Annotated in this window: 53 protein-coding genes (2 of these 53 only partly in view); 27 read left to right on the top strand and 26 right to left on the bottom strand. The window is 69.0% G+C overall.

Features of this window, described 5'->3' with window-relative positions:
- Positions 1-649: the end of a dolichyl-phosphate-mannose--protein mannosyltransferase gene (locus ACFQZV_RS06800; RefSeq protein ID WP_378750399.1), read on the top strand. Its footprint begins 908 nt before the window's first position; only the last 649 of its 1,557 coding nucleotides appear in the window; its start codon lies beyond the left edge, outside the window; it ends in the stop codon at positions 647-649.
- An 8-nt stretch (positions 650-657) separates the two neighbouring features.
- On the opposite strand, the gene hemL is transcribed toward ACFQZV_RS06800, so the two are convergent.
- The 6 genes from hemL to hemE are packed head-to-tail and all read right to left on the bottom strand — an operon-like array spanning position 658 to position 6,873.
- Positions 658-1,983 carry a glutamate-1-semialdehyde 2,1-aminomutase gene (gene hemL / locus ACFQZV_RS06795; RefSeq protein ID WP_378750401.1) on the bottom strand — a complete coding sequence of 442 codons (1,326 nt, stop codon included), beginning with the start codon at positions 1,981-1,983 and terminating at the stop codon, positions 658-660.
- Complete coding sequence (gene hemB / locus ACFQZV_RS06790; RefSeq protein ID WP_378750403.1) at positions 1,980-2,960, bottom strand: porphobilinogen synthase; 981 nt, start codon at positions 2,958-2,960, stop codon at positions 1,980-1,982. The genes hemL and hemB overlap by 4 nt, the downstream gene beginning before the upstream one ends.
- Positions 2,957-3,895 carry a hydroxymethylbilane synthase gene (gene hemC, locus ACFQZV_RS06785; protein ID WP_378783292.1) on the bottom strand — a complete coding sequence of 313 codons (939 nt, stop codon included), beginning with the start codon at positions 3,893-3,895 and terminating at the stop codon, positions 2,957-2,959. Before hemC ends, hemB begins: the two co-directional genes overlap by 4 nt.
- Complete coding sequence (hemQ, locus tag ACFQZV_RS06780; protein ID WP_378752043.1) at positions 3,892-4,554, bottom strand: hydrogen peroxide-dependent heme synthase; 663 nt, start codon at positions 4,552-4,554, stop codon at positions 3,892-3,894. Before hemQ ends, hemC begins: the two co-directional genes overlap by 4 nt.
- On the bottom strand, positions 4,551-5,813 hold the full coding sequence (locus ACFQZV_RS06775; RefSeq protein WP_378752045.1) for a protoporphyrinogen/coproporphyrinogen oxidase: 1,263 nt from the start codon (positions 5,811-5,813) through the stop codon (positions 4,551-4,553). Before ACFQZV_RS06775 ends, hemQ begins: the two co-directional genes overlap by 4 nt.
- Positions 5,803-6,873 carry a uroporphyrinogen decarboxylase gene (gene hemE / locus ACFQZV_RS06770; RefSeq protein WP_378752047.1) on the bottom strand — a complete coding sequence of 357 codons (1,071 nt, stop codon included), beginning with the start codon at positions 6,871-6,873 and terminating at the stop codon, positions 5,803-5,805. The genes ACFQZV_RS06775 and hemE overlap by 11 nt, the downstream gene beginning before the upstream one ends.
- Before the next feature lie 64 nt (positions 6,874-6,937).
- Between hemE and ACFQZV_RS06765 the strand changes: the two genes are divergently transcribed.
- Positions 6,938-8,176 carry a glutamyl-tRNA reductase gene (locus ACFQZV_RS06765; RefSeq protein ID WP_378752049.1) on the top strand — a complete coding sequence of 413 codons (1,239 nt, stop codon included), beginning with the start codon at positions 6,938-6,940 and terminating at the stop codon, positions 8,174-8,176.
- Positions 8,177-8,181: 5 nt separating this feature from the next.
- On the opposite strand, the gene ACFQZV_RS06760 is transcribed toward ACFQZV_RS06765, so the two are convergent.
- Both ACFQZV_RS06760 and ACFQZV_RS06755 read right to left on the bottom strand, forming a co-directional pair.
- Positions 8,182-10,002, bottom strand: a complete 1,821-nt coding sequence (locus ACFQZV_RS06760) for a thioredoxin domain-containing protein (RefSeq protein WP_378752051.1) — start codon at positions 10,000-10,002, stop codon at positions 8,182-8,184.
- A 5-nt stretch (positions 10,003-10,007) separates the two neighbouring features.
- Positions 10,008-10,895 (bottom strand): aldo/keto reductase, encoded by an 888-nt coding sequence (locus ACFQZV_RS06755; RefSeq protein WP_378752053.1) that lies wholly within the window; start codon positions 10,893-10,895, stop codon positions 10,008-10,010.
- A 36-nt stretch (positions 10,896-10,931) separates the two neighbouring features.
- Here ACFQZV_RS06755 and hrpA point away from each other — a divergent pair, with 36 nt between their 5' ends.
- Positions 10,932-14,876, top strand: a complete 3,945-nt coding sequence (gene hrpA, locus ACFQZV_RS06750; RefSeq protein ID WP_378752055.1) for an ATP-dependent RNA helicase HrpA — start codon at positions 10,932-10,934, stop codon at positions 14,874-14,876.
- A 30-nt stretch (positions 14,877-14,906) separates the two neighbouring features.
- Positions 14,907-15,848 carry a quinone oxidoreductase family protein gene (locus tag ACFQZV_RS06745; RefSeq protein ID WP_378752057.1) on the top strand — a complete coding sequence of 314 codons (942 nt, stop codon included), beginning with the start codon at positions 14,907-14,909 and terminating at the stop codon, positions 15,846-15,848.
- A gap of 16 nt (positions 15,849-15,864) precedes the next feature.
- On the opposite strand, the gene ACFQZV_RS06740 is transcribed toward ACFQZV_RS06745, so the two are convergent.
- Positions 15,865-17,193, bottom strand: coding sequence for a M20/M25/M40 family metallo-hydrolase (locus tag ACFQZV_RS06740; protein ID WP_378752059.1), 1,329 nt, complete (start codon positions 17,191-17,193; stop codon positions 15,865-15,867).
- A gap of 58 nt (positions 17,194-17,251) precedes the next feature.
- On the opposite strand from ACFQZV_RS06740, the gene ACFQZV_RS06735 reads away from it, so the two are divergent.
- Complete coding sequence (locus ACFQZV_RS06735) at positions 17,252-18,241, top strand: Gfo/Idh/MocA family protein (RefSeq protein ID WP_378752061.1); 990 nt, start codon at positions 17,252-17,254, stop codon at positions 18,239-18,241.
- An 18-nt stretch (positions 18,242-18,259) separates the two neighbouring features.
- On the top strand, positions 18,260-19,117 hold the full coding sequence (locus tag ACFQZV_RS06730) for an NYN domain-containing protein (protein WP_378752063.1): 858 nt from the start codon (positions 18,260-18,262) through the stop codon (positions 19,115-19,117).
- Between the two features lie 3 nt (positions 19,118-19,120).
- On the opposite strand, the gene ACFQZV_RS06725 is transcribed toward ACFQZV_RS06730, so the two are convergent.
- Both ACFQZV_RS06725 and ACFQZV_RS06720 read right to left on the bottom strand, forming a co-directional pair.
- Positions 19,121-19,990, bottom strand: coding sequence for an LLM class flavin-dependent oxidoreductase (locus tag ACFQZV_RS06725; protein ID WP_378752065.1), 870 nt, complete (start codon positions 19,988-19,990; stop codon positions 19,121-19,123).
- 60 nt (positions 19,991-20,050) lie between these two features.
- Entirely contained in the window at positions 20,051-20,515 is a 465-nt protein-coding gene (locus ACFQZV_RS06720) for a DUF3817 domain-containing protein (RefSeq protein ID WP_378752066.1), read from the bottom strand.
- Positions 20,516-20,592: 77 nt separating this feature from the next.
- Between ACFQZV_RS06720 and ACFQZV_RS06715 the strand changes: the two genes are divergently transcribed.
- Positions 20,593-21,696: a class I SAM-dependent methyltransferase gene (locus ACFQZV_RS06715; protein WP_378752068.1), complete on the top strand. Its 1,104-nt coding sequence runs from the start codon at positions 20,593-20,595 to the stop codon at positions 21,694-21,696.
- Positions 21,697-21,714: 18 nt separating this feature from the next.
- On the opposite strand, the gene ACFQZV_RS06710 is transcribed toward ACFQZV_RS06715, so the two are convergent.
- Together ACFQZV_RS06710 and ACFQZV_RS06705 are read right to left on the bottom strand one after the other, a co-directional pair.
- Positions 21,715-22,074: a PLD nuclease N-terminal domain-containing protein gene (locus ACFQZV_RS06710; RefSeq protein ID WP_378752070.1), complete on the bottom strand. Its 360-nt coding sequence runs from the start codon at positions 22,072-22,074 to the stop codon at positions 21,715-21,717.
- 36 nt (positions 22,075-22,110) lie between these two features.
- Positions 22,111-22,494 carry a DoxX family protein gene (locus ACFQZV_RS06705; protein WP_378752072.1) on the bottom strand — a complete coding sequence of 128 codons (384 nt, stop codon included), beginning with the start codon at positions 22,492-22,494 and terminating at the stop codon, positions 22,111-22,113.
- A gap of 125 nt (positions 22,495-22,619) precedes the next feature.
- On the opposite strand from ACFQZV_RS06705, the gene ACFQZV_RS06700 reads away from it, so the two are divergent.
- The 4 genes from ACFQZV_RS06700 (at position 22,620) to ACFQZV_RS06685 (ending at position 26,553) form a co-directional block, all read left to right on the top strand.
- On the top strand, positions 22,620-23,804 hold the full coding sequence (locus ACFQZV_RS06700; protein WP_378752074.1) for a sensor histidine kinase: 1,185 nt from the start codon (positions 22,620-22,622) through the stop codon (positions 23,802-23,804).
- Entirely contained in the window at positions 23,801-24,454 is a 654-nt protein-coding gene (locus ACFQZV_RS06695) for a response regulator transcription factor (protein WP_378752076.1), read from the top strand. The genes ACFQZV_RS06700 and ACFQZV_RS06695 overlap by 4 nt, the downstream gene beginning before the upstream one ends.
- A gap of 75 nt (positions 24,455-24,529) precedes the next feature.
- Complete coding sequence (locus ACFQZV_RS06690; RefSeq protein ID WP_378752078.1) at positions 24,530-25,264, top strand: ABC transporter ATP-binding protein; 735 nt, start codon at positions 24,530-24,532, stop codon at positions 25,262-25,264.
- On the top strand, positions 25,261-26,553 hold the full coding sequence (locus tag ACFQZV_RS06685) for an ABC transporter permease (protein ID WP_378752080.1): 1,293 nt from the start codon (positions 25,261-25,263) through the stop codon (positions 26,551-26,553). Before ACFQZV_RS06690 ends, ACFQZV_RS06685 begins: the two co-directional genes overlap by 4 nt.
- A gap of 39 nt (positions 26,554-26,592) precedes the next feature.
- Here the strand turns inward: ACFQZV_RS06685 and ACFQZV_RS06680 are convergent, their stop codons facing one another.
- On the bottom strand, positions 26,593-27,243 hold the full coding sequence (locus ACFQZV_RS06680; protein WP_378752082.1) for a hypothetical protein: 651 nt from the start codon (positions 27,241-27,243) through the stop codon (positions 26,593-26,595).
- Between the two features lie 81 nt (positions 27,244-27,324).
- On the opposite strand from ACFQZV_RS06680, the gene ACFQZV_RS06675 reads away from it, so the two are divergent.
- On the top strand, positions 27,325-27,762 hold the full coding sequence (locus tag ACFQZV_RS06675) for a DoxX family protein (protein WP_378752084.1): 438 nt from the start codon (positions 27,325-27,327) through the stop codon (positions 27,760-27,762).
- 42 nt (positions 27,763-27,804) lie between these two features.
- On the opposite strand, the gene ACFQZV_RS06670 is transcribed toward ACFQZV_RS06675, so the two are convergent.
- Together ACFQZV_RS06670 and ACFQZV_RS06665 are read right to left on the bottom strand one after the other, a co-directional pair.
- Positions 27,805-29,235, bottom strand: a complete 1,431-nt coding sequence (locus ACFQZV_RS06670; RefSeq protein WP_378752086.1) for a flavin-containing monooxygenase — start codon at positions 29,233-29,235, stop codon at positions 27,805-27,807.
- Positions 29,236-29,427: 192 nt separating this feature from the next.
- A complete protein-coding gene (locus tag ACFQZV_RS06665) occupies positions 29,428-30,354 on the bottom strand; it encodes a LysR family transcriptional regulator (protein ID WP_378752088.1) in 927 nt (308 codons plus the stop codon).
- 201 nt (positions 30,355-30,555) lie between these two features.
- On the opposite strand from ACFQZV_RS06665, the gene ACFQZV_RS06660 reads away from it, so the two are divergent.
- Positions 30,556-31,338 carry an SDR family NAD(P)-dependent oxidoreductase gene (locus tag ACFQZV_RS06660; RefSeq protein ID WP_378752090.1) on the top strand — a complete coding sequence of 261 codons (783 nt, stop codon included), beginning with the start codon at positions 30,556-30,558 and terminating at the stop codon, positions 31,336-31,338.
- Between the two features lie 112 nt (positions 31,339-31,450).
- Here ACFQZV_RS06660 and nrdF read toward each other — a convergent pair whose 3' ends face one another.
- The 4 genes from nrdF to nrdH are packed head-to-tail and all read right to left on the bottom strand — an operon-like array spanning position 31,451 to position 35,305.
- On the bottom strand, positions 31,451-32,425 hold the full coding sequence (gene nrdF, locus ACFQZV_RS06655; protein WP_378752091.1) for a class 1b ribonucleoside-diphosphate reductase subunit beta: 975 nt from the start codon (positions 32,423-32,425) through the stop codon (positions 31,451-31,453).
- A gap of 25 nt (positions 32,426-32,450) precedes the next feature.
- Positions 32,451-34,625 (bottom strand): class 1b ribonucleoside-diphosphate reductase subunit alpha, encoded by a 2,175-nt coding sequence (gene nrdE / locus ACFQZV_RS06650; protein ID WP_378752093.1) that lies wholly within the window; start codon positions 34,623-34,625, stop codon positions 32,451-32,453.
- Positions 34,607-35,038 carry a class Ib ribonucleoside-diphosphate reductase assembly flavoprotein NrdI gene (nrdI, locus tag ACFQZV_RS06645; protein WP_378752095.1) on the bottom strand — a complete coding sequence of 144 codons (432 nt, stop codon included), beginning with the start codon at positions 35,036-35,038 and terminating at the stop codon, positions 34,607-34,609. The genes nrdE and nrdI overlap by 19 nt, the downstream gene beginning before the upstream one ends.
- A 33-nt stretch (positions 35,039-35,071) precedes the next feature.
- Complete coding sequence (gene nrdH / locus ACFQZV_RS06640; protein WP_378752096.1) at positions 35,072-35,305, bottom strand: glutaredoxin-like protein NrdH; 234 nt, start codon at positions 35,303-35,305, stop codon at positions 35,072-35,074.
- Between the two features lie 376 nt (positions 35,306-35,681).
- Between nrdH and ACFQZV_RS06635 the strand changes: the two genes are divergently transcribed.
- From ACFQZV_RS06635 to ACFQZV_RS06625, 3 genes are all read left to right on the top strand, one after another.
- The gene (locus ACFQZV_RS06635) at positions 35,682-36,914 is read left to right on the top strand and encodes an MFS transporter (protein ID WP_378752098.1); all 1,233 of its coding nucleotides are present in this window, start codon (positions 35,682-35,684) and stop codon (positions 36,912-36,914) included.
- Between the two features lie 77 nt (positions 36,915-36,991).
- On the top strand, positions 36,992-37,747 hold the full coding sequence (locus ACFQZV_RS06630; protein WP_378752100.1) for an alpha/beta fold hydrolase: 756 nt from the start codon (positions 36,992-36,994) through the stop codon (positions 37,745-37,747).
- 68 nt (positions 37,748-37,815) lie between these two features.
- Complete coding sequence (locus ACFQZV_RS06625; RefSeq protein ID WP_378752102.1) at positions 37,816-38,976, top strand: acyl-CoA dehydrogenase family protein; 1,161 nt, start codon at positions 37,816-37,818, stop codon at positions 38,974-38,976.
- 3 nt (positions 38,977-38,979) lie between these two features.
- On the opposite strand, the gene ACFQZV_RS06620 is transcribed toward ACFQZV_RS06625, so the two are convergent.
- A complete protein-coding gene (locus tag ACFQZV_RS06620) occupies positions 38,980-40,095 on the bottom strand; it encodes a serine hydrolase domain-containing protein (protein ID WP_378752104.1) in 1,116 nt (371 codons plus the stop codon).
- A 51-nt stretch (positions 40,096-40,146) separates the two neighbouring features.
- Here ACFQZV_RS06620 and ACFQZV_RS06615 point away from each other — a divergent pair, with 51 nt between their 5' ends.
- From ACFQZV_RS06615 to ACFQZV_RS06595, 5 genes are read left to right on the top strand one after another with little or no spacing between them, the layout of a single operon-like run.
- Positions 40,147-40,686 (top strand): helix-turn-helix transcriptional regulator, encoded by a 540-nt coding sequence (locus ACFQZV_RS06615; protein ID WP_378752106.1) that lies wholly within the window; start codon positions 40,147-40,149, stop codon positions 40,684-40,686.
- Between the two features lie 4 nt (positions 40,687-40,690).
- Entirely contained in the window at positions 40,691-41,962 is a 1,272-nt protein-coding gene (locus ACFQZV_RS06610) for a DUF445 domain-containing protein (RefSeq protein ID WP_378752108.1), read from the top strand.
- 56 nt (positions 41,963-42,018) lie between these two features.
- Positions 42,019-42,339 carry a gamma-glutamylcyclotransferase family protein gene (locus tag ACFQZV_RS06605; RefSeq protein WP_378752110.1) on the top strand — a complete coding sequence of 107 codons (321 nt, stop codon included), beginning with the start codon at positions 42,019-42,021 and terminating at the stop codon, positions 42,337-42,339.
- Positions 42,340-42,349: 10 nt separating this feature from the next.
- Positions 42,350-43,246, top strand: coding sequence for an agmatinase family protein (locus ACFQZV_RS06600; protein WP_378752112.1), 897 nt, complete (start codon positions 42,350-42,352; stop codon positions 43,244-43,246).
- Positions 43,243-43,713, top strand: coding sequence for a SixA phosphatase family protein (locus tag ACFQZV_RS06595; RefSeq protein WP_378752114.1), 471 nt, complete (start codon positions 43,243-43,245; stop codon positions 43,711-43,713). The genes ACFQZV_RS06600 and ACFQZV_RS06595 overlap by 4 nt, the downstream gene beginning before the upstream one ends.
- Here ACFQZV_RS06595 and hutI read toward each other — a convergent pair.
- The 3 genes from hutI to hutH form a co-directional block, all read right to left on the bottom strand.
- A complete protein-coding gene (hutI, locus tag ACFQZV_RS06590; RefSeq protein ID WP_378752116.1) occupies positions 43,710-45,065 on the bottom strand; it encodes an imidazolonepropionase in 1,356 nt (451 codons plus the stop codon). The two genes, ACFQZV_RS06595 and hutI, sit on opposite strands and share 4 nt — an antisense overlap.
- 60 nt (positions 45,066-45,125) lie before the next feature.
- The gene (locus ACFQZV_RS06585; RefSeq protein WP_378752118.1) at positions 45,126-46,769 is read right to left on the bottom strand and encodes a urocanate hydratase; all 1,644 of its coding nucleotides are present in this window, start codon (positions 46,767-46,769) and stop codon (positions 45,126-45,128) included.
- Between the two features lie 109 nt (positions 46,770-46,878).
- On the bottom strand, positions 46,879-48,504 hold the full coding sequence (hutH, locus tag ACFQZV_RS06580; protein ID WP_378752120.1) for a histidine ammonia-lyase: 1,626 nt from the start codon (positions 48,502-48,504) through the stop codon (positions 46,879-46,881).
- Positions 48,505-48,565: 61 nt separating this feature from the next.
- On the opposite strand from hutH, the gene ACFQZV_RS06575 reads away from it, so the two are divergent.
- A complete protein-coding gene (locus tag ACFQZV_RS06575) occupies positions 48,566-49,339 on the top strand; it encodes an IclR family transcriptional regulator (RefSeq protein ID WP_378752122.1) in 774 nt (257 codons plus the stop codon).
- Between the two features lie 27 nt (positions 49,340-49,366).
- Here ACFQZV_RS06575 and ACFQZV_RS06570 read toward each other — a convergent pair whose 3' ends face one another.
- Complete coding sequence (locus ACFQZV_RS06570) at positions 49,367-49,843, bottom strand: YbaK/EbsC family protein (RefSeq protein WP_378752124.1); 477 nt, start codon at positions 49,841-49,843, stop codon at positions 49,367-49,369.
- A gap of 76 nt (positions 49,844-49,919) precedes the next feature.
- Here ACFQZV_RS06570 and ACFQZV_RS06565 point away from each other — a divergent pair, with 76 nt between their 5' ends.
- From ACFQZV_RS06565 to ACFQZV_RS06545, 5 genes are all read left to right on the top strand, one after another.
- Positions 49,920-51,854: a heavy metal translocating P-type ATPase gene (locus tag ACFQZV_RS06565; protein WP_378752126.1), complete on the top strand. Its 1,935-nt coding sequence runs from the start codon at positions 49,920-49,922 to the stop codon at positions 51,852-51,854.
- Positions 51,855-51,950: 96 nt separating this feature from the next.
- The gene (locus ACFQZV_RS06560; RefSeq protein ID WP_378752128.1) at positions 51,951-53,024 is read left to right on the top strand and encodes a Glu/Leu/Phe/Val dehydrogenase family protein; all 1,074 of its coding nucleotides are present in this window, start codon (positions 51,951-51,953) and stop codon (positions 53,022-53,024) included.
- A gap of 57 nt (positions 53,025-53,081) precedes the next feature.
- Positions 53,082-53,999, top strand: coding sequence for a metal ABC transporter substrate-binding protein (locus ACFQZV_RS06555; protein WP_378752130.1), 918 nt, complete (start codon positions 53,082-53,084; stop codon positions 53,997-53,999).
- A complete protein-coding gene (locus ACFQZV_RS06550; protein ID WP_378752132.1) occupies positions 53,996-54,730 on the top strand; it encodes a metal ABC transporter ATP-binding protein in 735 nt (244 codons plus the stop codon). The genes ACFQZV_RS06555 and ACFQZV_RS06550 overlap by 4 nt, the downstream gene beginning before the upstream one ends.
- Positions 54,727-55,617 (top strand): metal ABC transporter permease, encoded by an 891-nt coding sequence (locus ACFQZV_RS06545; RefSeq protein ID WP_378752134.1) that lies wholly within the window; start codon positions 54,727-54,729, stop codon positions 55,615-55,617. The genes ACFQZV_RS06550 and ACFQZV_RS06545 overlap by 4 nt, the downstream gene beginning before the upstream one ends.
- 450 nt (positions 55,618-56,067) lie before the next feature.
- On the opposite strand, the gene ACFQZV_RS06540 is transcribed toward ACFQZV_RS06545, so the two are convergent.
- On the bottom strand, positions 56,068-56,365 hold the final stretch of the coding sequence (locus ACFQZV_RS06540) for an extracellular catalytic domain type 1 short-chain-length polyhydroxyalkanoate depolymerase (protein WP_378752136.1). 1,055 nt of this gene lie beyond the right edge of the window; 298 of the gene's 1,353 nt are visible here — the last part of the coding sequence; the start codon falls outside the window, past its right edge; it ends in the stop codon at positions 56,068-56,070.

The following is a 56,365-nucleotide window of genomic DNA, read 5'->3' as shown; positions in this document are numbered from 1 at the left end:
CCTCGGATCGTGGATCGGTTGGCTCGCGACGGACGGCGGATACGGACGCCAGACGCTCGACGAGGCGGGTGCGCTCCCGTGGATTCCGCTCCCGCTTCAGAACCTGTGGGACTACCACGCGCAGATCTACGGCTTTCACGTCGGGCTTTCCAGCCCGCACGGGTACGCCGCACCGGCGTGGCAGTGGCCCCTGCTCACCCGGCCGACGTCCATGCATTTCGACCACACCGACGGCGTCGTCGAGAACATCTACGCGATGCCCAACCCGCTGGTCTGGTATGCCTCGGTCGCCGCGGTCCTCTACCTCGTATGGCGGTTCATCGTGACGCGGGATTGGCGCTTCGCGCTCGTTCTCACCGGCATCATCGCGACCTACGTGCCCTGGCTGCTGTACCCCGACCGCACGATCTTCCAGTTCTACACGGTGGCGATCCAGCCGTTCCTGATCCTCGCGCTCACCTTCGCGTTGCGCGACATCGCGGGGGGCCCGAGTGCGTCATCTCACCGACGTCAGAGCGGGCAGCGCCTCGTGTGGGTGTTCCTCGGCGTCGCCCTGCTTCTCGCGGCGTTCTGGTACCCGATTGTCAGCGCGATGCCCGTCCCCTACGACTTCTGGCGCATCCACAACTGGTTGCCCAGCTGGATCTGACCCTCACCTCACTCCGGCGGGGTCGCCGCCGCTGCGGCACGGGCCGCCGCAGGGAGAGCGGCGGTGATCCGCTCGAGCGCCGCGTCGTCGTGCGCGGCCGTGAGGAACCAAGCCTCGAAGACGCTCGGCGGCAGAGACACCCCGGCGTCGAGCATCGCGTGGAAGAACGCCGGGTAGCGCCAGGACTCCTGATCGCGCGCGTCGTCGTAGTCGGCAACCGTCCCCTCGCGGAAGGCGAGCGAGAACAGGTTGCCCGCATGTGAGACGACGTGCGCGACCCCCTCGGCGGCGAGCGCCTGAGACAGGGCGCTCGAGACGACGGATGCCGCGGCATCCACTCTCTGGTACACCTCGGCGTCGGCCAGCGACAGCGTGGCGATCCCCGCGGCGACGGCGAGCGGATTGCCGCTGAGCGTGCCTGCTTGGTAGACCGGCCCGAGCGGAGCAAGGAGATCCATGACCTCGGCGCGCCCGCCGATCGCCGCCAGTGGCATCCCTCCGCCGATGACCTTTCCGAAGGTGAGAAGGTCGGGCGTCCAGGTCTCTCCTGCGGCGCGTTCGAGGCCCCACCACCCGGCGGGCCCCACACGGAACCCGGTGAGCACCTCATCGACGATGAGGAGCGCGCCGTGGGCGTGGGCGGTTTCTGAGAGGAAGCGATTGAATCCCGGCTTCGGGGCGAGGATGCCGGCGTTGGCGCCGGCTGCTTCGGTGATGATCGCCGCGATGCGGCCCGGGTGGGCCTCGAACGCTGCCAGGACCGCGTCGCGGTCGTTGTACGGCAGTACCAGGGTGAGCGCGGCGATGTCGGCGGGAACACCGGCCGAGCCGGGAAGACCGAGCGTTGCCACGCCGGAACCGGACTCGGCCAGGAGCCCGTCGGAGTGGCCGTGGTAGTGGCCGGCGAACTTGATGATGACGTCGCGTCCGGTGGCCCCTCGTGCGAGACGGATGGCGGTCATGGTGGCCTCGGTGCCGGTGGACACCAGTCGCAGTCGCTCGATGCCGCGAGCGTCGCCGACGGACAGCCGCGCGATGACGTGCTCGGCGAGTTCGGTCTCGGCGGGGGTGGACGCCCCGAACGACAGGCCGCGAGCCGCAGCTGTCTGCACCGCGGCGACCACATCGGGATGGGCGTGCCCGAGAAGAGCCGGACCCCACGACGCGACCAGGTCGATGTACTCGCGGCCGCCCACATCGCGCACCCGAGCGCCCTGGGCCGACACGATCGACACTGGGGTACCGCCGACCGACCCGAACGCCCGCACGGGGGAGTTCACACCTCCCGGTATGACGGCGCGAGCCCGCGCAGCGGCTTCGTCGTTCGTCGTCATGACGTCATCCTCTCGGCGGCTTCGACAGCCCAATAGGTCAGCACGGCGTCGGCACCGGCACGCACGATGCCCATGATCGATTCATCGATGGCGCGCTCCCGGTCGATCCATCCGTGCGCTGCGGCGGCCTCGATCATCGCGTACTCGCCGGACACCTGATATGCCCACACCGGCACAGGAGCGGTCGCTGCGGTGTCGGCGAGTACATCGAGATAGCCCATGGCGGGCTTGACCATGACGACGTCGGCGCCTTCTGTGACGTCGAGCGCCGCTTCGCGCGCCCCCTCGCGGCGGTTCGCGGGGTCGAGCTGATACGTGCGGCGATCACCCTCGAGGGACGACTGCACCGCTTCGCGGAACGGGCCGTAGAACGCCGAAGCGTACTTGGCCGCGTAGGCGAGCAACGCGACGTCGCCGTATCCCGCACCGTCGAGCGCGGTGCGCGTGACGGCGGTCTGACCGTCCATCATGCCCGACAGCCCGAGCAACTGCGATCCCGCCTCCGCCTGCGCGAGGGCCATGTCTCGGTAGCGCTCGAGGGTCGCGTCGTTGTCGACCCTCCCCCGGGCATCGAGCACACCGCAGTGGCCGTGATCGGTGAACTCGTCCAGGCACAGGTCCGTCTGCACGACGAGCGTGTCGCCGGCCTCGGCGACCGCCCGGCGGGTGGCGACGTTGAGGATGCCTTCGGGATCGGTCGCGCCCGAGCCGACCGCGTCCTTGCGTTCGGGAACGCCGAAGAGCATCACCCCGCCGACGCCCGCCTCGGCGGCGCGGTGGATCTCGGCGGCGAGCGAGTCGAGCGAGTGCTGGACGACGCCCGGCATCGAGGTGATCGGGACCGGTTCGGTGGCGCCCTCACGGACGAACAGCGGCAGCACGAGTTGCGACGGCGCGACGCGCGTCTCGCGCGTGAGGCGCCTCCACGCGGGCGTGGCGCGCAGGCGGCGAAGACGAGCGGCGGGGAATCCGGTCATCGCGCTCCCTCCCCACCGGTGCCACCGAGCGGGGCGAGGTCGGCGGCCCCGCCGGAGAGCAGTTCGTCGGCCACGCGCGCGGCGAGCTCTGCCGGGGTCGTGTCCGCGGTGTACGCGGCGTGCGATGCGGTCACCTGGTCGCCACCGTCGGGGCGATACACGCGCGCCGACAAGAAGATCATGTCGTCCTCGATGAACCCGTGCGCACCGATGGGCGCCGCGCATCCCGCTTCGAGACGGGCGAGGACCCCGCGCTCGGCCTCCACCGCCACGCGCGAAGCCCGGTGGTCGGCCCGCGCGGCGAGCCGCTCGTCGCCGACGCGCGTCTCGATCGCGAGAGCACCTTGGGCGGGTGCCGTCGGCCAGGCGGCGAGGTCGAAGAGGTCGGTGGCCGCTGCGGACCGCCCCAACCGGCTGAGCCCGGCTGCAGCGAGGACGACCGCATCCAATGCACGCTCCGCGCCGCCTTCGACGTCGTCCGCGACCCCGACCCGCCCGAGCCGGGTGTCGATGTTCCCGCGGATGTCGACGATCTCGAGGTCGGGGCGTCGCGCGGCCAGCTGGGCTCGCCGGCGCGGCGAGCCCGTGCCGACACGGGCGCCTTCGGGAAGCTGATCCAGCGTCAGTCCGTCGCGGGCGCAGAGGGCGTCACGGGCGTCGGCGCGGCGGGGTACCGCAGCGATGACGAGTCCCTCGACGGGGGCGGTGGGCAGGTCCTTGAACGAGTGGACGACGGCGTCGACCTCTCCCGCGAGGAGTGCCTCGCGCAGTGCCACGGCGAAGACGCCGGTGCCGCCCAGAGAGGCAAGGGAGGCCTGCGAGCGATCACCCTCCGAGACGATCGGCACGAGCTCGCCGCGGAGCTTCGTCGCGACGGTGCCGGCTTGCGCCATCGCCAGGGCACTGGCCCGCGTGCCGATACGCAGCACACTCACCGCACGACCTCGGCGATCTGGGCCGTCTCGATGAGCCGCCCGGTGAAGAACGGGACTTCCTCGCGCACGTGTCGCCGCGCCTCGGTCGCGCGCAGGTGCCGCATGAGGTCGACGAGTTCGAGCGGGTCGTCGGCTTCGAGGGCGAGCAGCCACTCGTAGTCGCCGAGCGCGAAGCTCGCGACGGTGTTCGACTGCACCTGGGGAAACTCGCGCCCCTTCAGCCCGTGCTCGGCGAGCATGCCACCTCGCTCGGCCGCCGGAAGCACGTACCACTCGTAGCTGCGCACGAACGGGTACACCGTCACCCAGCCCTTCGGTCCGAGTCCGCGGGCGAAGGCCGGCGAGTGGTCACGGCTGAACTCCGCATCACGGTGCACGCCGAGCGCGTTCCACGTCGGCAACAGCGGCGACAGTTCGGCGGTGCGTCGCAGCGTCCGCAGGTCGGCCTGCAATCCCTCCGCGGTGTCCCCGGTGAGCCAGAGCATGATGTCGGCGTCGGCCCGCAGTCCCGACACGTCGTACACGCCGCGCAGGCTCGCGACCGCTGCGGCAGCGGTTGCGAAGTCCGGCCCCGACGCTGTGGCAGGGTGCGGATCACGACGGAAGACCGCGAAGAGTGTGTAGAAGGTGGCTGCGGGGGCGACATCGGTGGAACTCACCCCTCTATCCTCCCCCTTCCGGCGTCGTCCGATGACGTCGAGACGATGTCGGCGGCAACGCGTTCGGCATGCGAGACCACCGCGGCCAGCCCCGTACCCGCCCTACTCTCGCCCACAGTGAGCACGCCGGGAGTGTCGACCACCCCGCGATCCCAGGTGAGCACAGCGGCATCGTGCACGGTGTCGATGCGCGCGCCGAGGAGTGCGGCGGCATCCACCCGCGCCTGCGCGACCGGGGCTTCCGGCTCGCCGTCGTACGACAACCGCAGCACGTGGCGCGGCGCGGCGGCCTCGCGGATCCACGCCCACTTCGCGCTCATGTGGGTGAGTGCCCGTGCGCGGATGCCGGGAGCCCTGTCGGCGACGAGCAGGCCCGTACCGCGCGGCTCTTCGCCCAAGCCCTCGCCCTCCACGACGAGGGTCACGAGCGTCACGCGACGCCGGTCGGGCGCGGGGTCACCGAATGCGCGCACGACGGTGCCGCGGTGACGTTCTCCGTCGACCACCGCAGTCTCCGCGGTGATGTCGGTGACCTCGGCGCCCGTACGGTAGATCGCGCCATGGCGGACACCGTCGTCGACGAGCGCGGAGACGAGGGTGTGGAGGCCTCCGTCGAACGACGCGACCTGAGCACCCGCGGGCGCCTGGGCCCGCAGCGCCCTGACGGCGCCGGCGAGCGAACCGTGCTCGACGATGCGTTCCTGCAGGCGCGGCGCGACGCGATCCAGCGGCAGCGCGTCGGCGGTCGTCGAGTGGACGCCGCGCACGATCGGTCCGACGAGACGGTCGACCACGCGTCGCCCCATGCGTGCACGGACGAGCTGGCCGATGGAGGTCGCGTGACCACCGACACGGGCGGGGAGCACGCCGTCCATCGCCGCACGCAGCGCGCCATAGCGACCGAGTGCCCGCACGACGTCGGGGGCGAACGGCGCCCCGGGAATGCCCATGAGCCCCGTGGCCGGCAGCGGCACCGCGGTGCCGTCGGACCGGTACACCCACGCGGCGGAACCGGAAGGGGTGATGATGCGGTCGGCGAGGCCGAGTTCGGCGGCCAGTCGCGCCACATCGCCGCCGCGTGTCGCGAAGGATTCGGCCGCGGCATCCACCATCAGACCGCCGACCGCTACGCGCGCGACCTGCCCGCCGAGGGTGTCGGACCGCTCGAACACGGTGACCCGGCGCCCGGCCACGGCGAGGCGTCGGGCGACGACGAGGCCGCCGATACCGCCGCCGATGACGAGGACGTCAGAGGTCATGCACGAGCTCGACGATGCGCGTGAGCACGTCGGGGTCGGTGTCCGGCGGCACGCCATGGCCCAGATTGACGATATGCGCGGGTGCTTCTGCACCGCGTTCCACGACGTCGCGCACGTGACGCTCCACGAGGTGCCACGGCGCGGTGAGCATCGCCGGGTCGAGGTTCCCCTGCAGCGGGAAGGCACCCTCGAGCCGCCGGTTGGCGACGTCGAGCGGCAGCCGCCAGTCGATGCCGATCACGTCGGCCCCGACCCGGGGCACGGCGTCGAGCGACTCGCCGAGCCCGAGTCCGAAGTGGATGCGAGGGACGTCGAGCCCGCGCAGGCTGTCCATTGCGCGACGCGAGTGCGGCAGTGCACGGCGCACGTAGTCATCGCGAGAAAGCGATCCCGCCCACGAGTCGAACAGCTGCACGACGCTCGCGCCGGCGGCGACCTGGGCCTGCAGGAAGGCACCCGTCACGTCCGCGCACCAGTTGAGGAGCGCGGCCCACGTGTGCGGATCGGTGCGCATGAGCGCGCGCGTGCGCAACTGTTCTTTCGACGGACCACCCTCGACCAGATAGCTCGCGACGGTGTACGGCGCTCCACCGAACCCGATGAGCGGTGTGTCGCCCAACTCTGCGACGGTGAGCCGCACGGCTTCGGTGATCGGCTCGAGCGCTTCCGGTTCCATCGGACGCAACGCCAGGACATCGGACGCGGTGCGAACCGGTTCGTCGATGACCGGGCCCCGCCCGGGAACGATGCGCACGCCGACGCCGGCCAGCAGCACCGGAACGACGATGTCACTGAAGAACACCGCCGCATCGACCCCGTGGCGCCGCACGGGCTGGAGAGTGATCTCGGACGCGAGGTCAGGGGTGAGGCAGGCGTCCAGCATCTCGGTACCCGCGCGACTCTCGCGGTACTCGGGCAGCGAACGCCCGGCCTGCCGCATGAACCAGACCGGCAGCGTGGCCGGACGGTCACCGCGTGCCGCGCGCACGAGCGGGGACGTCGCCGTGCGCCCATCGCGCAGCGGGTGGTCGGAGGCGAGAGAGGCGGGCGCGGTGAGCATGCGTCAAGGCTACGTCCCGCCGCGTGGGGCGCCGGCCACGTACGCGCGCCGGTAGACTCTCGGGGTGCTGTTCTGTCTGACGGCGAATCATCGCAACACGGATTTCGATGTGCTCGACCGCATCGCCCGCGTCACCGACTCCACGGCGGCCGACCTCACCGGCACCCACTCGTTCGTGCGCGGGGCGATCGTGCTCGCCACATGCAACCGGTTCGAGGCCTACCTCGAGATCGACGAACCGCTCACCGGCGGCGCCGTCGTGGCGCGCGAAGCGGTGTTCGACGTCCTCTTCGGCGCGGCCGGGGAAGACGCCGAGGCGTTGCGCGCCTCGGCCACCACGCTCACCGGCGACGAGGTCGTACATCATCTCTTCGCCGTGAGCGCCGGGCTGGAGTCGATGGTCGTCGGCGAAGAGGAGATCAGCGGCCAGGTGCAGCGGGCGCTCGTCTCGGCTCGCCGTGCGGGCACCACGAGCACGACGCTGGAACGGGTCTTCCAGCGCGCGGCCCACGCGAACCGTGAGATGCGGGCAACCGCGGATCTCGCCGCGGCCGGCCGCTCGCTCGCTCGCCTGGCGCTGGATATGGCCGACACGCGCGTCGCCGATTGGGCGTCGGTCCCCGTCCTCATCGTCGGCACCGGTCAGTACGCGGCCACGACGATCGCGGCACTGCAGGCGCGCGGCGCAGCCGACATCCGTGTGTTCTCCGCCACCGGACGTGCCGATCAGTTCGCGGCCAAGTACGGTGTGCGCGCCGAACGCGACCTTCGCGACGCCATCGGTGCCGCCGACATCGTCCTCACCTGCACCACGCGCTACACCGTAACCTCGGCCGACATCCCCGACAACCGTCATCGGCTCATCGTCGACCTCGGCCTGCCGCGCAACGTCGATCGCGCCGTCGGCGACCTCGCGGGCGTCGATCTGCTCGACCTCGAGATCATCGGACGCCACGCCACTCTCCCGGAGCTCGGCATGGGGGCGGCCGACATCGTCGGTTCTGCCGCGAACGCTTTCACCGCCGAACAGGCCGCCGGACCCGCCATCGTCGCTGTGCGCGGACACATCCAAGCGGTGCTCGATGCCGAGATCGATCGGTTGCATGCGCGCGGAGGTGACGCCGCGACCGAGTCGGCGTTGCGCCACTTCGCCGGCGTGCTGGCGCACGGACCGAGTGTGCGCGCTCGCGAACTCGCCGCCGACGGACGCCTCGCCGAATTCGAGAACGCCCTCGAGACACTCTTCGGTGTCGAGGTCGTCCGCGAGGAACGCAGCGGCTGGCAGGGCCTCACGGCCGTTTGACCGGGTCAGTGATCGAGTGCGCCCGCGTCGGTGACCGGCATCCGGCACGTGAAATCGTGACAGTCGTACGCGGCGGCGCACCCATCGACGAGGGCCTTCCCCGCGAACAGTGAGAACCCCGCCGCGGTCCAGGCGTCCGCCTGCTCGGGTGTGACCGAGCACACGAGATCGGCGGCGACGGATGCTGAAGCTCGCGCGAGCGGGTCTTCTCGGTCGCGCGCGACCACCACGAGCTGCCGGGGCGCGCGAGCGAGGCGCGCGGCGACACGCAACACGCTGCTGTGGCCGAACGGTTGGGCCAACGCCACGGTGGCGTGACGCTCGATGACGTCGACGGCGAACGCGCGATACTCCTCCCCCGCGCCCAGCATCCACAGCCCGACGGCGGCGTCTGCGACCGCGGCCACCCCCGACGGCTCGTCGCCGTCGGAGGCGACATCGGGTTCACCCAGACCGTGTGCGGCGAGCACGGCATCACCGCCGCCGGGCACGACCGGTGCGCCGCCGGATCGGAGGCAGGCGCGGACGAGTTCGCGGGCCTGCAACGCCGGCTCGGGGCGGCCCAACGCCACCGCCAGCGCGATCAGCCCGCCGGCGAGATCGCCGTAGTCGGCCAGCGTCGCAGCGGCACGCGACGGGATCTCGCCCAACGATGCGCGCACGAGACGACCGTCCGACGCGGTGTTGGCGCCGATCACGGCGTCGGCCGCGCGCGCGGCGGCGTCCACGAAGGTGGGTTCGTCGAGCACGCTCCCCGCCCGGGAAAGCGCAGCGATCGCCACGCCGTTCCACGCCGTGACGGCCTTCCCGTCGACCCGCGGCGGCACCAGCTCCGTGCGGTCCTCGACGAGGTAGTACCCGCCTTCGCTGCGGCGACCGTCGACGATCGACTCCGAATCCTGCGCGGCACCGAACGCGCCTTCCGGCTGCTGCAACACGTCGATGAGGAAGGCGGCGATACCACGGGCCACATCGTGGGCACCTTCGACGACCGCGACGTCGAGCAGCTGCGCGTTGTCGATCAACATGCGCTCGTAGTGCGGCACCGTCCAGTCGCGGCGGGTGGCGTAACGGAAGAAGCCCCCGTCGATCCTGTCGCGCAGCGGCGAATCGGCCATCGCCGAGAACGCGCGTGACGCCACGGCCGCCGCGCCCGGCGCCTCCGCACGCATCGCCTGCAGAAAAGTCAGGCTCGTCGCGACGGGGAACTTCGGTCCGTCGGTCCCGAATCCACCGAACTCGGGGTCTTCGCGCTCGGCGATCGCCGCCGCAGCCGCCGCGAGATCGTCGGTGGAGGGCAGTGCGGACGAGTGCGCCGCGGCGGCACGAGCGTCGGCGAGGGCATCGACGACAGCCGTGGCGGTCTCGTCGATCTGCGCGCGTCGTTCGCTCCACGCTTCGCGCACCGCCGCGAGCACCTGCCGGAACGCCGGCATTCCCTGCCTCGGCTCCAGTGGAAAGTATGTTCCGGCATAGAACGGTTTTCCGTCGGGCGTCACGAAGACAGAGAGCGGCCACCCCAGGTTCTGCGTGAAGGCGGACGCGGCCGCCATGTACGCGGCGTCGACATCGGGATGCTCTTCGCGGTCGACTTTGATCGAGACGAACCCGTCGGCCAGGTCGGCGGCGGTCGCCGCGTCCGAGAACGACTCTCGTGCCATCACGTGACACCAGTGACAGGTCGAGTATCCGATCGAGACGAATACCGGCACGTCGCGGCGGCGGGCTTCGGAGAACGCGGCGTCGCCCCACGGATACCAGGCGACCGGGTTGTCGGCGTGGGCGCGCAGATACGGGCTCGCCGACGCCGACAACCGGTCGTCCATGATGGTCAGTGCACTTCGCTGGGGTGCGCGCTCACGCGACCGGAGCCGTCGCCCGGATCGAGGGCGTCGATCGCAGCCATCTCGGCCTCGGACAGCGCGAACCCGAAGATGTCGAGGTTCTCCCGCAGACGGTGCGGGTTGACCGACTTCGGGAAGATGATGTTGCCCTTCTGGATGTGCCACCGCAACACCACCTGCGCGGGAGTGTGTCGGTGCGCCGCGGCTGCGGCGGCGACGGCGGGCACGCCGAACAGGTCGTACTTGCCCTGACCGAGCGGACCCCAGGCCTCGATGTGCACACCGTGGTCGGCGCACCAGGCGACGACGTCGCGCTGCTGATAGGCCGGGTGCAACTCGATCTGGTTGACGGCGGGGAGCACACCGGTTTCGGCGTGGATCTTCTCGAGGTGCTCGGGGAGGAAGTTCGAGACCCCGATCGAACGGATTGCGTCGCCCTCGCTCAGCGCGGCCAGGTGACGCCACGCGTTGACGAACTGGCCGTTGTCGGGAGCGGGCCAATGCACGAGGTACAGGTCGACGTAGTCGACACCCAGTTTGGTGATGCTCTCTTCGAGTGCGGCGCGCGGTTCGTCACCGGCCTGGCGGTCGTTCCAGAGCTTGGTGGTGAGGAAGATCTCGTCGCGCGGGATGCCGCTGGTGGCGATGGCCGCCCCTACGCCCTCTTCGTTGTCGTAGATGGCGGCGGTGTCGATGTGTCGGTAACCGATCTCGAGCGCCTCGGAGACGAACTTCTCGGTCTCCTGCGGCGGCACCTTGAAGACGCCGTATCCGAGTTGGGGGATGTCGTAGCCCGAATTGAGGGCGATACGGGGGACGTCGGAGGCCTTCTCTGCCTTGACGTCTGCGCGGTGGTCTGCGTGATGTCCTGCCATACCCCGAGCCTACGCCGCCGGATAAGGTGGAAGGCTGTGTCCGCTCCCGACCCCGTCATCACGTTCCCGCCCGAGCTGCCCGTCAGCGCCGCGCGGGACGAGATCGCGCGCGCGATCCGCGACCATCAGGTCGTGATCGTCGCGGGAGCCACCGGGTCGGGAAAGACGACCCAGCTGCCGAAGATCTGTCTGGAGCTCGGCCGCACGAGCATCGCGCACACCCAGCCGCGCCGCATCGCCGCACGCACGATCGCCGAACGCATCAGCGACGAACTGCGGGTACCGCTGGGCTCGACCGTCGGCTACAAGGTGCGCTTCACCGACAAGGTCGGCGCCGAGACTCGGATCGCGGTCATGACCGACGGCATCCTGCTCAACGAAATCCACCGCGACCGCACTCTTCGTCGGTACGACACGATCATCGTCGACGAGGCCCACGAGCGCTCACTCAACATCGACTTCCTCATCGGGTATCTCACCCGGCTGCTCCCGCAGCGTCCCGACCTCAAGGTGATCATCACCAGCGCGACGATCGACCCCGCGAGCTTTGCAGCTCACTTCGCGGATGCCGAGGGCCGCCCCGCTCCGATCATCGAGGTCTCCGGGCGCACCCATCCGGTCGAGATCCGCTACCGCGAGCCCGCGCCCGGCGACGCTTCGGGCTCGGCGGACGATGTGGACGGCATCACCGCCGCTCTGCGCGAGCTCGACCGCGAACCGGCCGGCGACGTGCTGGTGTTCCTGCCGGGCGAGGCCGAGATCCGCGACGCGATGGATGCCGTCCGCGGCATGTACGCGAAGGATGCCGCTCCCACCGAAGTGTTGCCCCTGTACGGGCGCCTCTCTGCGGCGGAACAGCACCGGGTGTTCGAGCCCTCCAGAATCGCCGGCGTGCGACGCCGGGTGATCCTCAGCACCAACGTCGCCGAGACGAGTCTCACTGTTCCCGGCATCCGCTACGTCGTCGACACCGGCACCGCACGCATCTCGCGCTACAGCAACCGCACCAAGATCCAGCAGCTGCCGATCGAGCCGATCTCGCAGGCGTCTGCGCAGCAACGCTCGGGGCGCGCGGGACGCACTGCGCCGGGCGTCGCGATCCGCCTGTACGCCGAAGACGACTTCGCCACGCGCGACGAATTCACCGAGCCCGAGATCCTGCGCACGAGTCTGGCCTCGGTCATCCTGCAGATGCTCGCGCTCGGGTTCGGCGACATCCAGGACTTTCCGTTCCTCACCCCACCCGACTCGCGCGGCGTCCGGTCGGCGCTCGACCTGCTCGTCGAACTCGGGGCGGTCACCGGCGAACGCGGCTCGACGTCGAAACGCGGGCATCGACTGACCGACCTGGGGCGCGAGATCGCCCGACTGCCGATCGATCCCCGTTTCGCGCGGATGCTCATCGAGGCGCGTCGCACCGGGGTACTCACCGAGGTCCGCGCGATCGTGGCGGGGCTCTCGATCCCCGACGTGCGCGAGCGCCCCGAAGAGCGTCGCGAGGAGGCCGACCGCTTCCACGCCCGCTTCACCGACCCGACGAGCGACTTCCTGTCGCTGCTGAACCTCTGGAACCACCTGCAGGAACAGCAGGCGGCACTCGGCTCGAGCGCGTTCCGGCGTCTGTGCCGCACCGAGCACCTCAACTATGTGCGGGTGCGGGAGTGGGCCGACGTGCATCGGCAGCTCACCAGCCTCCTGGGCTCGGGTCGGGCGTCATCGCGAGATGCCACCCGGGGTCGGCACGATCGGTCCGAATCGGGTCACGACCGACAACTCGGCGCCGGGAGCGCGAGCGACCCGGACGCGATCCACCGGGCGATCCTGTCGGGGCTCCTCTCCCACATCGGCGTGCTCGACACGCGCGACACCTCGACCACGCCCGCTCGCGGTGGGCGCTCCGCCCCGCGTCCGGCCGACTACCTCGGCGCCCGAGGCACACGGTTCTCGATCTTTCCCGGCTCGGGGCTGAAGAAGAAGCGACCTGCGGCGGTCATGGCCGCCGAACTCGTCGAGACAAGTCGCCTCTTCGCCCGCACCGTGGCTGCGATTGACCCGGCGTGGGCCGAGCCGCTGGCCGGCGACCTCGCCAAGCGCAGTCTCAGCGAGCCGCACTGGTCGCGCTCGGCGGGCGCGGCATCCGTCTATGAGAAGGTCACGCTCTTCGGCGTCGAGATCGTGCCGAAGCGGCGTGTCCAGTTGGCGCGTTTCGACCGTCCGCTCGCCCGCGAGCTGTTCGTGCGCCATGCGCTGGTCGAAGGCGACTGGGAGCCCCCCGGCGACAAGCGGGTGGGCGCGTTCGAGCGCCGAAACCTCGAGTTGCGCCGTCGCCTGGAGAAGATCGAGGAGCGTGAGCGGCGCCGCGACATCCTCGTCGGCGACGAAGCGGTCTTCCGTTTCTACGACGCGCGCATTCCCCGCGACGTCTTCGACGCCCGCTCGTTTGAACGGTGGTGGCGTGACGCCCTCGAGTCGACCCCGCGTCTGCTCGACATGTCGGAGGCCGACCTGGTCGACGACGCGTCCCGCGGCGATGAAAGGGACTTCCCCGCGCGGTGGACGCAAGGTGACCAGGTGCTCTCGCTCGCCTACCGCTTCGAGCCGGGCGCGCGAGACGACGGCGTGACGGTGGTCGTGCCGCTGGCCCTGCTCGCCCAGCTGCGGCCGGACGGGTTCGACTGGCAGGTGCCGGGCATGCGTGACGAGCTCGTCACGGCTCTGCTGCGTTCGCTGCCGAAGGCGATCCGACGCCACGTCGTCCCCGCAGCGGACTGGGCGGCGACGTTCTCGGCCGAACTGACCGGCTCGGGTCCCGAGTCCCACGACGGGATGCCGCCGACCACCCTGCTCGCCGCGCTCGCCTCTCGCATCCAGCGGGTGGCCCATCAGCCGGTGACGGCCGCCGATTTCGATCTCGACCGGGTTCCCGGCCACCTGCGCATGTCGTTCCGAGCGGTGGACGGGCGCGGACGCGACGTGGGCTCGGACCGCGACCTCGGCGCGCTGCAACGTCGACTCGCCGACCGCAGCCGCGCCGCGGTGTCGCGCTCGCTCGCCGAGCCGTCGCCGGCCGCGCGGGGCCCACGCCCACCCCGCACCGAGGCGACCGGGTCATCCTTCGTCGAACGCCGCGGACTCACCGAGTGGTCGTTCGGCGATCTCCCCGCCGTCGTGGACACGAAGGTGGCGGGCGGCGTCGTGCGGGGATACCCGGCCGTCGTCGACGACGGTGTCGCGGTGTCACTCCGCATCGAGTCCACTCCCGAGGCCGCCGCGCGCGCCACAAAGGCGGGAGCCCGCAGGCTGTTGCTGCTCGCGGTGCCGTCGCCGTCGGCGTACGTGCTCGACCATCTGACGTCGGCAGAGAAGCTCGCCCTGGCGGGGTCGCCGTACCCCTCCGCGAAGGCGCTCGTCGAAGACGCCCGCGTGGCCGTCGCGGATGCAGTGATCGCCCGTACCGCTCCGGACGGCATCCGCACGGCCGCGGTGTTCGAGACGGTCCGCGACACACTCTCGGGTGTCGTGGTCGACGACCTATTCCAGACGGTCTCGCTGAGTGCCCGCATCCTCACCGCCGCGCGCGACGTCGAACGCGCCGTCAAGGGACAGAACTCGATGACGCTGCTGGCGGCGCTCGGCGACGTAAAGGCGCAGGTCGCCGGATTGGTGTTCGCGGGATTCGTCGCCCGCACGGGCGCGGATCGGCTCCCCCACCTGCCACGGTATCTGCGCGCCGCGCTCGAGCGAGTGACAGGCCTCGCCGACAGCCCGGGGCGCGATCGGCAGCGGATGACGGAGTTCGAACGTGCCGCGAGCGCGTTCACGGATGCGGGGGGCACCATCCCCTGCCCGCCCGACGCGCCGGAGAACCTCGTGCGGGTGCGGTGGATGCTCGAGGAATACCGCGTGAGCCTGTTCGCCCAGGCGCTCGGGACGGCGGAACCCGTGTCGCTTCCGCGCATCCAGAAGGCGCTGCGGGAATAGCCCGCCTGCACCCTCCGGTTGGCCTGTGGTGTGACGGAATCCATCGTGTACACCGAGTTCGGCGGCCCTGACGTGCTGCACCTTCACGACGCACCCCTGCGGGAGGCGCGACCCGACGAGGTCGTGGTCCGAGTGGAGGCGGCCGGCGTCAACCCGATCGACGGAAAGCTGCGCACGGGGCTGCGCGCATCCGCACCGCTCATGGGTCCGCGCGGCGTCGGCGCCGACGGCGCCGGAGTCGTCACCACAGTCGGCGCCGAGGTCGAGGGCTTCCGCCCCGGCGACGCCGTCGTCTTCTTCAACGCCACAGGCGCATACAGCACCGAACTTGTCATTCCCGCCCGCACCGTCACACCCCGCCCGCCCTCGGTGACTGCCGCCCAGGGCGCTGCCGTCGGCATCCCCGCCGGCACCGCGTATCAGGCTCTGCGATCGCTCGCGGTGGGTGCCGGTGACACCCTGCTCGTCCACGGCGGCTCCGGCGCGGTCGGACAGGCGATCATCCAGTTCGCGGTGATGTGGGGCGCAACGGTGATCGCGACGTCATCTGAGCGCCGCTTCGACCGTGTGCGCGCCCTCGGCGCCACACCGGTCGTCTACGGCGACGGCCTCGTCGATCGCGTGCGCGATACCGCCCCTGACGGTGTCACCGTGATCATCGACGCCGCCGGCACCGATGAGGCGCTGCAGGCGTCGGTCGAACTGCTCTCCGATCGCACGCGCATCGCGACGCTCGTGCGCGGGGCGGATGCGGCCGGCCTCGGCATCCGCGCGTTCTCGGGTGGCGGGCCGTCGCCGCTCACGACGCAGGAACTGGCCTGGCGTGCCGAGGCGGTTCCGGTGACCCTCGCGCTCCTCGCCGCGGGTGCGTTCTCGGTCGAGCTCGGTCCCGAGCTTCCCCTCGCCGAGGCGGCCGAGGCCCACCGACTCCTCGAGAAGGGCTCGGGCGGCAAAATCGTCCTCGTGCCGTGACGATCGCCGGCGTCACTCAGCTGGCGGCGACGAGGGCTTTGTAGAACCCGATCCCCCGCAGCCAGACGTCCACGCGGATGCGTTCGTTGTGCGAGTGCAGCGCGTCACGCTCCTCGCGCGAGAGCAGGAACGGTGTGAAGCGGTACACGTTGTCCGAGATCGACGTGAACCACCGGCTGTCACTCGCCCCGAGCTGCAGGTAGGGCGTCGTCACGACGTCCTCGCCGAGGGTCTCGTTGACGGTGCGCGACAAGGTCCGCCACGCCTCTCCCCGCCACGGCGAGACGGGCGACGGATCGGATGCGTGGCGCACCTCGATCTCGATCTCGGGATCGGCCACCACCCGGCGCACGCGCTCGGTCGCCCCCGCGACGGTGTCACCGGTGAGCAGCCGGATGTTGACCGCGGCTCGAGCCACCGTCGCGAGCACGTTCTCACCCGGTGCCCCCGAAAGCTCGGTCGCGACCGCAGTCGTGCGCACAGCGGCGTTCATCTCGGGGCCCATCTTCGCAAGCACGGCGGCGATGGCGGGCCCGGTGACGGACAACGTCGACAGCACCTGGCGAAGCGGGCCGGTCGCGTGCGGTGCGACGGTCGAAAGCATCGCGCGCACCGGCGGCGCGAGTCGCGTCGGGAACGGGTGCCGCCACAGTCTGTCGACGGCGCGCGCCAGACGTGCCGTCGCGGGCATCGCCGGCGGTGTCGACGCGTGGCCTCCACCTTCTCGGGCCGTGAGCGTCAGAGTCATCACACCGCGTTCGGCGACACCGATCATCGCCGTCGGCACGGCAACCCCCGGAATCGCGCCCTCGACGACCGCGCCCCCCTCATCGAGCACGAGTGCCGGTCGGATGCCGCGGCGTCCGAGTTCGGCGGCGATGGCGCGTGCCCCGCCTCCGGCCGTTTCCTCGTTGTGCCCGAACGCCAGATAGACGTCGTTCTCCGGCACGAAGTCCTCGGAGGCGAGCTGCTCGACCGCCTCGAAGATCGCCACGAGCGACCCTTTGTCGTCGATCGTTCCGCGCGCGTGGACCACGGCGTCCGCGCCTTCGCCGACGATCTCCGCGCCGAACGGCTCGTGGTGCCACTCCTCCTCGATGACGGGCACGACATCTTGGTGCGCCATCAGCACGACAGGGTCGCCGTCGCCGCGACCGGCCCAGCGGTACAGCAGCGAGTACCCATCGATGACTTCGCGCTCCAGAACGCGATGCGTATGCGGATAGAGCCGTTCGAGCGACTCATGGAGCGCGTCGAACGTCCCGAAATCGATGAGGGATTCGTCGGCGTGCGAAACGGTCGGAATGCGCAGGAGTTCACGGAAGCGATCGACGGCGGAGTCCATGGTTCGAGCCTAACCGCCGTGTCGAAACCACCCGGCCCGGCTCGGTACGCTCGAGATCATGAGCGGACTTCGATGGGGCATCCTCGGGCCGGGCGGCATCGCCCGTGCCTTCGCGCGCGACGCACGGCTGGCAGGGCTCGATCTGGCGGCCGTGGGCTCACGCCGCCGCCATGCGGCGGAGACGTTTGCGGCCGAGTTCGAGATCGCCCGCGTCCACGGATCGTACGAGGCGCTCGTCGACGACCCGGGTGTCGACATCGTCTACATCGCCACGCCGCATCCGTTCCACGCCGAACAGGCGATCCTTGCTCTCGAGCACGGCAAGCACGTCCTCGTCGAGAAGCCGTTCACCCTCACCGCCGCCGAGGCGATCGCGGTGCGCGACACCGCGCGACGCCAGGGCCTGCTCGCCATGGAGGCGATGTGGACGCGTTACCTGCCGCACATGGTGAGCCTGCGCGAACGCCTCGCCGACGGCGCGATCGGCGACGTCCGCGCGCTCGTCGCCGATCACCTGCAGCCTCTTCCCGCCGACCCCGCGCACCGGATCAACGCCCTCGAACTCGGCGGCGGCGCGCTGCTCGACCTCGCGATCTACCCGATCTCGTTGTCGTGGGATGTACTCGGCGCGCCGCGCACGATCGCCGCATCCGCCACCCTCGGCGAGACCGGCGCCGACACCGAGGTCGCGACGATCTTCGGGTACGAATCCGGCGCGATCGCCACAACACTCTCCGGGTCGCGCGCGGCAGGTCCCAACGCCGCGAGCGTGGTGGGTACGGATGCCCGGATCGAGATCGAGGGCGTCTGGTACACAGCATCGTCGTTCCGGGTGATCGAGCGGGACGGCACGGTGCGCGAGACGGTCGCCCCACCGGTCGACGGTCGCGGTATGCAATACCAAGCGCTCGCCGCCGAACGGTATGTGACAGCCGGCGCGACCGACAGCGACGTCCTGCCGCTGGACGAGGTCGTCGAGATCATGCGCGCACTCGACACGATCCGCGACATCATCGGTGTGCGATATCCCTCCGAGTCGCAGGCCTGAACCTGCCAGACTGAGACCATGCCTGACCTGCAGCAAGCACGCGTCGCCGTCTACCTCGACTTCGACAACATCGTGATGTCCTGGTACGACCGGGTGCACGGTCGGAGCGCCTATTCGCGCGACCGGCAGCGCATCGCCGAAGACGCCACCGCCCCCGACATCGCCGAAAAGCTCGCCGCGGCACGGATCGACGTGGGCGCGATCATCGACTACGCCGCCTCTTTCGGCACACTGGTCCTCACCCGCGCCTACGCCGACTGGTCGGCGCCCGTGAACGCCGAGTACCGCTCGCAGCTCGTCGCGCGCGCGGTCGACCTCGTGCAGCTGTTCCCTGCGGCGGCCTACGCCAAGAACGGAGCCGACATCCGGCTCGCCGTCGACACCGTCGAGGACATGTTTCGTCTCCCCGACCTCACCCATGTCGTGATCGTCGCCGGCGACTCCGACTATGTGCCGCTCGCCCAGCGGTGCCGGCGCCTCGGACGCTTCGTCATCGGCGTGGGTGTCGCAGGATCCACCGCCAAGTCGCTCGCGGCGGCATGCGACCAGTTCGATTCGTATGACGCGCTCCCCGGCGTCACCCGCCCGACGAGCGGCAAGACCGACACGTCGACACCGCGCACGCGCCGCAAGGCGAAAGACCCCGGCGCTGACCTGCTCGAGCGTGCGCTGCGCCTGGAGAACGACAAAGACGATGCGCAGTGGCAGCACGCTTCCGAGGTGAAGAGTCTCATCAAGCGCCTCGATCCGGCGTTCAGCGAGAAGTCTTTCGGGCACAAGAGCTTCACCGAGTTCGTCAAGGCCCACCCGGCCGTCGCCGAAGTGGACGAGTCCTCCAACATCGTGCTGATGCGGTTGGCGTCCGAGCGCCGCTGACCGCTAGACCGCCGCGATGAGGCGAGCGACTTCAGCGGTCGCTGCGGAGAACTCGGCGGGATCCTGCCGCGAAAGCGGGAGCAGCACGACATCGTCGACGCCCGCCGCCGCGAACCGCGCCACGCCTTCCGCCACACGTGCCGGGTCGCCATGGACCGCGCGCTCCAGCGGATCGGAGATCTCCGACAGATCGGTGCGTACGCGGGACTCGGCGTCGGCCCCGAACGCCGCCACGACGTAGGCCACGACGTCCGGTTCGCCCCCGCGACCTGACTCTCGGCGCCCTTCGCGGACCGCGGCGACGGCGTGCGCGACCTCGTCGACCGTGTGCTTGCTGTCGAGCACGACGCCGTCGGCGACGGCACCGGCGAGCCTTAGTGTCTTCGGACCTTCAGCAGCTGCGTACACGCGCGGCACAGTTGCGGGTGGGTAGTCGAGGCGCACCGCGTCGAGCGAGACGTAGCGCCCCTCGGTCGACACTTCATCGCCGGCGAGCAACCCCCGCAGCGCCGGGAGGTACTCACGCATGAGCGTGAGCGGAGAAGCGACCCGCGCGTGGACCTGTCCCATCCAGTCCAGGACGCCGTGTCCCAGGCCCGGCAGTAACCGTCCGGGGAACAATCTCTCCAGGGTCGCGATCTCCATCGCCGTGAGCGCGACGTTGCGCAACGGCATCGGAGCGATGCCGATCCCGATCCGCAGGCGCTCGGTCGATGCGAGAGCGGCGGCGGCCGCGGCGAACCCGGAGGTGCGAAAGCAGTCTTCCCAGATCCACACCTCTTCGACCCCGGCGCGTTCAGCGGCACGCACCCCGGGCAGGAACTCCTCGGGAGAGTGGGTGTAGGGGTTGAAGATCGCACCGATGCGGGTCATGTGCTCATGCTGACAGAGTCCGCCGACATCGCCGCGTCGACCAACCGGGGACTCGCGCGACTAGTGCCGTCCGCCGGGAGGGCCGATGATCAGGAGCGCGACGTAGAGACCGACGATCGCCAGCGCGATGAGCACGGCGAGCACCCACGGGCGGTGCAGGAACCAGCGCATGAGCCGGTCGTGCCAGGCGGCATCCCTCGGGTCGGCGGTCGCCTCGAGCCGCCACGGACCCGCGAGTCTGCCAGAGCGGTGCAGCCAGATCTCAGTGGGGATCGTCGCGTACGGGATGATCGCGCTGACGATGGCGACGAGCGCAGGCCCCACGCCCCAGCGCTGGTTCTTCGCGACGAGGATCGCCGTGGCGCCGTAGGAGAGGAAGACGAACCCGTGGATGCCGCCGCCGATCGTCACCGCGATCGCCAGGTCGGCGGTGGCCCGCAGGATCAGCCCCGTGATCAGGAGAGTCCACGAGATCGCCTCGGCGATCGCCAGCACACGGAACAGGGTCAAGGGCGCGCGAAACACAGCTCTCCTCGGGTGGGGGTCCGATCCAGCCTAGGTGTTCGGAGCGACGCGGTATGCCACGCACTACCGTGGGAGCGGTGACGTTCTCGCTCGACGACCTCCGACGCCGGCCCGACATCGAGGCACCGGGGCTCGCGGCCGTCGACGCCGCCGACCGGCTCATCCTCGACGAATCGGCGGCGGCGCGCCAATCGCTCGACGACGGGCATCTCGTCGTGATCGGGGACTCCTACGGCGCACTCACCCTGGGTTGCGCGGCAAGCGGTGCGCGCGGCATCCGGGTGCACCAAGACGCGATCACCGGCGAGCAGGCTCTCGCCGCCAACGCGTCACACGTCGGACTCGACAGCAGGTTCACGTCCCTGCCGCTGGATGCCGATGTGGTCAGAGATGCACGGGTCGTCGTGATGCGGCTGCCCCGCTCGCTCGACGCCCTTCGCGACATCGCAGGCCTCATCGCCGCCCACGCCGACCCCGAGGTCGTCGTGTTCGCCGGTGGACGCATCAAACACATGACCCTCGCGATGAACGAGGTGCTGCGCGAGCACTTCACGCGCGTCGACGTGACCCATGCCCGTCAGAAGTCGCGAGTGCTCATCGCGCGAGGTCCGCGCGCAGGTGCGGACCCCGCGCCGCGCCAGGCCGTCCACGACGAGCTCACGGTGTGCGCGTTCGGGGGCGCCTTCGCGGGCACCTCGATCGACATCGGCACGCGTCTGTTGCTCGACCACCTGCCCCACGACATGCCCGACGAGGTGATCGACCTCGCGTGCGGCACCGGCGTGGTCGCAGCCGTCATCGCGCGACGGCATCCGCGCACGCGCGTCCACGCCAGCGATGCGTCCGCGGTGGCCGTCGCCTCGGCGCGGGCAACAGCGGAGGCCAACGGCGTCGCCGACCGCGTCTCGGTGGTGCAAGATGACCTCCTGCGATCACGCGACGATGCCGGCGCCGACCTCATCCTGTTGAATCCGCCCTTCCATTCGGCAGGAGCGGTGACGCCGGATCTCGCGCCACGTTTCTTCGCGGATGCGGCACGAGTGCTGCGCCCGGGCGGAAAACTCCTGTGCGTGTGGAACTCGGGCCTGCGCTACCCGGCCGCACTGGAACGCCTCGTCGGACCGACCGTTCAGGTCGCGCGCAACACGAAATTCACCGTCAGCGCGTCCACGCGGCGCTGATCCAGCACACGGCGCGGATCAGGACGCCTCGCCCCGCTCGCGGCGGCGGCGTTCGAGTTCTGCCCGCAGCCGGTCCTCTTCGATCTCGCGTTCGAGATCGGCGAGCTGTTGTTCGGTCGTGCGGGTGTCGCGCGGCACGGGTGGTGGTGCGGCGACCGGTGCAGATCTGGGAGCGGGCCGCGGCATCCGGATTCCGGCCGAGGAGTACTCGCGACCGAGCGCGAACCACAGGCCGCACCCGATCAGCGGCACGATCAGCACGATGATGACCCACATCACCTTCGGCAGGTGCTTCACCTCACTGTCATCGCGCCGGATGATGTCGATGAGCGCGAACACCATCAACGCGATGACGAGGAACGAGAGGAGAACTGCCACGGGGTCAGCCTAGAGGTCGCTCATCACCGTGATCGATCACCGCTGCGGCGGGCGTGTGGACCACCACGCCCATGCGACAAGGAGCGGCTGGAAGAACAGCCTGATCAGCCGCTTGCGGTCGGTGTCGAGCCCGAACCCGTCACGGCGCCGGGTGTACTGCTCGATGTTGCCCGGGAACACCGCGATGAAGAACGCCGCCAGGATCGCCCCGACGCGCTGCCGCGATCTCGGCAACGCGACGAGCGATGCCCCGAGCATCATCTCGACGACTCCTGAGGCGACGACGACACCGTCTTTGTCCATCACCTCGCCGGTGAAGTCGGGCACCTGGGCCTGGAACTCCCTGCGAGCCCAGAACAGGTGACTGAGACCGGCGAACACCATCGCCCCGGCCAGGATCCATCGCGCGAACGTCCTCATGCCCTCACTTTCCCAGAGGACGCCGACACCCGGCAGGGGTTGACAGGCGGCCGGCGCGACCCGGCCGACCTCAGATACCGCCACGGGATGACGCGCCGCAACCGCGCGCCCGACAGACTTGAAGTATGACGGGCCAGGATGCGGAGCGGATACCGAAGGACCTACGGCCGCGCATGCCCGCCTGGCTCGTGGACACACTGCTCATCGCGCTGATGATTCCCCTGACGATCGTGCGCGATCCTGGCGAGCCCATCGCGTTGCCCGACGTCACCACCGTCGCGCTCGTCGCGCTGGCTACTGCGGCGCTTCCGCTGCGGCGCCGCTGGTCACTCGCGATACTCGGCGTCGAAATCACACTGTACGGGTTGGCGGCGGTGCTGGGAGCTCTCGCCCCGGCGATCTCGTTCGCCGTGGCGGCGGCGCTCTTCGCGGTCACCACCCGTATTCCGCGCCGCGACGGGATCATCGTGACAGTCATCACCGTGGCGCTGGTGCTGGGGCTCGGTCTGCTGGCGTGGCGGGGCGGTCCGACCGACCCCCGAATCGTGCAGTTCGCGCTGACGGCAATCATCGGGTCGGTTCTGGGCGACGCGTCCCGGTCGCGGCGCGAGTACATCGCGGCGATCACTGACCGCGCCGAACGCGCCGAGAGAACTCGAGAAGTCGAAGCACGTCGGCGTGTATCGGAGGAGCGGTTGCGTATCGCGCGGGACCTCCACGATGCGGTCGCCCACCAGATCTCGGTGATCAGTCTCAACGCCGGCGTCGCGTCGGCGGCCGTTGACGGCCGACCAGAGAAGGCGAAGGAATCGCTCGCGACCATCCGGGCCGCGTCCCGCACCGTGCTCGGCGAGATCGGGGGGCTTCTTGAGGTGTTGCGCTCCGACGCAGAAGACGACGCGACCGCGCCGGGGCCGAGGTTGACGGCGCTCGACGACCTCACCCAGCAGTTTGCGCGCGCGGGTCTGGACGTCTCCACGCGAGTCGAGGGCGATCTCGCACGAGTGAGTGGGGCAGCGGGTCTTGTCGCCTACCGCGTCGTGCAAGAAGCGTTGACCAACGCGCACAAGCACGGCGCAGAGCATCGCGCGCACGTGCTCCTCTCAGTGGACGGCGACGCGCTGACGGTCGTGGTCTCCAATCCGATCGATATCGCGGCCACGAGCACCGATACTCCGGGCGCCCACCTGGGCCTTGCAGGTATGCGAGAACGCGTCGCGACGGTTCACGGCAGCATCGAAACAGGCCCCGGTCCGGGCGGATGGCGGGTCACGACGCGATTGCCACTGGCGCCGGAGGTCACCCGATGATCCGTGTCCTCGTCGTCGACGACCAAGCCCTCATCCGCCAGGCGGTGACCGACATCCTGCGGTCCTCCCCCGGCGTCGAGGTCATCGGCGTTGCAGCCGACGGTGCCGAGGGTGTCGAGATGACTCGGCGCCTGCGACCCGACGTGGTGCTGATGGACATTAGGATGCCGCGACTGGACGGCATCGACGCGTCGGCGCGAATCTGCACCGACCCCCAGCTCGCGAGCACCCGGGTGCTGATTCTCACGACTTTCGAAGAGGACGAATACGTTGTTCGTGCAATGCGTGCCGGGGCCAGCGGGTTCATCGGCAAGGGAGCGGAGCCGGACGACATCGTGCGCGCGATCGAAGCCGTCCACGCGGGTGACTCGCTCCTGTCTGCCGCGGCCACACGCGCGCTGATCGCGAAGCACCTGCACCCGGCCGTTCCGGAGCGCGGCCGCCTGGCGGCGTTGACGGACCGCGAAGAAGAAGTGCTGTTGCTCGTCGCGCGCGGTCGATCGAATCAGGAGATCGCCGAGGAGCTGTTCATCTCGCCGCACACCGCCAAAACACATGTGAACCGCGTCATGACGAAGCTCCACGCCCATGACCGCGCCCAGCTCGTGATCGAGGCGTACGAGTCCGGACTCCTGTCACCCGGCAGTTGAAGATACCGCCGGCGCGGTATGTGCATGCCGCCGCCGGAGGATTCGCGAGGGGGCGATCCCGACGAGTCTGGAATCATGACAACTCCATCTCCGGTCACGAGCCGCCACGCGCGACCCGCGATCATCTCCGCCCACGATGTGCACAAGTCGTATGGGACCGGGCAAAACCGGTTCGACGCTCTCACCGACGTCAGTCTCGACATCCACGAGGGCCAGTCACTGGCCATTGTCGGAAAATCCGGCTCCGGCAAGTCGACGCTCATGCATGTGCTGGCGCTGCTCGACGCACCAGACTCCGGCTCGCTGATCCTCGACGGCGCCGATACACGCGATCTGCGTGGCAAGAAGCTGAACCGCACCCGCAACAAGACATTCGGGTTCGTCTTTCAGCAGTTCTTTCTGACCGGATCGAACACGGTGCTCGAGAACGTGATATTGCCGATGAAGATCGCCGGTATCGGGCGCGCCGAGCGCAGGCGACGCGGGTTGGCGGCGCTCGCGCAACTCGAGCTCGACGACAAAGCGAAGAACAAAGCCGTGAACCTGTCGGGTGGGCAGAAGCAACGCGCGGTGATCGCGCGTGCCCTCGTCAACAATCCGCGTATCATCTTCGCCGACGAGCCGACAGGCAACCTCGACTCGAACACCGGGCAGACCGTCGAGGACATCCTGTTCACCCTCAACCGCGAGCACGGCATCACGCTGATCGTCGTCACCCATGATGAAGAGCTCGCGGCGCGCTGTGACCGTCGTATCCAGATTCGAGACGGCCGCATCGTCGAGGACTCCGACGGGGAGGTGGCGGCATGAAGACCGGCGACCTGATCACCACCGCCATCGCGAATACCTTCCGCTCGAAGACGCGATCGATTCTCACGATCCTTGCGATCTTCGTGGGGGCGTTCACCCTTGCTCTCACCAGCGGCCTCGGCACGGGCATCAACGATTACATCGACGACACCGTGAGCGCCGTAGGCGCATCCGACGCGATGACCGTCACCAAGGTGCAGGACGGGCCGGGACCCGGTTCGTCGGGTCCCGCGGAGTATGACCCGGATGCGGTGTCGACAGGCATCCCCGGGCAGACCGTGATCGCGCTCACCCCCGATGATGTCGCCACGATCGAGGGCATCGAGGGTGTCGTTGATGTGCAGGCTGCGCGCGCGATCACTCCCGACTACATCACGTGCGGCGACGGCACGCGGTTCGTCGCGCAGGTCGGCAGCCTCGTCCCGGGGCAGACGACCCTACTCGCGGACGGCGTCGAGCCAGATGCAGACGCCTCGGGCTACGAGGTCGCAATTCCGCTCACCTACGTCGAGCCGCTCGGGTTCGACTCATCCGGCGCCGCCATCGGCGAGTCACTCGACATCGCCGTCACGGACGCGCTACGCGAACAGCATGTTGTCTCGGCCGAAATCGTCGGGGTCACCGAGGAGACTCTCGCTTCGCCGATGGGCGCCAGCATCCTCCTCAACAACCCCCTCGCCGACGCGCTCTTCGACGTTCAATCCACCGGCATCCCCGCGGCCGAAGCCGATCGCTACACGTCTGCCACCGTCTGGTTCGCTGCCGATGCCGCAGACGATGAGATCGTCGCGCTCCAAGATGCCCTGGCGGCTGAAGGCTTCACCGGGACAACGGTCGCCGACCAGCTCGGCACGATCACGTCGGTCATCGACGGCATCGTGCTCGTGCTGAACGGGTTCGCGATCATCGCGCTGCTCGCTGCAAGCTTCGGCATCGTGAACACGCTGCTGATGTCCGTTCAGGAGCGCACTCGCGAGATCGGCCTCATGAAGGCGATGGGCATGGGATCGGGCCGCGTGTTCTCGTTGTTCAGCCTCGAGGCGGTGTTCCTCGGATTCCTCGGCAGCGCCGTGGGCGCGGCGATAGCGATGATCGCCGGCACCGCCATCAGCGGAGCCCTGTCGACGGGGCTGCTCTCGGACCTCGCCGGCCTCACGCTCATCGCGTTCGACCCCGTCTCCATCATCACGATCATCGTCAGCGTCATGGCGATCGCGTTCCTTGCAGGCACGATCCCCGCGTGGCGCGCCGCACGCGCGGACCCGGTCGAGTCACTGCGGTACGAGTAAACGATAGGGCGGACTCCTCCGCGGAGTCCGCCCTATCGCTCAGGCCGACCGGTAGACATCGACGGCATCCGGGCGAACCCGCGCCGCGAGCACGAGCGCGATGATCCCGAGTCCGAGAGTCCGGACGAGGAACCCGATGCGTCCGAGCAGCACCGCCATATCGGCGTAGCCTTGCGCGCCGGCTGGGCTCGTGGCTGCGAAGAGCAGTTGCGGCACGGCTGCCGCAACGATCACGACGAGGAGCGCCCACAGCGGAGCCCAATTCCATGGCTTCGGAACGACGCCGGCGCGGGCGATCTGCACGCACGCGATCAGCGATGCGGCGAGCGAGACAGCGAGATCGACGAAGAACACCGTGTTGAGGATGCCTTCGACCTCGCGGTACGCAGCGAGACCCGAATCGAAGGTCGCGGCATCCACCCTCGGGAGGAGCGGCTGCGCGGCTCGCATCACGAGTGGCCACACCGCAACGACGGCGAGCGCGGTGACACCGAGCGGTCTCCGCGCCACGACACTCCCCTCGCGGGACAGCCCGATCGCGAACAGCAGGACCGCGGCTGCGAAAACGACATCGACGAGAACCGATATCGCCAGCGAGGTGCCCGGGACCGAGAACTGCAGCATCCCGATCACGCCGCACAGCACGAGTCCGGCGCCTCCGATCATCCAGGTGAGGCGGCGCTGTCGCATTCCTCGACCCTAATCGGCGGGCATCGGTGCCGGCACGCGGGGAGAGACGTCACAGTGAGGGATGCCTGCAAGACTGGCGGAATGACAGGCGAACCCCTCGCGCGGCTTGTCGCTCGCGCGCTCCTCGGCGGCATGCTCGTCTTCGCAGGGCTCTCGCATCTGCTCTGGGCGCGGCGGGGGTTCCGGATCGCCGTCCCGGATTGGGCCGTGCGTGCGACGGGGCTCGACAAGGACGCGATCGTCGTGGGGTCGGGTGCCGTCGAGATCATGCTGGGCGGCGCACTCGTGGCACTGCCGATCCATCGGCGAAGAATCGGCGCGCTCACCGCGGCCTTCTTCGTCGCGGTGCTGCCCGGCAACATCCACCAGTGGCGCACCGGGCGCTCCGCTCCCCTGTTGCGCACCGATCGCGCACGGTTCATTCGGCTGTTCCTTCAGCCCCTGCTCGTTCTCTGGGCGCTGTGGAGCACGGGGCCGTGGCGTCGGCCGGGCGCGCGCCACAAGATCGTCCGCGCGTAGCGCAGCCGCGCGACTCGTGGCGTACGCCCGCCTGCAGCCTGCTCAGCGCACCAATGCCGGCTCCGACTCGTGCACGGTCGCCTCATCGGTGCGCCGGACCTCGCGGTAGAACTCCATGTCATCGAATCCCGTCGGAAGCGCGATCCCGAACTTCTCACGGATCTCCGCAGGCACTGCCACAAGGACGGTGTATCCGTCGTATTGGTTCGCATTGCGCGGGACGTCGAGAAAGGGGAACCCGCCGGTGAGGTCGGGGTCGTACTCTTCCTTGAGCCGGCGCAGCGCCTCTGCATTCTCGCCGGTCAGCGTCGCATGGGCGTCCGCCGCCGCGAGATTCGCGTAGACATCCCACAGCGTCCAGCCCGCGCCCACGGCAGCATGGAGCGTGCCCGCGGTATAGAGACCCTCCACCCCTGGCACGAAGGTGGTGAGGTGGACCACGGGGTGGCCGTCCTTGTAGGTGACGAGACCCTCGGGAAGGAAGTCGTAGTGAACGTCATAGCCCGTCGCGAAGACGATCACGTCGACCTCTTCGGTAACCCCGTCCACGAAGTGGACCGTCGAACCGTCCACGCGTGCCACGTCATTGCGGTGCGACAGCAAACCGTGCGAGAAGGCGTGGAGAATCGTGTTGCTCACGATCGGGTGGGTGGATGCCGGTGGATCGCTCGGTGTCGGCAGACCATAGGCCGTCATATCGCCCACGGTCGACATGACGAGGGCCATCGTCGTCTGCGGGTCCAGACCCTGCAACAACTCCAGGTCGGGGAGGGAACCCCGGCCGTCGAGGAGATCAGGCAGCGCGAGCCCGAAGATCTGCTTGGGGAAGATCCAGTAGGCGCGACGAGTCGACAAGAATGCCGCATCGGCGTGGAAGGCGGCGTCGGATGCAATGTCGATGCCGCTGTTTCCCGCTCCCACGACGAGGACCCGCTTGCCTCTGAGGTCCTCCGGGGATCGGTACTCGCTGGAGTGAATCGCGTGCCCGTTGAAGGTATCGAGCCCGTCGATGGCGGGGAGCCGCGGGATCCACTGGCTGCCTGTCGCAGCGACGATACCCCGATATTCTCGGGTCTCTCCGTTCGAGAGCTCCACCCTCCACGAGCGACCCGCGTCGGTGTCGACCGGCTCCGCCGAGACCACCGAGGTACCGAAGGTGGTGCGCTCATCGAGGCCGTAGTCGCGCGCGAAGTCCCCGATGTAGTCCCGAAGGTCGGTCCACTTGGGATACATCGGCAGGTCGGACTTCATGGGGTAGCCGGCGAACCCTCCCGCGATACGTGAGCTGATCAGGTTGCAGGACTCGTAGATCGGGGAGCCGGGATTCTCGATGTCCCAGATGCCACCGGCGCGCGTGTGTCGCTCGACGATCTCGACGTCGATGCCGTAGCGCAAGAAGGCGCGCGCAGCGATCAGGCCGGACGGACCCGCTCCGATCACGAGGTACTTGGTGGGGAGGGAGGAGGATGCCATAGGAAGACCGCCTTCGTTCGAGTGCTCAGTCGCCGGGTTCGGGTGGTTCGGGTGCCGCCCGACGCGCTGGGCCTGGAGTGACGACCGTCGCTTCTCCGCGTCGGTCGCTGCCACCTCGGTGTGACGGTCCCATTCTTCGCACGCGGTGTCGGCAGGGCCATGTCCAAACCCGTACGACGGATAACGCGGGTGTTAACGGCGGATGCCGGCGTCGGCCGTCTCGGAGCGGCGCGATGCTGCCCAGTGGCGGGCGACGACCTCCCGCAGTTCGACGACGCGCGGATTGTCGTCTTCAGCGCGTGTGCACAACTCGGTGCGACTCGGCTCGACGTCATGTACCTCGACGAACTCGACATCGGCGCCGGCGTACGTGTGACGGATCGTCTCGGCGGTGATGGCCACGGCCGCGCCCGTCGACACGACCTGAAGCAGCTCGTCGATGCTGTGAACGGGCGTGCCGAAGTTCACCCTCGCACCGCTCGGGCGAGGGTCGATCGCCCACCACCGGATCCAGGTCTCATCCATCCCCGCCGGCGGACCGACGTAAGTCTCGCCGTCGAGCTCGCTGATCGAGATCCTGCGGTTGCCGGCGAGGGGATGATCGCGGTGCACGACGGCGAATCGCTTCTCCACGGCGAGTGGCTGAAGGTGTGTCCCCGCGACCGGGGTCAGCGGCGAGCGGACGAGCGACGCGTCCACGTCCCCCCGGACCACAGCGGAGATCTGGTCCGGCCACTCCAGCAGTGTGAAGTTCACCGCGCCGTTGAGCTGCGCGACGATGGACGACCAGATCGATCCGACCCCGCCGTTGATGAATCCGATGCGGAGAATGGGCGGGATGTCGCGCTCAAGCCGCTCGATCGCGGCCAGACCGTCCGAGACGGACTGAACCACCTGCCGCGCGTGAGGCAGGAACGCCTCGCCGGCGGGCGTCAACGTGATCGGGTGGGTGGCTCGGTCCACGAGGCGCGCGCCGACATGATTCTCGAGCCGTCGGATCTGCTGGCTCAGAGCCGGCGGCGACACCCAGAGCCGCGAGGCGGCGGCTCCGAAGTGACCTTGTTCGACCAGGGTGATGAGCGCGATGAGGCTGCGGGTGCTGAGTTCAGGAATCTCCACCGGCGCCACACGTCCCTTTCTGCAGGTGTTGGTGCGAGCACTATAGCCCGACAGCAGCCGACCCGTGAGTGGGATGGGGCGTTAACGTCCCCGTGAACGCCTGGATGAGCTTCTACATGGACGGCGCGCACCACAAGCCAGAGGATCGAAGCGGTCGCCATCGAAGACGTCGTTCGGCGTCCCACTCAAGGAGGAGTATCCATGACCGACAGGATCGCCATCGTGACGGGTGCAGCCCAAGGACTGGGCGCCGCGATCGCCGCGCGCCTCGCGTCCGAGTTCGACGTCCTCGTTCTCGCGGACCTGCAGGACGAGCCGCTCGGCATACGGGCGCAGTCCATCGAGAACGAGCATCGAGTGCGTGTCATCGCTCACCAGACCGACGTGACGAGTCCCGCGTCGGTCACCGCCCTGTATGACGCAGTGGCGGGCCAAGGGTCCCTCACCGGCCTGGTCAACGTCGCCGGCATCGGGGGATTCGACCCGATCGTCTCGATCGACGAGGCACTCTGGGACCGCATGTTCGCTGTGAACACCAAGGGCACGTTCTTGATGTGCCAGGAGTTCCTCCGGCGCGTCCCGACGGGCCCTGCAGCAATCGTGAACATCTCGTCGATCGGCGCAAAGCAAGGTCATCCTCTTCTCGGTCACTACGCTGCGGCGAAGGCCGCGGTGATCGAATTCAGCCATGTGGTCGCGCGGACGGGCGCCGCCAACGAGATCCGCTGCAACACCGTGATGCCCGGGCTGATCCACACCGACATGTGGAAGAGCTCGATACCGGCGCTCAAGGCGGTCACGCCGCCGCTCGCGGATCTTCCCGACGATCAGGTGTTCGAGGCCATGGTGCAACAGTCGGTACCGATGGGGCGACCACAGGAACCCGAGGACATCGCCGAGGCCGTGGCGTTCTTGATCAGCGACCGCGCGCGCAACATCACCGGGCAGACCCTCGCCGTCGACGGCGGCGCCGTCCTGACCTGACGAGCCCGTCGGCGTGCGGTCCGGCAACTCTTCTTGGCGGACCGCACGCCGTCATCCCACACCACGAAAGGCTCCGACTCCGGCCATTCAGGCCGGAGTCGGAATCGGCAGATCAGAAGTCCCAGTCGTCGTCCTCGGTCGCGACGGCCTTGCCGATGACGTACGACGAGCCCGAACCCGAGAAGAAGTCGTGGTTCTCATCGGCGTTCGGCGCCAGGGCCGACAGGATCGCCGGGCTCACGTTCGTCACGGTCGAGGGGAACATCGACTCGTAGCCGAGATTCATCAGCGCCTTGTTGGCGTTGTAGTGCAGGAACTTCTTGACTTCCTCGGTCAGACCGACGCCGTCGTAGAGGTCCTGCGTGTATTGGATCTCGTTGTCGTAGAGCTCGTACAGCAGCGAGAACGTGTAGTCCTTGATGTCCTGCTTCGCAGCTTCGTCGAGCTCCTCGAGCCCCTTCTGGAACTTGTAGCCGATGTAGTAGCCGTGCACGGCCTCGTCGCGGATGATGAGACGGATGATGTCGGCCGTGTTCGTCAGCTTCGCCTTCGACGACCAGTAGAGCGGCAGGTAGAAGCCCGAGTAGAACAGGAACGACTCCAGCAGCGTGGAGGCGACCTTGCGCTTGAGGGGCTCGTCGCCTCGGTAGTAGTCCATGACGATGCGCGCCTTCTTCTGAAGGCTCTCGTTCTCCACCGACCAGCGGAAGGCGTCATCGATCTCGGGTGTCGAGCACAGCGTCGAGAAGATCGACGAATAGCTCTTGGCGTGCACCGACTCCATGAACGCGATGTTGGTGTACACCGCTTCTTCGTGGGGGGTCACCGCATCCGGGATCAGCGAGACCGCGCCCACCGTGCCCTGGATCGTGTCGAGCAGGGTGAGGCCGGTGAAGACCCGCATCGTCAGCTTCTGCTCTTCGGGCGTCAGCGTGTTCCACGACTGGATGTCATTGCTGAGCGGCACCTTCTCGGGCAGCCAGAAGTTGTTTACGAGGCGGTTCCAGACCTCGAGGTCCTTGTCGTCTTGGATGCGGTTCCAGTTGATCGCCTGGACGTGGTCCAGCAACGGCAGCTTCTCAATCATTCGTGTTCCTTCGTCGTCTCGGCCGTCACAGCGTGCAGGAGACGCAGCCTTCGACTTCGGTGCCCTCGAGCGCCATCTGGCGCAGGCGGATGTAGTAGATCGTCTTGATGCCCTTGCGCCACGCGTAGATCTGCGCCTTGTTGATGTCGCGCGTGGTCGCGGTGTCCTTGAAGAACAGCGTGAGCGACAAACCTTGGTCGACGTGCTGCGTTGCGGCGGCGTACGTGTCGATGACCTTCTCGTAGCCGATCTCATACGCGTCCTCGTAGTAGTCGAGGTTCTCGTTCGTCATGAAGGGCGCCGGGTAGTACACACGCCCGAGCTTGCCTTCCTTGCGGATCTCGATCTTCGAGGCGATCGGGTGGATCGATGACGTCGAGTTGTTGATGTACGAGATCGAGCCCGTCGGCGGCACGGCCTGCAGGTTCTGGTTGTAGATCCCGTGCTCCTGGATCGACGCCTTCAGCGCGCGCCAGTCATCCTGGGTGGGGATGTCGTGCCCCGAGAAGAGCTCGCGCACACGCTCGGTCTGCGGCACCCACTCCTGCTCGGTGTACTTGTCGAAGAACTCCCCCGACGCATAGGCCGAGTCCCAGAATCCGTCGAACACCTGCCCGCGCTCCTTCGCCAGCAGGTTCGAGGCCCGCAGCGCGTGGTAGACGACGGTGTAGAAGTAGATGTTCGTGAAGTCCAGGCCCTCCTCCGACCCGTAGTGCACGTGCTCGCGCGCCAGATAGCCGTGGAGGTTCATCTGGCCGAGGCCGATCGCGTGCGAGCGGTCGTTGCCGTCTTCGATGGAACGCACCGAGCGGATGTGGCTCTGGTCGCTCACCGCGGTGAGCGCACGGATGCTGGTTTCCACCGTCTTGCCGAAGTCGGGCGAGTCCATCGCCAGGGCAATGTTGAGCGAGCCGAGGTTGCAAGAGATGTCCTTGCCGATCTCGGCGTACGAAAGGTCGTCGTTGTACGTGGTCGGCGTATTGACCTGCAGGATCTCCGAGCACAGGTTCGACATGTTGATCCGACCCTTGATGGGGTTGGCGCGGTTCACCGTGTCTTCGAACATGATGTACGGGTAACCGGACTCGAACTGGATCTCGGCGAGGGTCTGGAAGAACTCCCGAGCGTTGATCTTCGTCTTCTTGATGCGCGGGTCGTCGACCATCTCGCGGTACTTCTCGGTCACCGAGATGTCACCGAACGGCACCCCGTAGACACGCTCGACGTCGTACGGCGAGAAGAGGTACATGTCCTCGTCGTTCTTGGCGAGCTCGAACGTGACGTCGGGGATGACCACACCGAGCGAGAGCGTCTTGATGCGGATCTTCTCGTCGGCGTTCTCACGCTTCGTGTCGAGGAATCGCATGATGTCGGGGTGGTGCGCGGACAGGTACACGGCGCCGGCGCCCTGACGTGCGCCGAGCTGGTTGGCGTAGCTGAAGCTGTCTTCGAGGAGCTTCATGACGGGGATGATGCCCGAGGACTGGTTCTCGATCTGCTTGATCGGCGCACCCGACTCACGGATGTTCGACAGCAGAAGGGCCACACCGCCGCCGCGCTTGGACAGCTGCAGCGCGGAGTTGATGCCCCGGGCGATCGACTCCATGTTGTCTTCGATACGCAGCAAGAAGCACGAAACGAGTTCGCCGCGCTGGGCCTTGCCGGTGTTGAGGAAGGTGGGTGTCGCCGGCTGGAACCGACCCGAGATGATCTCGTCGACCAACTCGTTCGCGAGCTTCTGGTCGCCGTCGGCCAGTCCGAGCGCGGTCATGACGACGCGGTCCTCGAAACGCTCGAGGTAGCGCTTGCCGTCGAAGGTCTTGAGCGTGTAGCTCGTGTAGTACTTGAACGCGCCGAGGAACGTATCGAAGCGGAACTTCGCGTCGTATGCACGGTCGGTGATCTGCTGGATGAACTCGAACGGGTACTTCTCGAGCACGGCGGGCTCGTAGTACTCCTTCTCGACCAGGTAGTCCAGTCGCTCTTTGAGCGAGTGGAAGAACACCGTGTTCTGGTTGACGTGCTGCAGGAAGTACTCCCGCGCCGCACGCTTGTCCGCGTCGAATTGGATGTTGCCCTCGGCGTCGTACAGGTTCAGCATCGCGTTGAGCGAGTGATAGTCCTGCCCGTCGAAGGCGGGGTTGTGCTTGAAGTCGGTCGCAACCGAGTTGTCTGATGCGGTCACTGCAGAAGCCACCATCGTTCCAATCCATCGCTCACGCGATCCACGTCGTCGGCCGTGCCGAAGAGTTCCAGCCGATACAAGTGGGGCACGTTGCACTTGCGGCTGATGATGTCGCCGGCGAGACAGAAATGCTCGCCGAAGTTCGTGTTTCCCGCGGAGATCACTCCGCGGATGTGTTTCCGGTTTCGCTCGTCATTGAGGAACCGGATGACCTGCTTGGGCACCGCGCCCTTTTCTTCTCCTCGGCCCTGGCCTCCCCCGTAGGTGGGGGTGACCAGGACGAAAGGTTCATCGACCACGATCAGCGGATCGTCTCCTCGTAGCGGGATCCGCTTCGCGGGAAGATCGAGCTTCTCGATGAAGCGAGCGGTGTTACCCGAAATGCTGGAGAAGTACACCAGCAACGGCACCTGTGTCGCCGTCTTCATCGTCCGCCCCCGATCGTCGAACGCGCGGCGGTGTCAGACCAGGCGCGAAGCGAGCTCGTCGATCTTGTCGGGACGGAATCCCGACCAGTGGTCCTCGTCGGTGATGACGACGGGAGCCTGAAGGTAACCGAGCGCCTTGACCTGCTCAAGCGCGGTCGGGTCTTCGGAGAGGTCGTGGACCTCGTAAGCAATGCCCTTCGAGTCCAATGCTCGATACGTCGCCGTGCACTGCACGCACGCGGGCTTCGTGTAGACCGTGATCGCCATTTCGGATCCGTTCTCCCCTCACATTCGCTGGCTTCCGGCGGTTCCCCCCACCGGGAGTCCAATACTACATATGGGTACCGACATTCGTTAGCACCACAAGGGATAGTAGTTACATCCGTGTAGTTTTCCACCGCTCTCTACAGGTTCAACACAGGTTCTCCACCGTTTCATCCACAGGTGTCGATCGAGCGCCGAACCTGGAAAAGGCCTGGACGTCACGGCTTTCGGCGGGGTCCGCATCCGTCTCTCCACAGATCGGCATCCGACACTGACCTCGCGACACGAATGTGCCTGTGGATGACGCCTCTGGCGTGTCGCGGCGTGTCGCGTCATCCGCCCGGATCGGGGGTCACCCGCAGGAGATATCGTTGCGATCGTGGCGGGCTACCGTGATCTTCTGCGTACACCGGGTGTCGGCCGTATCATGGCGGCTCAGCTCACCGCGCGCTTTCCCGGAGGCATGATCAGCCTCGCCGTGCTCCTCCATGTCGAAGCGGTGACGGGGTCCTACGGCGCCGCCGGCCTCGTGCTCGCAGCGACCTCGATCGGGCAAGCGGTCGCGGGTCCCGTGACGAGCCGCTGGATGGGGCGATGGGGCATGCGACCCGTGCTGACCCTGACCCTGATCGTCTGCGGACTTTCGATCCTGGGCATCGCACTGCTCAGCGTTCCCCTCGGCGTCCTGATGCTCCTCGGACTCATCTGCGGACTGTCCACTCCTCCGGTGCAGTCCGCCGTGCGCACCATCTACCCGAAGATGGTCACGGCCAAGCAACTCACACCCCTGTTCTCGCTCGATGCCTCACTGCAAGAGATCATCTGGATCGTCGCACCGGTCACCGTGACGTTCGTCGCGACGCAAGTCGGCACGGTTCCCGCGCTCATCCTCATCGTCGTCATCCTGGCCGGCGGCGGCGCATGGTTCGTGCTCTCCCCCGAACTCGGACGCGTCCGCATCCCGCCGAGCCGTCGCGGCATCGGGCGCGTGCTGGCCAAGCCGCCGGTACTCCTCGCCACGATCAGCGGCTTCCTACTCATCGGCGCCTGCGCCGCCGTCGAAGCCGGAGTCGTCGCCACCTTCGACCACGGCGGACTGGAGGCCGGCCTCATCCTCGCGGTCTTCGCGCTCGGCTCGCTCGGCGGCGGGCTCTCCTTCGGGCACATCCCGATCGGCCCGTGGGCGATGGCTCGCAGGCTGATCGTCGTCACGGTCGGGCTGGGGCTGGCGATCGTCTCCCTCAACGTGTGGTGGCTGGGCGCGACGCTCTTCCTCGCCGGAATCGGTGTCGCTCCCGCTCTCGCGGTGATCTACACGATCACGTCGGCGAGCGTGAAGTTCAGCGACACCGCCGAGGCCTACGGCTGGATCGGCACCGGACAACTCATCGGCGCCGCCGCGGGCTCTGCCATCGCCGGGTTCCTCATCGACGACGTCGGTCCCACCGGCGCGTACGTCGCCGCCGCCGGGTTCGCGCTCGTCGGAGTCGTCGTCGCAGCCGTGTTCGTTCGTGGGTTCCCCGATCTCCGGGGTCGCGATGCGAGCCCGATCCCCGACACCGAGCCGATCTCGACGATCCCACCGCCGACGAGCCCCATCATCCTGCCCTGAGCGCCCAGAGCCGCGGCCACACGAACACGCGAACCCTCGCGCGAATCCCGGGCGCCACCTCGCTCTACGCTGGACGCATGCCGGCACCCGTCATCCTCCCCCGTCTGACGTGGGGCGACCCCGCTGCGGGCCGCCACGCGCTGCTCGTTCACGGCCTCGGTTCGAACGCACCCCTCATGTGGCGTTTCGCCACCGCCTTGGCCGACGACGGCTGGTACGTCGTCGCGGTCGACCTCCGCGGGCATGGCGTGGCTCCCCGCGCGCTGGACTACAGCATTCCGGCATACGCCGCCGACCTCGCCGTCACTCGGTCAGACAGCGGACGGCCGTGGGATCTCGCGCTCGGGCACTCGCTCGGCGGCGCCGCCGTCACCCACGTCGCGGCGAACGACCCCGAGTGGGCACGACGCCTCGTGCTGATCGATCCGGCGATCCACCTCGAACCGCGCGACCGCGAGATCGTCCGCAACAGCCAGGAGCGATCCTTCGCCGATCCTTCCGTGGCTGCTGTGCGGGCCGAGCACCCGGACTGGCACGAGCAGGACATCGAGCTGAAGGCCCTCTCGGTGCAGCAGGCGAGCCGCTGGGCCGTCGAACAGACGAGCCTTCAGAACCCCGAATGGGATGTGCGGGCCGAGGCTGCGCGGCTCACCGTGCCGACACACGTGATCGCGTCGGACCCGAACGTGCACTCCATCTTCACCGGTGCGCTGCGCGACGAGGTCAGCCGCAACCCCGTCGTCTCGGTGTCGGTCGTCGAGGGCGCCGGGCACTCGCCGCACCGCGATCGCCCCGACGACACGATCCGGCACCTGCGCGCCGCTCTCGTCTGACCGCGCGTCGCACCGGCCGCAGCCCCGGCAGCGCCCCGATCACCCTCCACCACCGCAAGAATGGGGGCATGACGACTTTCGACCCGGCGGCGATCCTGCCCGATGCTCTCCTCGAGCGGTTTCGCGAGCGCGCGGCGGTGCACGATCGTGAGAACACGTTCCCCGACGACGACCTCGCTGACCTGCGCGACGCCGGCTACCTCGCGATCCTCGTGCCGAAAGACCTCGGCGGCGCCGGTCTCGGGCTCGTCGAGGCGTCCGTCCTCCAGCAACGTCTTGCCGGCGCCGCACCCGCGACAGCCCTGGCCGTCAACATGCACCTGGTGTGGACGGGCGTCGCGAAGGTGCTCGCAGACCGCGGCATCGATAGCCTGCGGTTCGTCCAAGAAGGCGCCGTCGACGGCGAGGTCTTCGCGTTCGGCATCAGTGAGGCAGGCAACGACCTGGTCTTGTTCGGCAGCGACACGGATGCCGCGCCCCGCCCCGACGGGGGCTATGCCTTCACCGGCACCAAGATCTTCACGTCGTTGGCGCCGGTGTGGACCCAACTCGGCCTGCACGGCCTCGACACGAGCGGCGATGACGGGCCGCACATGGTCTACGCCTTCGTACCGCGTAGCGACCAGGTCATCACGCGAGACGACTGGGACACGCTCGGGATGCGGGGAACCCAGTCACGCACGACCGAACTCCACGGCGCGGTCGCCCCCGCCGACCGGGTGGTGCGGCGGATCGCTCCCGGCCCGAACCCCGACCCGATCGTGTTCGGCATCTTCAGCGTCTTCGAGATCCTGCTGGCCTCGGTCTATACCGGCATCGCGCGACGGGCCCTCGATGTGGCGGTCTCGACCGCGCAGGCCCGCACCTCGAAGAAGACCGGCAAAACCTACAGCCAAGACCCCGACATCCGCTGGCGCATCGCCGACATGGCGCTCGCGTACGACGCGGTTCCGCCGCAGATCGAAACGATCGCGCGGGACGTCGACACCCGCGCCGATCACGGCGCTCAGTGGTTCGCGAAGCTGTCGGGCCTCAAGCACCGCGCCGTGACGATGGCGAAGTCGGTCGTCGACGAGGCGATCCTCGTCTCGGGCGGCGGGTCGTACTTCTCCCGGTCCGAGTTGTCGCGGCTCTATCGCGACGTGCTGGCCGGGCTGTTCCACCCATCCGACCCCGAGTCCGCCCATTCGACGGTGGCGTCGGCCTGGTTGGGTCCGATCGAGTCCTGACGGTCAGCGCAGCGCCTTCCACGCGCGGCGCACCAGGCCGATGTGGGTGCGGAACGAGCGCAGCATCTCGCGCGTCGAATGGAAGTTCATGACGAGCCGGATGCCGGCCTCGGGCAGAGTGAAGGCGTGCGCGCCGCTGACCCCGAGATGACCGATCGCGTGCGGCATGCGCGCCAGGAACGGGGAGAATCCGCCGTACTGCACGCGCATCGCGCCCGATCCGTAGCGGATGCCGGGACGGAAGCGTGAGCGCCCATCGGTCATTCGCGCGAGGGTATCCGGCCGGACGAGGCGCCCGTCGGTCCATGCAACGAGGAAACGGTCGAGGTCGTCGAGAGTGGTGACGACGCCACCGCCGCCCCAATCGCAACTGAGACTCGCCGCCCGGCTGATGTCGTGGTCGCCGATCCACAGGGGCGCGATGTCGAGGTCGGCCGCGGGCGTCTGCGACGTCGAGGCGGAACCGCCGGGGAGCGTGTGGAACAGCAGGCACGACGACTCCATGCCCGCCGGGGCGAAGACGTGCTCGTGCAACTGCGCCCCGAGCGCGGCACCGCCTGCTTCTTCGATGATTCGAGCCAGCAGGACGTAGCCGGTGTCGGAGTAGTGGAAGCGCTGTCCGGCGTCTGCCATGGGCTTCTGGTGGGTGCGGGTGAAGTCGAGCAGGTCGGTCGGCGTCCACCGGGTGTCGCGGTCGCGCACGACGAGGTCGCGGAACGGCACCGATCCGTCCGCACGATCCTCGAAGTAGTCGGCCACGCCGCTGGTGTGCGCGAGAAGGTGCGCGGCGGTGACCGCATCGGGCGCACGGAACAGGCCGCGCCACTCTGCGGCGGGCAGGAGCGTTGTGACCGGCGCGCTCAGGTCGAGCACTCCGCGCTCGGCGAGCTGGTACGCCCGGATGCCGGTCATGGTCTTGCCGACGCTCGCGGAGTGGAACGACCGCGCATGATCGCCGGAGCGCAGCGAGAAGCCGGGCGCGCTCACGAGCACCTGCGCGGCCGGGTACCGCGGAGCGCGCGCCCGATCGACGCGGGCGAGCGCGCGCGTCATCGCGTGTTCGAGAGCGGCCGGGTCACGGACGACCGCCGTGGCAGGATCGACGTCAAGACTTTTCACGATATCTCCCTGAGGTATATACCTCATAGGTATATAGGATGGAGCGCGCGCATGCAACAGGTGATCCTCGGCTTGCTGCTGACCCACGGGCCGCTGACGCTCTACGCCGTCAAACAACTGTTCTCGCAGGGCATCTCACTCTTCTACAGCGCGAGCTTCGGGAGCATCCAGCGGTCCCTCCGCCAGCTGGTCGACAACGGGCTCGTCGTCGCGGCAGACAAGCCTGAGGGCGCCCGCGGCAGCAAGCCCTACGCGATCACCGACGCCGGACGCGCCGCGTTCCACGCGTGGATGGCGAGTCCGATCGATGGATCGGATGCCGAAACCATTGCTCTGTCGAAGACGTTCTTCCTCGGCGTGCTCGACGAAGGCGACCGCGGCCCGGTCCTCGAGACGATCCGCACGCGTCTGGAGCGCGACCTGGGAGAACTCGAGCAGGTCGCCGCCGCGCTCGATGCCATGACGCCGCCGGAGGGCGCCGCATCCCTCTTCGCGTTCCAACGGGCGACACTGGACTACGGCATCCGCGCTCACACGCTCGCTCGAGACTGGTTCGCCGCGCTGGGCGACGACGGCACCGTGCGAGGATGACGGAATGGCCCGCACGCCGACGCATCTGCTGAGCCCCGCCGACCAGGAACGCCGCCGCGGACTCCGGGTCATGAAGGCGGTCGCCCTGGGCGCACTGATCTTCATGGCGGTGCTGTTCACGATCGCTTTCGCCTTCCAGCAGCAGGTCCCGTGGCTGGCGTACGTGCGCGCAGCGGCAGAAGGGGGGATGGTCGGAGCCCTCGCCGACTGGTTCGCCGTCACGGCGCTCTTCCGGCATCCGCTGGGGGTGCCCATCCCCCACACGGCGATCATCCCGCGCCGCAAAGACGAGATCGGCCGCAATCTCGGTGAGTTCGTCGAGACCGAGTTCCTCCGCGGTGACGTGGTGCGCACCAAGCTGGAGGCGACGGCGATCTCGGCGCGCCTCGGTGAGTGGCTCGCCGAGCCTGAGCACGCGGAACGCGTGGCGTCCGAGGCATCCCTCATGGCTTCACGCATCCTCGAGGCGCTGAGCGACGACGACGTGCAGAGCGTCATCGAAGATCTCGCCCGCGAGCACCTCATCGCCCCCGAGTGGGGACCGCCACTCGGGGAGTGGCTCGAGCGGGTGATCGCGTCGGGTGCACATCACGGCGCCGTCGACCTCGGCGTCGACAGCATCGAGACGTGGATCGCCAACAACCACGAGGCGTTCACCGGACTCGTCTCGCGCCGGTTGCCGTCGTGGGTGCCCTCGCTCGCGCACCGCCTCGTCGACGACACCGTCTACCGCGAGGCGCTCTCGTTCGTGCGCGCAGTGCAGGCCGACCCCGAGCATCCCGCACGCCACGCGATCGACGCCTACCTCACGCGCCTCTCGGACAACCTGCGCCACGATCCCGCCACCATCGGACGCCTCGAGGACGCCAAGAGCTCGGTCTTCGACAGCCCCCGTGTGCGCGAACTCGCCGCCGAAGCCTGGAACACCGCGAAGGCGGGACTCATCACGTCACTCGACGACCCTGAGAGCCCGCTCCGCCGTCGGGCGACACGGGCGCTCAGCGAGATCGGCACGCGACTGCAGACGGACGCCGCGCTTCAGCGGCGCGTCGACACCTGGGTCACCGATGCCGCCGTCTTCCTCGTCGACCGCTACCGCAGCGACATCGCGTCGATCATCACCGACACCGTCGAGAAGTGGGACGCCGACGAGACCACCGAGAAGATCGAACTCATGGTGGGGCGCGACCTGCAGTACATCCGCCTCAACGGCACCATCATCGGTGCTCTTGCGGGCCTGGTCATCTATACCGTCGCGCACGCTGTGCTCGGCTGATTCCGAATCGTGACGCACCCCTGTCCGCCGCGGCGGACGCGGCGTAACCTGGCGGCGTGACCGACGGACAGTTGCTCTTCGCATACGGAAAGCTCCGACTCCCCGACGTGCAACTCGACACGTTCGGGCGGTTGCTCGACGGTGATGACGACGTGCTTCCCGGCTTCACGATCGACCACCGCGACCTCGAACCACCGCGCCCGTCGCATCCCGTGTTGCGTCACACCGGCGACCGTTTCGACAAGGCCGTCGGACGCGCGCTGCGCGTCACCGAAGACGAGCTGGATGCCGCCGACGAATTCGAGGTCGAGTCGTGCCGGCGGATCTCGGCGCGACTCGCCAGCGGACGACTCGCGTGGGTGTACGTCGCGGTCTAGCGTTGAGATGATGGCCCTCTCACACGATCCGCTCTGGCCGCGCGCCGGGGACTGGCCGCCCCCCGCCGCCGCGAGGGCGGATGCGGCGATCCTCGGCGTCCCGGCGCACAAGACGTCCCTGTCACCGACCGGGGCCCATGCCACTCCCGCGGCGGTGCGCGACGCTCTGCGTCGCTACAGCCCGACGCTCATCGGGCCGCCACCGATCGACCTCGGGCACCTTCGCGTCGTGGACGCGGGTGACGTGGTCGACCCCGACGGCCCGGACGGGGAGGCGCGCGTCGAGGCCGCCGTCGGAGCCCTCGACGCCGGCCGCATCATCGCTCTCGGCGGCGACAACTCGATCACCTCCGCGGTGGCGCGCGGTGCGGCCGCCCACGGTCTCGTGACCTTCGACGCCCACTACGACCTGCGAGACGGCGTATCGAACGGCTCACCCGTACGTCGTCTCGTCGAGGGCGGACTCGACCCGCGACGCGTCGTGCAGATCGGCATCGCCGACTTCGCCAATTCCGTCGCGTACGCGCAACGTGCGCTCGATCTCGGCATCACGGTCATCCCCCTCGACGAGGTCCGCCGTCGCGGCATCGACGACGTCGTCACCGAGGCGCTCGAGATCGCAGGAGCCGGTGTCGGCGGCATCCACCTCGACATCGACGTGGACGTCTGCGACCGCGCCGTCGCGCCCGGGTGCCCGGCATCGGTCCCCGGGGGCCTTGCGGCGTGGGAACTTCGCGCCCTCACCCGCGGCATCGCGCGCGACCCGCGCGTGCGCTCCGCCGACATCGTCGAGGTCGACGCGACCGCCGATACCCCCGACGGACGCACCGTGCGCCTGGCCACGCTCTGCGTGCTCGAACTGCTTGCCGGTCTCGCCCTCTCCCCCAGCGAAGGAAACCCCGAATGACGACGCTCGTCCTCGTCCGCCACGCCAAGTCCGACTGGGGCGACGTCAGCCTCGACGACCACGACCGCCCGCTCAATGAGCGGGGGATGCGGGATGCGCCGCGCATGGCGGCCGAACTCGCCGCGACGGGGCTACGGCTCGACGCGATCCTCTCCAGCACCGCGCTTCGCGCGGCGACCACCGCGGACTTCTTCGGTGCCGCGTTCGGTGTGAACGTCGAACGCGACGAGCGGCTCTACGGCGCGCCGGCGCCAACGCTGTTGCGGGCGGCGGTGGAGCGCGACGTGCCCGCCGTCATGGTCGTCGCCCACGACCCCGGCATGAGCATTCTCGCCGGGCAGCTCTCCGGCCGCGGCATCTCACACATGGCGACGTGTGCCGTGGCCACGTTCCAGTGGACGGAGGAAGACTGGAACGTCGCGAGCGCCCTCGATCCCGACGACTGGACCTGGAAGACGCCGCGCTAGAGGCGGCATCCGTCCTTCCACACCGCATCGATGAGCGGAACGCCCGGCCGGTAGGCCAGGTGCACGCGCGTCGGAGCATCGAGGAGCACCAGATCGGCGCGCGCTCCGGGCGCGATCACCCCGACGTCGTTGCGCCGCAACGCTCGCGCGCCACCGGCCGTCGCCGACCACACCGCCTCGGACGGCGTCATCCCCATCTCGCGGACCGCGAGGGCGATCATGAACGGGACCGAGCTGGTGAAGCACGACCCGGGGTTGCAGTCGCTGGCGAGCGCCACCGTCACCCCCGCGTCGATCAGCCGACGCGCATCGGGATACGGCTGGCGCGTGGAGAACTCCACGCCCGGCAGAAGCGTCGCGACGGTGTCGCTGCCGGCGAGCGCATCGACGTCGGCGTCCGAAAGGTACGTGCAGTGGTCGACGGATGCCGCATCCGCCGCGACCGCGATCGCCACGCCGTCGCCGTGCCCGAGCTGGTTGCCGTGCACCCGCGGCCGGAGGCCCCGCGCCGCCCCCGCGGCGAGGATCCGGCGGCTCTCGTCGGCGGTGAAGGCTCCGTTCTCGCAGAACACATCGATCCAGCGGCTCGAGGGAGCGCAGGCGTCGAGCATCTCGCCGCAGACGAGGTCGACGTACGCGTCGCGATCGTCGGCGTATTCCGCCGGCACGACATGGGCGCCGAGGAACGTCACTTCGTCGGTGACCTCGGCGGCGATCCGTGCCATACGGGCCTCATCGTGCACCGACAGCCCGTATCCGGTCTTGATCTCGAACGTCGTCGTGCCCTGGGCGTGGAGTTCGCGGACGAACCTCCCGACGCGGGTGCGCAGGTCGTCGTCCGTGGCGGCGCGCGTCGCCGCGACCGTGCGGCGTATGCCCCCGGCCGCATACGGGGTGCCCGACATGCGGGCCTCGAACTCGTCGGCCCGGTCGCCACCGAACACGATGTGGGTGTGCGAGTCGACGAACCCCGGGATCATCGCCCGACCACCCGCGTCGATGACCTCCACCCCCGCGCGCCCATCCTCGTGCCGCGAGAATTGCTCTTCGTCGCGAGAATCAGCCGCAGCGAGCGATTCTCGCGACAAAGACCGAGTCTCGCCCGGAGTTCTGGAGGTTGCGGGGGTTCCCGTGGTTCTGTGAGTTGCCGGACTGCCGACGGCGGAGGTCGGCGCAGCGGATGCGGCCCACTCCGCGGCGTCGGCCGCCGACCCCACCCAGGCGACCCGGTCGCCGTCGATCAGCACCGCCGCGTCGTGCAGCGTTCCGCAGCGGTCGTCGCCGGCGGCGACATTCGTGGTCAGTTCGCCGATGTTCGTGATGAGGGTGCGGGTTCCTTCGTGGTCACGCATGTGCCTCAGGGTACGCGCCGCGCGCGGGGGCTGCCCGCACCCTGCCGGGGCGGCGCGGGGTCACAGCATCGGCACCGTCAGGCCACGCTCGACCGCCACCTCGCGAGCCCGGTCGTACCCGGCGTCGACATGGCGCATGACACCCGTTCCGGGATCGTTCGTCAGGACCCGCTCGATCTTCTCGGCGGCGAGGGCCGTGCCATCGGCGACGGTCACCTGACCCGCGTGGATGCTGCGGCCGATGCCGACACCGCCCCCGTGGTGCAGAGACACCCAGGATGCTCCGGATGCGGTGTTGAGCAGCGCGTTGAGCAGCGGCCAATCGGCGATCGCATCCGATCCGTCGGCCATCGCCTCGGTCTCGCGGTACGGCGACGCGACCGAGCCCGCGTCGAGGTGATCGCGGCCGATCACGATCGGACCCGACAGCTCACCCGAGGCGACCATCTCGTTGAACTTCAATCCGGCGAGATGACGCTCCTTGTAGCCCAACCAGCAGATCCGCGCGGGGAGGCCCTCGAAGTGCACCGTGTCACCGGCCTTCTCGAGCCACCGCACGAGCCCGGCGTTGTCCGGAAAGAGCGCTTTGACGGCTTCGTCGGTCTTGCGGATGTCTTCGGGGTCACCCGACAGCGCCACCCAGCGGAACGGCCCCCGACCCTCGGCGAATTGCGGACGGATGTATGCCGGCACGAAGCCCGGGAACGCGAACGCGCGGTCATAGCCGCCGAGTTCCGCCTCGGCCCGGATCGAGTTGCCGTAGTCGAACACCTCGGCTCCGGCATCCTTAAACCCCACCATCGCGGCGACCTGCGCGGCCATGCTCTCACGCGAACGAGCGACGAAGCCCTCGGGGTCGCGCTCGGCTTCGGCCTTCCACCGGTCGAAGGCGACGCCGACGGGCAGGTACGCGAGCGGGTCGTGGGCGCTCGTCTGGTCGGTGACGATGTCGATCGGTGCTCCACGCCGCAGCAGCTCGGGGAACACCTCCGCGGCGTTCCCGACGACGCCGACCGACAACGCCTCCCCGGCGTCGCGCGCCGCGGTCACACGTGCGAGTGCCGCGTCGAGATCGGTGGTGTACTCGTCGAGATAGCCGTGGTCGACGCGGCGGGCGAGGCGCGATTCGTCGACATCGACGATCAGCACCGCGCCGCCGTTGAGGGTGACGGCGAGCGGTTGCGCGCCGCCCATGCCACCGCATCCGCCCGTCACGGTGAGCGTGCCGGCCAGCGACTCACGCCCGAGAGAGCGAGCCACGGCGGCGAAGGTCTCGTAGGTACCCTGCAGGATTCCCTGGGTTCCGATGTAGATCCACGACCCGGCCGTCATCTGCCCGTACATCGTGAGGCCCAGGGACTCGAGACGGCGGAACTCGGGCCACGTCGCCCAGTCACCGACGAGGTTGGAGTTGGCGATGAGCACCCGCGGCGCCCATTCGTGCGTGCGGAAGACACCCACCGGCTTGCCCGATTGCACGAGCAGGGTCTCGTCGGGGGCGAGCTCGTCGAGGGTACGCACGATCGCGTCGTACGCCTCCCACGAGCGGGCCGCGCGGCCGGTGCCACCGTAGACGACGAGGTCTTCGGGGTGCTCGGCGACCTCGGGATCGAGGTTGTTCATCAGCATCCGCTTGGCGGCTTCGGCACCCCAACTACGGGCGGTCTTCTCGGCGCCACGTGGCGCGCGGATCGTGCGGGTCATGCCTTCTCCTCTGCGAGTACGGGTCGGGATTGCGTGCGGGGTCGGGTTCGGGGTCGGTTGCCGGGATGCAGCATCCGTCGTTCGGAGATCTGCCGTCCTTCGGCCCGGATCACGGCGAACCCACCGAACGACGGCCGATCCCCGCAGAACGGCCGCCGGCCGCCAAGCCAGCGCCATCGACCTCACCCACGAGCACCGCGCCGGCGACGGCGGCGATCTCTCCGGACGCCACGAGCTCGGTCACCGTCTCGATGTCGGGCGAGACGAAGCCGTCGGGTCCGGGTCCCGCAACTCCCGCGGCCCGCACACGGTCGCGCACCGCGCCTGTCGCGGGGGCGGGCGCGAGCGGAGCGCGCAGGTCGAGCGCGCGGGCGCCGGTGACGATCTCGACGGCGAGTACGCGCGCCAGCCCGTCGACGGCGCGGCGGAGCTTGCGGGCGGCAGCCCATCCCATCGAGACGTGGTCTTCTTGCATCGCCGACGAGGGGATCGAGTCGACGGATGCCGGAACCGCCAGGCGCTTGAGCTCCGAGACGATCCCCGCGGCGGCGTACTGAGCGATCATCAGGCCTGAATCGACACCGACCTCGTGGGCCAGGAACGGGGGCAGCCCGTGGCTGCGCGCGGGGTCGAGCGCACGGTCGGTGCGCCGCTCGGAGATCGACGCCGCGTCGGCCACGGCGATGGCGAGGAAGTCCAGCACATACGCGACGGGCGCTCCATGGAAGTTGCCGTTGGACTCCACACGCCCGTCGAGCGTCACGACCGGATTGTCGACGGTCGAGGCCAATTCGCGCCCGGCGACGGTCTCGGCGTGGGCGACGGTGTCGCGGGCGGCGCCGTGCACCTGGGGCGTGCAGCGCAGCGAGTAGGCGTCCTGGACGCGGGTGCACAGGGCCGGGTCGCGGTGCGAGGCGACGATGCCCGAGTCGGCGAGCAGCGCCCGCAGGCGCGCGGCGGACGCGCCTTGCCCGTGCTGAGGTCGCAGATCCATGAGGTCGGCGGCGAAGACGGCGTCGGTGCCGAGTTGCGACTCGATCGACATCGCCGCGGCGACATCGGCGGTGTCCAGCAACACCCCGAGGTCGTGGAGGGCGAGCGCCAGCATCCCGAGCATTCCGTCGGTGCCGTTGATGAGCGCGAGCCCCTCCTTCTCTTGCAGCTCGAGCGGCGCGATGCCGGCCGCGGCGAGGGCATCGACCGCGGCGACGAGCGAGCCCGACGCGTCGCGGACATCCCCTTCACCCATGGCGGCGAGTGCGACGTGCGAGAGCGGCGCGAGGTCGCCGGAGCATCCGAGCGAGCCGTATTCGCGGACGAGCGGCGTGATGCCGGCGTTGAGCATCGCGGCGTAGGTCTCGACGACCACTGTCCGCACGCCGGTGCGGCCCGAGGCGAGAGTCTGCAGGCGTAGCAGCTGCAGGGCGCGTACGACCTCCCGCTCCACCTCGGCGCCGGTGCCCGCCGCATGCGATCGGATGAGGCTCGCCTGCAACTGCCGACGCCGCTCGGGCGCGATGAAGGTCGTGGCGAGAGCGCCGAATCCGGTCGAGACGCCGTAATGGGGTTCGGGGTCGTCGGCGAGCGCCTCGATCAGGGTGCGGGATGCCGCGACCCTCGCCATCGCGTCGATGTCGATCGTGACGGGGGCATCGAAGCGGGCGACGGCGACGACATCTGCGACGCTCAGGGGCGCGGCGCCGACGACGACGGATGCGGGGGCTGCGGCGGTCATGCCTCGATTCCACACCGTCGGGCCCCAGGTGGTGCCTCGCGCGTGGCATCATGTGTCTGAGATGCCAGACATACCATCCAAGCCGCAGGTGCCCGCTGCCGACCAGACGCTGCGGATCCTCGCGCACCTCACCCGCCAGCGCGGCCCGGTGCCCGCGGCGAGCATCGCGGCGGCACTCGGTCTTCCCCGCTCAACGGTGTACCACCTGTTGGCGACGCTCCAGCAGCACGCGTTCGTCGTGCATCTGCCGGAAGAACGTCGATGGGGTCTCGGGATCGCCGCGTTCGAACTCGCCGGCGGCTATTCGCGGCAGGAGCCTCTCGCGCGGATCGGGCGTCCGCTTCTCGCCGACCTCGTCGACCGTGTGCACGAGAGCGCCCACCTCGCCGTCATGCACGGGCGCGATGTGCTCTACATCGTCGAGGAACGCGCGCCGCGCCGCCCGGCGCTGGTCACCGACGTCGGCGTGCGACTGCCGGCGCACCTGACCGCATCCGGTCGCGCGATGCTGGCGGCGTTGCCGCGCGAGCAGGTGCGTGCCTTGTATCCGGATGCCGCAAGCTTCACCGATCGGACCGGCCGCGGCCCGCGCACGCCCCGGGACCTCCGCGAGGTGTTGCGGCACACGCGTGCGGCGGGATTCGCCGAGGAGGACGGCGAGATCACGCTCGGACTCCGATCGATCGCCGTCGCGGTGCGCGACCACGCAGGCTGGCCCGCGGCGGGGATCGCCGTCACGTGGCGGGCCGATACCGACGCCCCACCTGAGGGGGTCGCCGATGCGCTCTCGCACGCGGCATTCGTTCTCGAAAGCAGAATCTTCCGCACCCCGTGAACGCGCTTGGTCCGCCGAGACGGCAGATCACGCGACGGCGGCGACTGTTCCCTGCGTGAGCGCGACGAGCTGGTCGAAGGTGAGCGGGAAGACCGTGTGCGGAGTTCCGCCGGCGGCCCAGATCTCGTCGAAGGCGGCGAGGTCTTCGTCGATCACGGTGGTGAGCTTCGTCGGGTGCCCGGTCGGGGCGACCCCGCCGATCGCCTGACCTGTCGCCTCGCGCACCTGATCGACGGACGCGCGGGTGATGCTCGTGCGTCCGAGGCGGGCAGCGAGCGCGGCGGTGTCGACGCGGTGCGCGCCGCTCGTCATGACCAGGAGGGGCTCGCCGTCTGACCAGAAGACGAGACTGTTCGCGATGGCGCCGACGTCGGTTCCGAGTGCGGATGCCGCAAGCGCCGCGGTGGAAGCGGCATCCGGCAAGACGACGATCTCCCCGGGGATCCCGGCGGCGCGCAATGCGTCGTGGACGAGGCGGCTGCGGGGGTGCAGATGGTCGGTCATGGACCCAGCCTAACGACGGCACGATCCCACCCCGAACGGCCGAATCACCGCAACGGCGCTGTGTCATGCTGGGCTCATGCGGCGGTTCGCAAGCGCTCTGGTCCGGTACCCCGTCATCACCGCCACGATCCTCGTCGGCGCCCTCGTTCTGATCCTCGATCTCGTCGACCTCGACGCAACGAGCCGGTGGATCGCGACACTCTACGTGAGCATCGTCATCGCGTGGACGCTCATCGGCATGATCCGCGACGTCCTGCGCGGCCACGTCGGTCTCGACGTGCTCGCGGTGGTCGCGATGGTGGCAACACTGGCCGTCGGCGAGTACGTCGCCTCACTCATCATCGTGCTCATGCTGTCGGGAGGCGAAGCGCTCGAAGACTTCGCCGCCCGCCGCGCCAAACGAGAACTGACGTCGCTTCTCGACCGTGCCCCGCAGACGGCCCACGTGATCACGCGACCCTCCGTCGAATCGTCGGACGAGACCCAGGATGTCGCCGCCGACGACGTCGAGGTGGGCGATGTGCTGCTGGTGCGCCCGTCCGAGATCGTGCCTGTCGATGGAGTGCTGCTGAGCCACGACGGTTCGTTCGACGAGTCCTCGCTGACGGGCGAGAGCCTGCCGGTCACGCGGTCGCGGGGCGATGAGATCCTCTCCGGATCGATCAACGGCACGCGCGCGATCCGGATGCGCGCGACCCGTCGCAGCGGTGACAGCCAATATCAGCAGATCATCGCGCTCGTGCGTGACGCGGAACAGTCGCGCGCGCCCGTCGTGCGCCTCGCCGATCGGTTCGCGATCCCGTTCACCGCGGTCTCGCTCGTCATCGCGGGCGCCGCGTGGGGGTTGTCCGGTGATGCGTCCCGCTTCGCCGAGGTGCTCGTGCTCGCCACGCCGTGTCCGCTGCTGATTGCCGCTCCGGTCGCGTTCCTCGGCGGGCTCTCGCGGGCAGCCAAAGCCGGGATCATCGTCAAGGGTGGCGCGGTCATCGAGCAACTCGCCCGTGTGCGATCGGCGGCGTTCGACAAGACCGGAACCCTCACGCAGGGGCGACCCGACCTCGTCGACATCGTCCCTGCGCCGGGAATGGATCCCGACGACCTGCTGCGACTCGCCGCATCCGCCGAACAGTACTCCAGCCATGTGCTCGCGGAAGGGATCCGACGCACAGCGCAGACGCGAGGGTGGACTCTCGAGGCGGCCACCGATGCCCGAGAGATTGCGACCAACGGCGTCACCGCCGTGATCGACGGGCGCACCGTGGTCGTCGGCAAGCCGTCGTTCATCGCCTCGCTCACCGGTGATCTCGACCGCGTCGCGCTCGAGCCCGGCCAGGCAGCCGCCTACGTCGCGATCGACGGCTCCTACGCCGGGGCGCTCGTCCTTGCCGACGATCCCCGCCCTGACGCGCGAGGCACCGTCGGATGGCTCCGCGGGCACGGTGTCGAGCGAGTCGTGATGCTCACCGGAGACGCGACACCGACCGCGCAGTCGGTCGCGGCCGATGTCGGCATCGCCGACGTGCATGCCGAGTTGCTGCCGGCGGACAAGGTACATCTGGCCCGCGGCATCCGCCCCCGCCCCTTGCTCATGGTCGGCGATGGCGTCAATGACGCGCCCGTGCTCGCCGCGGCCGACGTCGGCGTCGCGATGGGCGCGAAGGGGTCGACGGCTGCAGGAGACGCCGCGGACGCGGTGATCCTGCGCGACGAGATCGGGCGGGTCGCCCACGCCGTGTCGATCGGACGTGACACTCTGCGCGTAGCGTTCACCGCGATCTGGATCGGCATCGCGCTGAGCATCGGACTCATGCTCGTCGCGACGACCGGGATCATCCCCGCCGTCGTGGGCGCCCTCGTTCAAGAGCTCGTCGACCTCGCCACGATCCTCTATGCGCTGCGCGCGCTCACCGGTCGGCCGGTCGACCTGGATGCCGCGGCGACCGATACGGCGCTGCCCGCCGACGTCGTGACCTCACACGCAGGGGCGACGCGCTCGCGCACAGATGCTTGATCGATTCGCCGCGTGGTGGTGCAATGGGCAGAAGATGCCGCACAGCCGCGGCGTCCACAGCCACACGCCCACAAGGCCGGCCGAAAGAGATCTGCGATGACGCATCACCACCCCCTGCCCGACTTCACCCACGAACGCGTCGAGGTGGTGACCGGCCGACGAAGCGGACTCATCATCGCGGTCGCGCTCCACTCGTCCGTGCTCGGATCTGCTCTCGGCGGCGCCCGCCTATGGACCTATCCGCACTGGAGTGACGGGGTCGCCGACGTTCTTCGCCTCTCGGCCGCCATGACCCTCAAGAACGCCGCGGCGGGACTCGATGCCGGCGGTGGCAAGTCCGTCATCGTCGTTCCCGACGGAGCCACCCTCGACGCCGAGCGTCGCCGTGCGGCATTCCTCGATCTCGGCGACACGGTGGAGTCGTTCCACGGCCTGTACCGCACGGCAGAAGACGTCGGCTCGACGACCGACGACATGCTCGTCGTCAGCGAACGCACCGATCATGTCGTGGGGCTCCCCGACACGGTCGGCGGGTCGGGCGAACCGGCAGGACCGACGAGCCTCGGCGTGTACGAGTCGTTGCGCGCGACGCTCGAGCGGATCACCGGGTCGGCTGACGTCGCCGGCCGCCGCATCACAATTTCGGGACTCGGCCAGGTCGGGAGCCGCCTGGCGGTGCGACTCGCCGCCGAAGGGGCCGCGCTCACCGTCACCGACGTCAACCCGGCAAAGCGCGACCTGGCCATCGACTTGGGTGCTGACTGGGTCTCACCCGGCAGCGAACACCGTGTCGCCGCCGACGTCTTCGTTCCGGCCGGGATCGGCGGGCTGCTCACCGACGACGTCATCGACGACCTCGACGCAGCCGCGGTCTGCGGCCCGGCGAACAACCCGCTGGCCGAGCGTGAAGGCGCCGATCGGCTCGCGGCACGCGGCATCCTCTATGCGCCCGACTTCGTGGTGAACGCCGGAGGGGTCATCTACCTCGACCTCGAGGCCAAGCATCTCGGCACCCGCTCGGCGATCATGGACCGGGTCGCCGCGATCGGCGACACCGTGCGCCGTGTCTTCGCCGAGGCCGAGGCGCGCGGGGTGACACCGCTCGCCGCAGCCGAAGGTCTCGCTGCCGAGCGGCTGGCCGCGGGAGGACGCAAGGCCGCCCTCGTCTGATCCAGGGATCACCCCACGGAGTTGATTTTCGGCATACCGAAAAGTTAGGTTTTCGGTATGCCGAAAAATCGTCGTGGCGTCGCAGCGCTTCTCCCGGTGACACTCGTTCTCGCGGGGTGCACCGCCGCGAACGGCGAAGAGGCTGACGACGGCCTTCCCGTCGTGCTGACGACGTTCACCGTGCTGGCCGACATGACGGAGAACGTCGCGGGCGAGCACGTCCGCGTGGCATCGATCACCAAGGTCGGGGCCGAGATCCACGGCTATGAGCCGACGCCACGTGATGTGGCGCAGGCATCCGAGGCAGACCTCATCATCGACAACGGGTTGGGTCTCGAGGCGTGGTTCGCGCAGTTCGTCGAGTCCTCCGATGCGCCGCACGTCGTCGCCTCGGAGGGGGTCGAGCTGATCGACATCTCCGCGGACGCGTACGCGGGTCGCCCCAACCCCCACGCGTGGATGAGTCCCGCGAACGCGGCGGTCTACGTCGACAACATCGCAGCGGCATTGACAGACCTCTCCCCCGACCACGCCGAGGACTTCGCCGCGAACGCCGACGCCTACAAGGCAGAACTCGCTGCCATCGAGGCGGAGCTCGTCGACGGACTCGCCGCGGTGCCCCCGGCGCAGCGCGCGCTCGTGACGTGCGAGGGAGCCTTCTCGTATCTCGCGCGGGATGCCGGACTCGAGGAGCGCTACATCTGGCCGGTCAACGCCGAGCAACAGGCGACCCCACAGCAGATCGCCGACGCGATCGAGTTCGTCGAGGACAACGACGTTCCTGCGGTGTTCTGCGAGTCGACGGTGTCGGATCGGGCCATGATGCAGGTGGTCGAGGCGACCGGCGCCACCTTCGGCGGGGTGCTCTATGTCGATTCGCTGTCGGATGCCGACGGCCCAGTCCCCACCTACCTCGATCTCATCCGTCACGACGTTGCGACGATCCTCGACGGCCTGACGGCGGGTGCACCATGACACCGGCGATCACCGTCGAGAACGTCTCGGTGCGCTACGGCACCGTGCACGCACTGGAGGACGTCTCGATCGCGGTGTCCACGGGCCAGGTGACGGGCCTCATCGGCACCAACGGCTCGGGAAAGTCGACGCTCTTCAAGTCGATCCTCGGGCTGGTACGACCCGACCACGGGCGGGTGATCCTCGCGGGCGCGGAGCCCCGCGCCGCGCGGCGTCGCGGCACGCTCGGGTATGTGCCGCAGAGCGACGACATCGACACCGCGTTCCCGGTGTCGGTGCGCGACGTGGTGATGATGGGCCGCGTCCCCTATCAGGGCTTCACCCGCCGCCCGCGCGGAGCCGACCGCGATGCCGTCGCCGAGGCGCTCGCGCGCGTCGATCTCGCGGAACTGTCGGAGCGCCAGATCGGGCAGCTCTCGGGTGGGCAGCGCAAGCGTGCGTTCGTCGCGCGCGCTCTCGCACAGGACGCGTCGATCCTTCTGCTCGACGAGCCGTTCGCGGGAGTCGATAAGCGCTCCGAGGCCATGATCGTGTCGGTGCTGAAGGATCTCGCCCGCGAGGGAAGAACGGTCCTGGTGTCCACGCACGACTTGCGCGAGCTGCCGCGCCTGGCCGACGAGGCGATCCTTCTCCAGCGGCGCGTGCTGTCGCACGGACCGGTCGCCGACGTGTTGACCCCCGAGAACCTCGCGAAGGCGTTCGGCATCGACGTCGAGGATGACGCCGCATGAGCATCATCGACCTGCTCCTCGAGCCGCTTCAGTATGACTTCATGGTGCGGGCACTGGTCACGACGGTGATCGCCGCGATCGTGTGCGCGGTGTTGTCGTGCTGGCTGGTGCTGGTGGGCTGGTCACTCATGGGCGATGCCGTGTCGCACGCGGTGCTGCCCGGCGTCGTCCTCGCATACGTCGTGGGCGTTCCCTTCGCCCTCGGCGCGGTGGTGTTCGGCTTTCTCGCCGTCGGTCTCATCGGCGCGATCCGTGGGACGAGCCGCGTGAAAGAGGATGCCGCGATCGGCATCGTCTTCACCACCTTGTTCGCGCTGGGCCTCGTCCTGATCTCGGTCACGCCGAGCCAGACCGACCTCTCGCACATCATCTTCGGCAACGTGCTGGGGGTGTCGACGGGCGACCTCATTCAGATCGCGGTGATCGCGGTGGCCTCGTTCGCGATCTTGATCCTCAAGCGTCGCGACCTGACGCTCTTCGCGTTCGATGCGACGTACGCGCACGCGATCGGCCTGCGACCGCGCGTCCTCGGCGCGCTGCTGCTGGGCCTGGTGGCATTGACGTCCGTCGTCGCACTCCAGGTGGTGGGGGTGATCCTCGTCGTCGCACTGCTGGTCATCCCCGGCGCGACGGCCTATCTGCTGACCGACCGCTTCGGCCGGATGCTGGTGATCGCCCCGGCGCTGTCGGCGGCGTGCGCGGTGGTCGGCATCTACATCAGCTATTGGGCGGATGCGGCATCCGGCGGGCTCATCGTAGTGGTGCAGGGCGTCGTCTTCGCGGTCGTGTATCTCTTCGCCCCGCGGCACGGCCTGATCAGACGCCTGACCGGTGCGAAGCGCGCCGCCAAGGCCCCCGCATCCACCCTCCTGCCGACCGACACCTGACCCGCAGGAATCGCCCCGGGCATCCACCCGACGCCAGCTAGGGCGCCCCCGGCGCCCCGCGCCCGCCCGCGCGCCCTCGCGCGCCCTCGCGCGCCTACCCGGCCCCGCCCGCACCTACCCCGCGCCGGCACGCTCCCGCCCAACCCCTAGGGCTTCACTTGCCGCGAATGTACGGGCTTCCGCGCCCCGGCGTACATCCTCGACCACTGAGCGGGGCCCCCTGGGCTCACTGGTCACGAATGCACGGTCTCGGGCGACTTCGGCGTACATCCGCGACCACTGAGCGGTGGGGGACGCCGACGAACCGCGCCTCGCCGCGGCCGGACGTGCCGGTGCCGCGCCGGCGGACATCGACCAACCTCACCTCCGCCACCAGCAGGTGAGCGGGGGTGTGCGTCCACGGACTCGGGGCGCCGGTGGCGGAGGTGTGGTTCAGGTCGCGCGTGGACCTCAGCCGCAGCTTGCGGCGACCGCGTAGGCGCCCACGCCGGTCGTCTTCAGGGTGGTCACCGTTGCATCGCCGAGGCCGAGGTACGCGTTCGATCCGATCGCGTAGTAGGGGTTGTACGGGTTCACTCCGTAGGAGATCGCGCGCCCCGCCGCTTTGTGGTCGGCGTTCGATGTCGTCCAGCAATCGGAGGGGCTCGGCGTCGGAGTCGGCGTAGGAGTCGGCGTAGGTGTCGGCGTAGGCGTCGGAGTCGGCGTGGGCGTCGGAGTCGGCGTAGGCGTCGGCGTAGGCGTCACGCCC

It is taken from the genome of Microbacterium koreense (assembly GCF_042677105.1).
In the GTDB taxonomy this organism is placed as follows: Bacteria; Actinomycetota; Actinomycetes; order Actinomycetales; family Microbacteriaceae; genus Microbacterium; species Microbacterium koreense.
Note: the sequence above shows the minus strand (reverse complement) of the source record. Positions and strands in the feature narration are given on the sequence as shown.

What these genes read in the sequence shown, in the direction of transcription:
- ACFQZV_RS06760 (WP_378752051.1), bottom strand. Translation starts at nt 10,002, where the DNA reads ATGGACGACCGGTTGTCGGCGTCGGCGAGCCCGTATCTGCGCGCCCAC.
- nrdI (WP_378752095.1), bottom strand. Translation starts at nt 35,038, where the DNA reads ATGAAGACGGCGACACAGGTGCCGTTGCTGGTGTACTTCTCCAGCATT.
- nrdE (WP_378752093.1), bottom strand. Translation starts at nt 34,625, where the DNA reads ATGGTGGCTTCTGCAGTGACCGCATCAGACAACTCGGTTGCGACCGAC.
- ACFQZV_RS06730 (WP_378752063.1), top strand. Translation starts at nt 18,260, where the DNA reads ATGCCTGACCTGCAGCAAGCACGCGTCGCCGTCTACCTCGACTTCGAC.
- hemL (WP_378750401.1), bottom strand. Translation starts at nt 1,983, where the DNA reads ATGACGACGAACGACGAAGCCGCTGCGCGGGCTCGCGCCGTCATACCG.
- ACFQZV_RS06725 (WP_378752065.1), bottom strand. Translation starts at nt 19,990, where the DNA reads ATGACCCGCATCGGTGCGATCTTCAACCCCTACACCCACTCTCCCGAG.
- ACFQZV_RS06585 (WP_378752118.1), bottom strand. Translation starts at nt 46,769, where the DNA reads ATGACCCGCACGATCCGCGCGCCACGTGGCGCCGAGAAGACCGCCCGT.
- ACFQZV_RS06755 (WP_378752053.1), bottom strand. Translation starts at nt 10,895, where the DNA reads ATGGCAGGACATCACGCAGACCACCGCGCAGACGTCAAGGCAGAGAAG.
- ACFQZV_RS06705 (WP_378752072.1), bottom strand. Translation starts at nt 22,494, where the DNA reads ATGAGGACGTTCGCGCGATGGATCCTGGCCGGGGCGATGGTGTTCGCC.
- hutH (WP_378752120.1), bottom strand. Translation starts at nt 48,504, where the DNA reads ATGACCGCCGCAGCCCCCGCATCCGTCGTCGTCGGCGCCGCGCCCCTG.
- ACFQZV_RS06775 (WP_378752045.1), bottom strand. Translation starts at nt 5,813, where the DNA reads ATGACCTCTGACGTCCTCGTCATCGGCGGCGGTATCGGCGGCCTCGTC.
- ACFQZV_RS06630 (WP_378752100.1), top strand. Translation starts at nt 36,992, where the DNA reads ATGCCGGCACCCGTCATCCTCCCCCGTCTGACGTGGGGCGACCCCGCT.
- nrdH (WP_378752096.1), bottom strand. Translation starts at nt 35,305, where the DNA reads ATGGCGATCACGGTCTACACGAAGCCCGCGTGCGTGCAGTGCACGGCG.
- nrdF (WP_378752091.1), bottom strand. Translation starts at nt 32,425, where the DNA reads ATGATTGAGAAGCTGCCGTTGCTGGACCACGTCCAGGCGATCAACTGG.
- ACFQZV_RS06560 (WP_378752128.1), top strand. Translation starts at nt 51,951, where the DNA reads ATGACGCATCACCACCCCCTGCCCGACTTCACCCACGAACGCGTCGAG.
- ACFQZV_RS06550 (WP_378752132.1), top strand. Translation starts at nt 53,996, where the DNA reads ATGACACCGGCGATCACCGTCGAGAACGTCTCGGTGCGCTACGGCACC.
- ACFQZV_RS06680 (WP_378752082.1), bottom strand. Translation starts at nt 27,243, where the DNA reads ATGCGACAGCGCCGCCTCACCTGGATGATCGGAGGCGCCGGACTCGTG.
- ACFQZV_RS06670 (WP_378752086.1), bottom strand. Translation starts at nt 29,235, where the DNA reads ATGGCATCCTCCTCCCTCCCCACCAAGTACCTCGTGATCGGAGCGGGT.
- ACFQZV_RS06700 (WP_378752074.1), top strand. Translation starts at nt 22,620, where the DNA reads ATGACGGGCCAGGATGCGGAGCGGATACCGAAGGACCTACGGCCGCGC.
- ACFQZV_RS06740 (WP_378752059.1), bottom strand. Translation starts at nt 17,193, where the DNA reads ATGGACTCCGCCGTCGATCGCTTCCGTGAACTCCTGCGCATTCCGACC.
- hemE (WP_378752047.1), bottom strand. Translation starts at nt 6,873, where the DNA reads ATGCTCACCGCGCCCGCCTCTCTCGCCTCCGACCACCCGCTGCGCGAT.
- ACFQZV_RS06675 (WP_378752084.1), top strand. Translation starts at nt 27,325, where the DNA reads ATGACAGGCGAACCCCTCGCGCGGCTTGTCGCTCGCGCGCTCCTCGGC.
- ACFQZV_RS06595 (WP_378752114.1), top strand. Translation starts at nt 43,243, where the DNA reads ATGACGACGCTCGTCCTCGTCCGCCACGCCAAGTCCGACTGGGGCGAC.
- ACFQZV_RS06545 (WP_378752134.1), top strand. Translation starts at nt 54,727, where the DNA reads ATGAGCATCATCGACCTGCTCCTCGAGCCGCTTCAGTATGACTTCATG.
- ACFQZV_RS06660 (WP_378752090.1), top strand. Translation starts at nt 30,556, where the DNA reads ATGACCGACAGGATCGCCATCGTGACGGGTGCAGCCCAAGGACTGGGC.
- ACFQZV_RS06610 (WP_378752108.1), top strand. Translation starts at nt 40,691, where the DNA reads ATGGCCCGCACGCCGACGCATCTGCTGAGCCCCGCCGACCAGGAACGC.
- ACFQZV_RS06690 (WP_378752078.1), top strand. Translation starts at nt 24,530, where the DNA reads ATGACAACTCCATCTCCGGTCACGAGCCGCCACGCGCGACCCGCGATC.
- ACFQZV_RS06565 (WP_378752126.1), top strand. Translation starts at nt 49,920, where the DNA reads ATGCGGCGGTTCGCAAGCGCTCTGGTCCGGTACCCCGTCATCACCGCC.
- hemB (WP_378750403.1), bottom strand. Translation starts at nt 2,960, where the DNA reads ATGACCGGATTCCCCGCCGCTCGTCTTCGCCGCCTGCGCGCCACGCCC.
- ACFQZV_RS06600 (WP_378752112.1), top strand. Translation starts at nt 42,350, where the DNA reads ATGGCCCTCTCACACGATCCGCTCTGGCCGCGCGCCGGGGACTGGCCG.
- ACFQZV_RS06615 (WP_378752106.1), top strand. Translation starts at nt 40,147, where the DNA reads ATGCAACAGGTGATCCTCGGCTTGCTGCTGACCCACGGGCCGCTGACG.
- ACFQZV_RS06735 (WP_378752061.1), top strand. Translation starts at nt 17,252, where the DNA reads ATGAGCGGACTTCGATGGGGCATCCTCGGGCCGGGCGGCATCGCCCGT.
- ACFQZV_RS06695 (WP_378752076.1), top strand. Translation starts at nt 23,801, where the DNA reads ATGATCCGTGTCCTCGTCGTCGACGACCAAGCCCTCATCCGCCAGGCG.
- hutI (WP_378752116.1), bottom strand. Translation starts at nt 45,065, where the DNA reads ATGCGTGACCACGAAGGAACCCGCACCCTCATCACGAACATCGGCGAA.
- ACFQZV_RS06570 (WP_378752124.1), bottom strand. Translation starts at nt 49,843, where the DNA reads ATGACCGACCATCTGCACCCCCGCAGCCGCCTCGTCCACGACGCATTG.
- ACFQZV_RS06625 (WP_378752102.1), top strand. Translation starts at nt 37,816, where the DNA reads ATGACGACTTTCGACCCGGCGGCGATCCTGCCCGATGCTCTCCTCGAG.
- ACFQZV_RS06555 (WP_378752130.1), top strand. Translation starts at nt 53,082, where the DNA reads ATGCCGAAAAATCGTCGTGGCGTCGCAGCGCTTCTCCCGGTGACACTC.
- ACFQZV_RS06575 (WP_378752122.1), top strand. Translation starts at nt 48,566, where the DNA reads ATGCCAGACATACCATCCAAGCCGCAGGTGCCCGCTGCCGACCAGACG.
- ACFQZV_RS06685 (WP_378752080.1), top strand. Translation starts at nt 25,261, where the DNA reads ATGAAGACCGGCGACCTGATCACCACCGCCATCGCGAATACCTTCCGC.